Genomic DNA, 57,671 nt, shown 5'->3' with positions numbered 1-57,671 from the left:
CTCCTTTCAGGTCATCAAGAAAAAACAAACCAAATAGTGTTGTCATCAACATTAAAAACGCCGCGATATACCATATATATTGGCTAGAATAATCAGCAAAATATGCGCCGATTAAACTGAATATAAACATGCCGATGTAATTATATTGAGAGCTAGAACCAAGCACTTTTTTAGTCGATGTCAATTTTGCTTTTGCATATTGAACAAGTAAAGCATTATAGGCGCCAGCAATCAATGTCAGCGATAAGGCATTAAAAGATTCTGCCAAAAGAAAACCATAAAAGCTTGTAGAAAATCCCATGAGACATAGCCATGTAGCAGCAAAAGCCGCTGCCAAAACGATAGATATTTTATAACTTTTTCTATCGGCAAAATATCCCAGAGGAATATCTGTAACCATCATAATAAAAGCCTGAAACGACTTAATGATCCCGATATCAATAAGAGTTAGCCCTTTTTCAAGCATATAAAATACAATAAAGGCACCTGTTAAAATTCTTATACCGTTAAATAAAAATCCAAACGCTAATATATTTGTCATCTATTCCCCAATAACACCACGAAAGGTGTCAATACATCCTTTTATATAAAGATAAAAGCTTAAATTTTATAACAAATATGGCAATAGCCGCTATATAGAACTCCAATCCTATCAATTTGATATTCTGAAAATTGCTGGAAATAATGTCACGTTTAGTTTTCTATTGGATCTGTTTGAAGACAGTATTATCAAAGAGAAATACTTGAAAACAATGAAGAAGCGCCTCAATTTATGAACGATCATCTTGTTCTCAACATGCAACCACAATGAGGACTGAATATTGATTTACAAGCAAAAACACAGCCTTTAATGAAGAAAAAATGCACTCCAAGAATTTATTTCAACCCTGTCCAAAGCGTGTATGAATATAATCACTCAAAAGCGCTTCAAATTCTTCAGCAATGTGATCACCCCGCAAAGTTTTTACCTTTTGTCCATCAATAAAAACAGGTGCCGCAGGACTTTCCCCCACTCCAGGCAAAGAGATTCCAATATCTGCATGTTTTGACTCCCCCGGTCCATTGACGATACATCCCATCACGGCAACCTTCAAACTTTCAACGCCAGGGTATTTTTCACGCCAAACAGGCATATTTTTGTATAAATCTGCTTCAATTTTTTGCGCCAATTGTTGAAAGACCGTTGAGGTTGTGCGCCCACAACCAGGACAAGCCGCAACCACAGGCAAAAATTGCCGAAAACCCATTACTTGCAAAAGTTCTTGCCCCACCTTTACTTCTCGTGTCCGATCACCACCAGGTTTTGGTGTTAAGGAAATTCGTATTGTATCGCCAATCCCTTGTTGTAATAAAATGCCCAAAGCCACCGAAGAAGCAACAACGCCCTTTGTTCCCATCCCAGCTTCCGTTAATCCCAAATGAAGAGCATAATCACAACGCGCCGCCAAGGTGGTATAAACAGCAATAAGATCTTGGACATCACTCACTTTAGCAGAGAGAATAATTTTATCACGTCCCAACCCCATCTCTTCAGCGCAAAGAGCCGATTGCAGAGCAGACTGCACAACAGTTTCCCGCATCACTTCAGCAACCGATAAAGGATTTTCTTGCTGTGCATTTTCATTCATAAGACGTGTTAACAATGCATTATCAAGAGAGCCCCAATTCACGCCAATGCGAATAGGTTTATGATACCGACAAGCAATCTCTATAATTTCTGCAAATTGACGATCTTTTTTTGCGCCAAAACCAACATTTCCAGGATTGATGCGATATTTTGCAAGCGCCTCAGCACACGCAGGATGATCAGATAAAAGCTTATGTCCAATATAATGAAAATCCCCAACCAAGGGTACAAAAAATCCTAACCTCTCCAATCGCTCCCGTATTTTTGGTACAGCTGCCGCCGCTTCATCACGATCAACAGTAATCCGAACCAATTGTGAACCAGCTTGCCAAAGAGCAGCCACTTGAGCAACAGTTGCATCAACATCAGCTGTATCCGTATTGGTCATTGACTGTACAACTATCGGGCTCTGCCCCCCAATGATCACATCACCAACAGCAACACCAACAGATCGACGACGCTCAAGTGGTTTAGATAAAAAATAGGTCGTACTCATCAAGTCCTCAAATTTTTAAAACCTGCGCTATCAATCATCATTTACATTGACTTCCTCCACGCTTCAAAGGACGAAAATTACACCGCCCCCCAATCTTAACAGATTACTCTCAAAAGGTTCCACCTACTAACCACTGATGCAATTCAACTCATAGGTGCGATTCATCCTATAGACGCACCGGATAAGTTCTACTACTTCTGTTCAAGTTTATACTTCTACACTTGGTTGATTCAAAAAGAAACTGAAACCAAACAGAGACAATACTGTATTTTTAAGTTGCATGCCTATACCGCACATCCACGTCATCGCAAAACAGTGCTTTACAACACAACAGATAACACCTATCAAAGCGCAATTTTTAAAAATGCATGAAAGACACCGCCCAATTAATCCAACACATTGATTTATAATAATCAATTTTTTACAAATTTGAATGGCAACCCCAAATATCGTAAGATTTTCTCATTTTAAATCTTCTTAATTGAATCAATACCACTCCCTAAAGCCACAAAAGAACAAGTAGATAAAAATTCCTTATAAACTATTTCAAGTGCCAAAAGCTATCCCAACACTTTAAACAAACAAAAAAATGAAGACACCGACTTACATCTTTATGAAATAAAGATGATAGAATGAATTTTACACCATTTTGTAAAAATTTTTACCTTAAATCCTTAACAAACACCATCACGAAATGAACTCGAGCACATTAAGAAATGCCTCATTAAAACCAAACTCTTAATTCTCATCTCACCCACGCGCGGCATTATCAATGCAACCTTTCAATTTTCAAGCCGTTATAGCAAAACCCCAAACACAATTCCAACTGTCACACAACAATTTAACACATGAAGGAGTCAATAAATGTGTCTATTTTCACCCCATAGAAAAAATGCTAAAATTAAAAAACGTATAGCACAATTAAAAAGAGAGCTGGTCCCCGTAAATCATTGGAGTTCTCAAAATGATAACTTTGAAAACATTTCTGAGCTGTTTAACACATGGAAACAAAAAGGCCGTCACGCGCTTTATCACCTCAACGAACATGCTGCAGAATTAAAGAAAAAAGCGAAAGAAAATCCTAAAAAAACCCTCGCACTAACAGCAGGAGTCGTTTTAGTAAGCTTCTTGCTGATCCGTAAAAATTAACAACACAACCAACAACCTTCCCTTTTAATGCCCGACTCAAAGCGGGCATTTTTTATAGTTTACAAAATATAAACTTTACATCTTTCCCCCTAACTTTACGCTTTCCTCCAAAAGATAAGTTTTCCATCCATTCCACCAATCTATTATCCAATTTTCTATCTGGCAGTCTCCTTACCCCTATCCTCAAAACACGCGGTAGCACCACATCTCAAAGGACAGTGTTGTGAGAAACTATAAGAAAAGTTTTCAACATTGCATCTATCCCCCCTACTGAGTTATTTCAAAAGAAATGGAAGTCAGTAAAGATGCATGCGCTTTAATATTTTAAGGAACATTATTTTACATCATGATATAGAAGATTAAGGAGCCTAAGAGCTTTAAAAGATGTATTATAAAAAACCAAACGAAATCTTCCAATGTGAATACCCATTTGCTATAAGTAAATGACACAAGAATTAAACTGAAAAAACCCAAAATTTATCCTCCAGAATCGACCCGCTGCGAAGTATCCACATACGTAACCACAGACATCCCAGGAATGAGCTTTTCAATCCCCTCCTGCCCAGGATCTAAAGAAATCCGTACTGAAATACGTTGCGCAATTTTGATAAAATTACCAATTGTCGTATCTGTTTTTAACAATGAAAACTCTGAACCTGTCGCCGGAGCAAAACGAACCACACGCCCCGTTAACTTTTTGTTGTTCAATGCATCAACAGAAAAAACAACCGGTTGTCCAACACGCATCTGAGAAAGTTGCGTTTCCTTATAATTAGCAATAATCCAAATATCATCAGAAATAACAGAGACCAATTGCGTACCCGGCATAACATATTGCCCTACCTTAGCGCCAACCAATCCAATATAGCCTGTTCTAGGAGATAAAATCTTCGTATGATCAAGATTAAGTTTTGCCAACTCAACACTCACCTTTGCTCCCGAAACTTCTGACTGTAAACTTTGCCGTTCAAGATTTAATTGTTTTTGCAATTGTCGTTTTGTTTCTAGGGCTGCCAAGAGTTGTGAAAGAGGGCGAGAAACAGAAATTGCAGCATCACCAAAGCCTAACTTTTTACTATCAGGAACAACATTAGAGAATGCTCGTGAACGCGTTAATTCTGCTTCTGCAGCATTAACTTCTCCCTGTAAAATCTGAGCTTGCAATTCAATACTTGCCAGTTTTGCATTTTTTGAATCGAGAACAGCCTGTGCCCGTGCAAGCTGCTGACGAAGAAGAGAATCATCAAGCTCAAAGAGCAGCATTCCTTTTTCAACACGTTGATAATCTTGCACATAAATCCGTGCAATCACCCCAGAGATCTGTGAACTAACCAGAGTAACATTGCCCTTAATGGAAGCATTATCCGTTATTTGAATGTTACTCACAAAAGGAGGAAGTCTCCAAGCCCACAAAATCAGCAAAACACCCGTAACACCTGACAAGAATGCAACAATCGTAGCTTTTGACCGTAATGCTTTTATCATTTTTTGCACCCCTCTTCTATGGGCATCATTCTACTTTTCTAACGCCTGCAAAGAGCATGACTTAACAACCATTGTGACAAGAAAAATAATGAATACAATCATTGAAATATAAAAATAAAGCCGAAAAACGTCATCATAAGCAAAAATATTTGCTATTAACTTAAATTTTTCTATCAACATAGAAGTACCCTGTTCACTGCTCAAGCCATGGGGAACAGAAGCACCATAAGAAGGCGAAAACAAAGTATTCATCTCACCAGAAATAAGCGGATCAGTCACAACAATATTTTGTGTTAAGGACTCAAAGTTTTTATGGGCAAAATAAAACTGTAGGCTGCCAAAAAAAGCCGATCCCATCAATCCCCCTGTCACTTGTGTTAGCAAAAAAACCGCAATAAAACTCAAAACATAACGCGGTCCTCGCTCACCAGCAATCACAAACCCTTTGAAAAGAGCAGGAGGCAAAAAAAGTGCATAACTAAAACTCACCAACCCTTGGCTCAACATCATATCTTTCGGACGTGTTAAATAGTTTACACGACTGTCTAAATAAGCTCCCAGCGCCAAACAACCTAAAGATAACAAATAAAAATAATCTTCACGCCCCGCCCGTAAAAAAAAGACACAAACAGCCCCCCCTAACAGAGTACCCAATGTCACCGCAAGATACATGGGCGCCATCTCACGATTAAGCAAACCAAAAAGATTAAAAAAACCTACGGGCAAATTTGACCGTTCCAACAAAAAAACATGAAAGATCAATAAAATAAAAACAGATTGAACCATTTCTTTACTGAAAATCCAACGTAAATCAATCAGCGGTTTTTCTCTATTAAGCTCAATAATAATAGCAATAGCCAACGAGAAAATAGCAAGTGCAAGCCCCCAACCAATCCATGGCGCTTCATACCACCAATACAATATGCCAACAGACATAATCACGGCATTTAATCCAAGACCAAGAGCAATCAAACCATAACTTATCCAATCTAACTTTTGAATAACCTTACTGCGGACAACAGGCGTTAAAGGCAAAGTATAGATACAGACCAAGCTGATGAGAACCAACCCCATTTCCAAAGCGGAAAGACTAGAAAAACCACCATTTTCCAGCAAATCAGGAGAAATCAAACGCGATAAAGGTGCCGCTAAAGCCGCATTCATATAATTCAAACTAAGACCAACAGTAAACTTCTTTGCTGGAGCAAAAGCCTCCATCATATAAAGCAGCGCAAGTGAAGCCAAAGGAGCAGCAGCAATCCCAGCAAAAAAGCGAATAATCAATGCAGAACGCAAATCCGTAACAAAGAGTTGCAACACGCAAACCAAAACGAAACCAAGGATTGATAATTCAGCAAAAGCACGCAACCCAAATTGATAGCGGATTTTGATCAACATAATCGCTACACTCACATTTGGCGCCATATAGGCCGCTACCAACCATGTTGTCTCGGTCAAAGTTGCGTGAAAATCACCCGTAAGATGGACAATGTTAGACTGAACAATATTAGCCCCTAAACCATAAGCCCATTGCAAAATAAGAGAAGCAAAAATATAAACAAAACATTTCGGCAAAGGTCCTGCAAAAACACGACCAGGACGAGGAAAAGGTTTTCCGCCCCTTTTAGCAAACACAACCGTACTCTTTTTTCCGCTCATGTCACCTTTTTCCTGTATACGCTGCTACGCTTCTATCAACACAGCACCATCAGCTGACAATTGCTGGAAAAAAGCCTCTATTTTGTGATTATCCTCATCTCTTGTCCCTCCTTCTAATGTCGCTTGAACCTGCAAAATCCGCTGTTCCAATACATCAAAAGAAAGATGCTCTACAGCCACAACGTGCTCTACCAATAAAGAGCAGCCCGAAAAGGTGATATTTGCAACGCCCCCACATACAGCAAACAATTTTTCACCCAAAGAGGTGCGAACACGCACACTACCCAACACAATGCTTGCTACCAATGGCGCATGATGCGCCATAACTGTCAAATAACCTGAAGCTGAAGGAAGAACAACAGACACTACCTGCTCTGAAAACACAATTTTTTCAGGCGACACAAGCTCAAATAAAAAATGCTCTTCTCTATTGTTTTCCACAAAAGTCTCCACAATACCCGATATAAGGACTCTCTGTTTTCTTCAACGACTTGTCCTTTTTAACGAAAAATATTCATGACAGTTTTCTCTTGAACAAGAAGCTTCTTATTAAGACGCCTCTGCCATGAGACGCTTTCCTTTTTCAAGTGCTTCATCAATCGAACCAACCATATAAAAAGCAGCTTCTGGCAAATCATCATAATCGCCAGCACAAAGACCTTTAAAGCCTTTGATTGTCTCTTCTAAAGGAACGAGCTTCCCTGGCGAACCAGTAAAGGCTTCCGCAACATGGAAAGGTTGCGAAAGGAAACGTTCAATTTTACGCGCCCGTCCCACCAGCAATTTGTCATCTTCAGAAAGTTCATCCATTCCAAGAATAGCAATAATATCCTGAAGCGCTCTATAACGTTGTAAAATGGTTTGCACTTGACAAGCAACAGTGTAATGCTCTTCTCCTACAATCAATGGATCCAACATACGCGAGAAGGAGTCAAGCGGATCAACCGCCGGATAAATTCCCTTTTCCGCAATAGAGCGCGAAAGAACAGTTGTTGCATCCAAATGAGCAAAAGACGTTGCCGGCGCTGGATCCGTCAAGTCATCGGCAGGAACATAAATTGCCTGAACGGAAGTAATAGAGCCTGTTTTTGTACTGGTAATACGTTCTTGCAAAGCCCCCATATCCGTTGCCAAGGTAGGCTGATACCCCACAGCAGAAGGGATACGCCCTAAAAGCGCTGACACTTCAGCACCAGCTTGCGTGAAACGGAAAATATTATCTACAAAGAAGAGAACATCTTGTCCTTCATCACGGAAACTTTCTGCAATTGTCAATCCTGAGAGAGCCACACGCGCACGCGCTCCTGGTGGTTCATTCATTTGCCCGTAAACAAGGGCACACTTTGACCCTTCCGTTGAACCATTATTCTCTTTTGGATTCACATTCACGCGGCTTTCAATCATTTCATAATAAAGATCATTTCCTTCCCGTGTACGTTCTCCCACACCAGCAAATACAGAATAGCCACCATGAGCCTTTGCAATATTGTTTATAAGCTCCATAATAAGAACGGTTTTTCCAACACCAGCGCCACCAAACAAGCCAATTTTACCTCCTTTAGAATAAGGAGCTAACAAATCCACAACTTTAATACCGGTGACGAGAATTTCTGAAATGGTTGATTGCTCAACATATGCAGGTGCATCTTGGTGAATAGAACGCGTTTTGGTTGCAGGAATTGGTCCCACATTATCCACCGGCTCTCCAATCACATTCATAATACGTCCCAATGTTGCTTCTCCTACAGGAACGCTAATTTGCGTACCTGTATCCACAACCTTTTGGCCCCGCATCAAACCATCAGTAGTATCCATAGCAATCGTACGCACGGTATTTTCACCCAAATGCTGCGCAACTTCTAATACCAAGCGATTGCCCAAATTCTCTGTTTCCAAAGCGTTAAGAATATTTGGCAGTTCACCTTCAAATTGCACATCAACGACAGCACCAATAACCTGCTTGATCTCACCAACAGCGGCTTGTGCACGCTCTTCTTTTTTTGCGGATGCATCTTTTTTTACAGGTGTATCTTTAGCTGCACTACGCGCAGGCGCAGAGGAAGCCTTTACATCCACTGAAGCCGTTACATCCACTTGAGACTTCGAAGCGGCTTTTTTCACGCCGGAACGAACAGCTGGTTTCTTTTTTTCACCTTTTTCTGTTCCTTTGCTTGAGGTTACTGCTTTTACCATCAATCCTTACCTTTTCCATTTAAAGCGCTTCAGCGCCCGCAATAATTTCGATCAATTCTGTCGTAATCTGTGCCTGACGTTGACGATTATAAGCTACCGTCAATTTATTAATCATTTCACCTGCATTGCGCGATGCATTGTCCATAGCTGTCATCTTGGCACCCATCTCACCAGCAATATTTTCTAGCAAAGCCCGAAAGATTTGCACCGAAAGATTGCGTGGCACAAGCGCCTCTAAAAGAGAAGCCGCATCAGGTTCATACTCATAGACAATTGATTGTGAACCTTTGCTATGATCTGTTTGCTCCTCAACATCTATTGCCTCAACAGCTGCTTTTGGAGCAATCATCGGAATCAAGCCAAAAGCTGTTGGACGCTGATTAATCACAGAAATAAATTCAGAATAAAACAGCGTACAGACATCGAAAGCGCCTTCATTGAATAAATCAACAATCCGTTGACTAATCATCACCGCCTCTGCAAAACCAATGCGCTTTACAGCATGCAAATCGATATGATCAATTATCAAACCTTTGTAATCACGCGATAAAATATCCGCACCTTTTTTGCCCACAGTGATAATTTTCACTATTTTACCAGATGCCAACAATGCCTTAATCTGTTCACGTGCACGACGAGCAATTTGCACATTAAAAGCACCACACAAACCGCGCTCAGCAGTACACACCACCAAGAGATGCACATCATCTCGCCCCGTACCACGCATAAGAGCAGGCGCATCAACACCATCTACATCAGCAGCAAGACTGGTCAAAATATCAGCCATCTTCTTCGCATAAGGACGCGCAGACTGCGCTGCCTCTTGAGCACGATGCAACCTTGCCGCTGCAACCATCTGCATAGCTTTGGTGATCTTTTGTGTTGCTTTAACCGAAGCGATACGGTCTCTAAGATCTTTTAGTGAAGCCATTCAAGCATTCCATCAATTCATCACGAGAAATTTTTCGCATAAGTATTAAGAACAGTTATCAACTTATCTTTCAGCTCGTCTGTTATTTGCTTTTGCTCAGCAATTGCCTTTAAGAGATCTTGATAATCACTACGCAAAAGCACCAAAAGTCCCTGCTCAAACCGCGCAACATCAGAAACCGCCAAAGCATCAAGATAGCCATTCACACCGGCGAAAATAACCACCACTTGTTCTTCCGTTTTAAGTGGAGAAAATTGCGGCTGCTTCAACAGCTCAGTCAAACGTGCACCCCGATTCAACAGACGCTGGGTTGACGCATCCAAATCAGAGCCAAACTGCGCAAAAGCTGCCATTTCACGATATTGCGCCAATTCACCTTTAATCGAGCCAGCAACTTGCTTCATCGCCTTAATTTGTGCGGCAGAACCAACACGCGACACAGAAAGACCAACATTTACAGCAGGACGAATTCCTTGATAAAACAAATTAGTCTCTAGAAAAATTTGCCCATCAGTAATCGAAATCACATTTGTAGGAATATAGGCAGAAACATCATTTGCTTGCGTTTCAATAACCGGCAAAGCTGTCAACGACCCAGATCCATTTTCCGCATTCAACTTCGCAGCCCGTTCTAAAAGACGCGAATGCAGATAGAAAACGTCCCCCGGATAAGCTTCACGACCTGGAGGACGACGCAATAAAAGAGACATTTGACGATACGCCACCGCCTGTTTTGACAAATCATCATAACCGATCAAAGCATGTTGCCCATTATCACGGAAATACTCACCCATAGCACATCCAGAAAGAGGTGCAATAAATTGCAGTGGTGCTGGATCAGAAGCGGTCGCTGCAACAATAATAGAATATTCCAACGCTCCACGTTCTTCTAAAACTTTAACGAATTGTGCCACCGTCGAACGTTTTTGACCGATAGCCACATAAATACAATAAACTTTGTCTTGCTCTCGTCCAGCCCCTTTTTCATGAAAAGGTTTTTGGTTTAAAAATGTATCGAGCAAAATCGCTGTTTTTCCTGTTTGGCGATCACCAATCACCAATTCACGCTGTCCCCGTCCGATAGGGATAAGTGCGTCAATCGCTTTCAATCCGGTCGACATCGGTTCATGGACAGACTGACGCGGAATAATTCCAGGAGCCTTAACATCAACACGACGACGCTCTGTTGCTTTAATGGGCCCCTTACCATCGATAGGGTTTCCCAACGCATCAACCACACGCCCGAGCAAAGCGGGCCCCACAGGAACATCGACGATAGTGCCCAATCGCTTTACACAATCACCTTCACGAATATCACGATCTGAGCCAAAAATGACCACACCAACATTATCAACTTCCAAATTGAGGGCCATACCGCGCACACCGTTTGGAAAGGCGACCATTTCCCCTGCTTGGACATTATCCAAACCATAAACGCGAGCGATACCATCCCCTACAGAGAGAACCCAACCAATTTCTGAAACCTCAGCCTTTTGGTCAAAGTTTTTGATTTGCTCTTTTAGAATTTTTGAAATTTCAGATGGTCTAATATCCATCAGCTGACCTCTTTTTTCAATGCAAGCTTAAGCGAAGACAATTTTGTGAGAAGAGACGTATCAATTTGAGACGATCCCACACGAACGATTAATCCACCAAGAATTGTTGGATTCACAATGCTGTGTAGCAAAACTTTTCCTCCAACGACACCTTCCAAAGCCTCACACAACTCTTGTCTTTGTTGAGAACTTAAGGGGCGCGCAGAAATAATTTGCGCAGTAACCTGCCTACGAGCGCGTGCAACACAACGCTGGAAAGCATGTAAAATACCAAATACGGCACTAAGCCTACGGTTTGTTGCAATAACGCGTAAAAAATTACCAATAACCTGCCCTGCGTTTTTATCAGCAAATTTGACGTTTGCACAAACAGATTGCATCACCTTAATTTGCTCTTTAACTGAAAAGAATGGACTAAGCACAAAGCGTTTTAAATCTTTATTTTGCTCCAAAACAAGCAAAAGATCTTCCACTGCCTTTTCAACCTTTTCAACGTTTCCAGCTTCTTGAACGCAATCAAAAAGCGCTTGCGCATAGCGTTGATCTACCAACGGCAGCGGTATGAGAGAAAATGAATCCGACACGAAATACCGCCTCTTTCCCTTGAGCGACTCTCTGATAGTTATCAGATGAAATGAAACAGACATTCTCAATCTTAAGAATCTTCTTCTTAAAACCTAGAACAAAAACCTCTTGGTTTCTAGCATAGACATAGCCGACTCGCAACACCACAAATCGCTGCTTTTTAAAAATTTTAATAAAATATTCAAAATATTTTTGAAAAGAATTTTTTTTAGATATACAAGATGGCAACACAGTTTTTTTATGCCTCTTTTTGACATTCTCTGAGCGATTTTTTCACTCTCTTTGATTTTTCTTCAAATGCCCTTGCCACCATAATAAAAAACTTCTTCTCTAAAAAACACTCCCTTTATCACCACAAGACCTTTAACGAGATGCGAATGCGACTGAAAAAGTCTATTATTGCAAACTGATAAGAAAAAAAGTAATGAATATCCTCCTAAAAATTAAAGAAAAAATTGATCTTTTTTCTTCAAATACCCACTCCTTTTAAAAAAATTCACCAAGTATATTTTCTTGTAAACACACTCTTTAAGTATACAACATATTGATTTATAATGATAATATATCATTTTTCATACCAGATGAGCCCCAAACATCGAAAGATTCTCTTATTTCAAATCTTTTTATCAAAATCACTCCCTTGCTCCATCGCAAACAAAAAAGGAAATGATTAAAGAAAAAAACACCTCGTATAAACGCTCTCAAGTACCAAGAGCTTTCATAATCCTAAAAGCTGAATAACAAATGGCGCCATTTTATACCTTTATGAAATAAAAATGGGAAGCCTTAACGCGGTTTTTTCATTCATAAAAGCTTTTACATTCTACACTCGAGAAACATCGTAAAATGAATTCGAGCATGCTGAAAAACATTTGTTTAAACAAGCATATGAATACAGTAATACAATAGATGTTCTGTAATATTCCGTTTGGACGTTCTGCTTTACATGAAGCTTTACATGAAAAATGTGCCCCCATTAGAGAACGAAAGTAACAAAAGCATGAAACAATGGAGAATCTCTATTTCACGACAGCACCCATAAATGCTATAATGATAACTCCATTGAGCAACCTCATCTTCACACTTATGAAAGAACAAGCTGGCACCATCACATACTTTGCCATCTCCCAATTTTACGACAGCCCTTAACACTTGAGATGATGAGGTATTTTAGTCCTTTCTTATATAGTTTCACTCGACACAGGCTCCCCCCATCTGTAACATGCAAACGAATGGTTTTGATTGATCAATATAAACAGATTTGAAATAAGAGAATCCTAAAATAGTTGAGCTTCTAAAGCGAATAACGGCATATTATCACTATAAATCAATATGTTATTATTTATAAAATTATAATTATGGGCGCTTTTGAAAATTCTAGAGCCATAAATAAGGACGACAACGATAAATGCTCATTTTAACCTTTACGCTCCCAAATGAGTCTGTGTGCTCGTCAAAGATAAATAAAATAGATATATGCAATACTCTCGCCCTAATCTAACATACAAAAGCAAGTACGACTCGTACAGCGCTGATACATCTTATGAACGCTGCTGCATAAGGTTTTAAGGTCAAATAATATCAAAAACACGACCTTCATTAAGCCCACGTAGCTTCACTTTATACGGCACTATATTATATGGCACTATATTGCACTGATTTTAGAAAAAGCATAGATCAATATCAATTTGAACCCGTATAAAATTGGATATTTTGGGTGTACAGCTAAGCATTTTCAGACCCTATAATCCGCCCTTATAAAAAGAATCCGCCTATCAAAAGGGTACTGTCCCTAAAACAAAAAAGGAGTAAAAGCCGAAATGATAGTGTCCTCGAATAATAGAGACGCTTCTGCTGGTTCCATAACAAAGATATTTTTTCCCGTAGCTCTGCTTAATGCAATGCACATGTATCATATTCTGCTGCTTGAATGCTTATTCTGAAATATATAATATCAAAGTAAAGCACCTTAAGCTAAAGAGACCTTCACTTTATGCGAGACTGGTTTTAGAAAAAACTTTGCGGGTCAATATCAATTTGAACCCGAACAGAACTGGGCATTTTGGGTGTACCGCTAAGCATTTCACGTATAAACCCTTGTATATCAAAAGAGCGCTGTCCTTGCAGCAAAAGCCGAAAACGATAACGCCCCCGAACCAAAGCCAAAGGCGCTTCTGCTGGTCCCATAACCGAGATATTTTTCCCCCGTGGCGCTGCTTGACGCAATGCACGCGCATAATGTTCTGCTGTTTGGCGCTGTTGTGCAGAGACAATCAAAGAAGCAAGCCGCCCATAGGGAGGCAAATGATAATGCTGACGCGCTGTAATCTCACGTGTGTAAAAATCTTCTGGCTGACATGAAAGTAGGGCTTTGATGACAGGATGATCTGGTTGATAAGTTTGCAATAATCCTAAGCTTTCCAATCCCACACGCCCTGCTCTTCCGGTAACTTGAGATAGCAGCTGGTAGGTACGTTCACTTGCGCGTAAATCGCCATTGGCAAGACCAAGATCAGCATCAATAACGCCAACCAGAGAGAGCTTGGGAAAATGATGTCCTTTAGCGACCAACTGTGTTCCAATAATAATGTCCACATCGCCATTTGCAATGGCTTGTAATTCGCTTCGCAATTGCCCAATCCCTCCTTTGAGATCTGTTGAAAGAATCAATGATCGCGCTTGAGGAAAAAGCATTTGTGTTTCTTCTGCAATTCTTTCCACACCCGGTCCACAAGCCACGAGATGATCTAATGTCCCACATTCAGGACAGGCTTGAGGAAGTGGTTCATGATACCCACAATGATGACATTTCAATTGCCCTTGCGCACGATGTTCTACCAACCAACTTGAACAATCAGTACAATGAAAACGATGTCCGCAAATTCGGCATAAAGTTAAAGGTGCATAACCACGACGATTAAGAAAAAGAAGAGCTTGTTCGCCCTTATCAAGCGTTTGTTTTAAAGCCCTTTCAAGAGCAAAGGAAATAAAGTGCCCCTTTTGCACCCCTCCTTGGCGCATATCAACCACCCGCAACTGTGGAAGTGCTACTTCTTTAAAACGGGAAGGTAAATGCACCTTTTTATAACGCCCTTTTAAAACATTAGCTTGGCTTTCAATCGACGGTGTTGCTGAAGATAAAATAACAGGAAAATGCTCAAAAGAGCCCCGAGCAACAGCCATATCACGCGCATGGTAAAAAATGCGCTCTTCTTGTTTATAAGCGCTATCATGTTCTTCATCAACAACAATCAAGCCAAGCTCATGAAAGGGAAGAAAAAGCGCTGAACGAGCCCCCGCAACAACACGCACCCGCCCTTCTGCAACTTGCCGCCAGACACGTTCTCTACGACGTGGCGTCAAATCAGAATGCCATTCTGCTGCTGCAGCTCCAAAGCGTGCATAAAAACGATCTAAAAACTGCTGTGTTAAAGCAATTTCCGGCAATAAAATTAAAACCTGCTTGCCCCCTTTGAAGGCTTGAGCGACCGCTTCAAAATAAACCTCTGTCTTTCCTGATCCCGTAACACCATCAAGCAAAAAAACTTGAAACTGAGAAGATAAAACACCTTCCCGCAATATTGTTGCTGCTTCATTTTGCGCTCCCTGCAACTGAGGAGGACAAAAGTCAGGATCAGGCATTGCCACAAGATCAGGAGCAGGAACTATAATATCTTCAAAAACCCCTAGCGCTTTTAAACCTTCAACAACAGAAACCGAAGTTCCAGCCGCATGCGCAAGACCAGAACGTGTCCATATCTTCTCATTACGCACCAATTCCAAAACCCGTAATCGCGCTGGTGTGAGACGTTCTACATTTCCACCACAATATCGCAAACCCAGCATCTGCGCTTCCGGCTCTAAAGCAGCCGGTACAGACAAAACCAATCGCGCCACAAGACCAAAAGGCGCCATTGTATAGCGACTAACAAAACGCAAAAATGTGATCATTTCTGCCTTTAAGGGGGGACAATCAAAAACATGAAGCAAAGAGCGTAATTTTTCACGCGCCACCGAACCAGACCTTTGCCCATCGGCTGCCTTCTCTCCAACATCCACAACAAAACCGCAAAGCTCACGCCCCATCACCGGAACCCGAACAAAGGAACCAACATTCACCTCCATAGAAGATGGAACTTTATAACTATAAGCGTGAGCAACAGGAAGAGGAACCAATACGGATACAATCTTTTCCTCTATCATGTTTGAATTCATCTTTTAAACCAATCTACGACCTCTTAAACACCAACAGGTCTAAACCTTATCTTTAAACACTCTTATAAAATTCATTACAGGATTCAATCCCCCCTATCACAACACTTTTCTCAAAAGAATTCTTTTTAACACTCATTCCATCACCAAAGTGTCAATAAAAGAACCAATCTCATCCTCTATAACAAAAAACTTTATAGCAAAAAAACTAGCGCCTTTCTTCTGTGCAAATAAAGCGCATCACTATTAAGCATTCAACATGATATCGTCAGTGCGCTCTTCAACAAAGCGATCCCATAGTGTAACTTCTTCCCAACACACACGTTTATTTTTTTACCGCTTCATATCTCAATTTATCTTCAACAAACTGATTTATAAAAATATAATCATCATTATACCTATTGTAATAAAAACCATCAGTACGATGAATTTTTCTCATTTCAAACTCATCGAGGAACATTTGTAAATCCTTATCAATGAGAGAGTCTCCTATGATTTGAATTACAGGGAGAATAGTATTGCAAATGGAACCGTTACAATATTCACCTTGGCTTTGTGCCAAAAAGTGAAAACACGTGCCTACATCTTTCAGCTTGATTGAGAATCAAGCAACAATACAAGTAGCACAAAAGCGTATTGTTGAAGAATGGGTAACACAGAATAAATCAATGTATTGACCATAAAAAAACACTTCATATGTAAAATTTACATGCCTTCTTCAATGGTGTTTTACGATAAAATAAATCCATTCACTTCTATCAAAAATGAGGTTAAACGTACCCCCCTGAAAAAAGGAGGTATCTTATGATGCTCTCTCAAATATCAAGAGCAATCGCAAATAGGAAATGAGCAAAGTGTGTGATAATGCTAGCTTATTTTCATAAGTATAAAAATACCGCTACGCAAAGATTCCAATACGCAAAAATGTTGGTACGCAATGAGCCCTATGCCTTATCAAGAGCAACGATATAAAATGGGTACATGGTTAACATCATAGCATTCTTGTTCTTTATACAGAGATTAATTCTTTCTCTTGCTTTTGCAATCAACAATAGCGCATAACAAAAAATAGGATAAAAGCTAACAAGAAGAGGTTAGAGATGAAGTTTTTTGTGGATAGCGCCAATATTGAAGAAATTCAAGAGTTACAGAATTTAAGCCTTGTTGATGGTGTCACCACCAATCCCTCTCTTATCCTAAAATCAGGACGCAATATTCTTGATGTTACAAAAGAAATTTGTGCTCTCATTAGCGGACCTGTTTCTGCTGAAGTTGCAGCAACGGAATTTGAAAGCATGATGAAAGAAGCGGCTGTTTTAGCAAAGATTGCCGACAATATTTGTATCAAGCTTCCTTTAACATTCGATGGATTAAAAGCCTGTAAAGCCCTCACAAAAGAAGGACTAAAAACAAATCTCACACTTTGTTTTTCTGCCAATCAAGCCTTACTTGCTGCCAAAGCAGGCGCAACATTCGTTTCACCTTTTATTGGTAGACTGGATGATTGTGGAAATGATGGAAGTGAACTGCTTCATGAAATTCGCACAATTTATGATAACTATAACTTTGAAACACAAATCTTGGCCGCTTCAATCCGCACCGTTAATCATGTCAAAGAAGCAGCACTCAGTGGTGCTGACGTTGCAACAGTTCCACCAGCAATATTAAAAGCACTAGTCAAACACCCTCTCACTGATAAAGGGTTGCAAATATTTCTCAACGACTGGAAAAAAACAGGACAAAATATTGCTTAATATCTAGAGTTTTTATTGGAAAGATCTTTTGAAAGTAACAAAAAAATCTGTTCAGCCAACTCTTCAGCAACCCGTTTTTTTGCATCTTCTTCTGCTTGCATCGTTGCATATTCTTGACGAAGTCGGTCAAAAGATGCATTCATCATTGCTGTTCCTTTTGCAACAAGAGTATTTTTCATATCCTGCAAAGTATAAGAAGCTCTGCTCATAACAGTTCCAACAGAAGGTCGTCCTTTTCGTTTTTTCTCGAAATCAACCTCTATCTGCATAGATTCTCTTGTAGATACAGATATCTGCAATGCCAATCGATAAGCAGGTAGAGAAGGTTTAGCACCATTTCCATACAAAAGAAAAAGCAGATGATTGCGCACCATTTGACCAAAACGATCCGAAGGCTCTTCCACAACAATAGAAGCAAGCTTTTGCGCAAGCCCCAAAGAAGCTTGCCCAGAAACAGGCTTCCCATAAGAAGCAGAATTCATTGTCATTGCACTCTGCAATTCTTGACGATAAAGCGGTTCAACTTTGCATCCACACAACAGTGTGAATACACCAGCTAAAACGACAAGAATCAAACTTTTAAAAAACGACATTCACAATCCTTTGTGGAACAATAATGATTTTTTTCACAGGCTTTTCAACCAGCTGTGCCTTTACAAAATCTAAAGCCAAAACCGCTTCTTTAATCATCGTTTCATTTGCTGTTGCTGCAACGCTCACCTCACCGCGTTTCTTACCATTAATTTGTACTGGCAAAGTATAGCATTCCGCAATGATTAACGCGCTGTCATAAACAGGCCAAGCAAGCGCAGACATTAAAGTTTTTCCCCCTAAAGCAGCATGACATTCTTCTGCTAAATGAGGCATCATCGGTGCAATCATGGCAAGAAAAAAATCCATGGCTTGACGTAAAGAAGCTTTCATTTCATCGTCAACACTTGCTATCTTGTTGAGCAACGGTGCCATAATATTCAAGAATTCATAAAGACGTGCAATAGCCCGATTAAAAGCAAATTTTTCCAAATCATCTTCTACAGCGCAAAGCGTACGATGTGCAGCTTTTGAGAGTTCCAAAGCTGCCCCCTGATGCCCTGCACAAGGCGCCACATCCTTTAAAACAGAAGCACTCAAAGCCACATGGCGCCAAACACGCTGTACAAAGCGATGGGCTCCTTCAACACCAGATTCTGTCCAGATGACATCCCGATCAGGGGGAGAATCTGACAACACAAACCAACGCACAGTATCCGCGCCATAGGATGCGATAATATCATCAGGATCAACGACATTCTTTTTGGATTTCGACATTTTTTCAATCGAACCAATCATCACTTCACTTTGATCAGTCAATTTATAAGCCTGTCGTTTTCCATCCTTTTCAACAATGGAAATTTCTGCTGGAGAAACCCACCCTTGATCATCCCGATAGGTTTCATGAACCACCATACCTTGGGTAAAAAGCCCCTTAAAAGGCTCATCAACAGTCGCATGGCCGATCAATTTCATGGCACGCATAAAAAAGCGTGCATAAAGAAGATGAAGAATGGCATGCTCAATTCCACCAATATATTGTTGCACAGGCAACCATTCAGAGATTGCTTGTTTGTCGACAGGTTCCTGCGCAAAAGGAGCCGTAAAGCGTGCATAATACCAAGAAGAGTCAACAAATGTATCCATAGTATCGGTTTCACGTTTGGCAGGTTGACCACAGGAAGGACAAGTAACATTCTGCCACCTTTCATGCCGTGCAAGAGGATTTCCAGGTTGATCAAAAGTAACATCATCAGGCAACACAACCGGTAAATCGGTACGTGGCACTGGAATCACTCCGCAAGATGTACAATGGATCATCGGAATGGGGCACCCCCAATAACGTTGCCGCGAAATCCCCCAATCACGCAAACGAAATTGCACTGTTTTTTTCCCTTGCGGTTGCCCATTGAGCATTTGTTCTTCAAGCCTTTTGGCTGCTTCTTCAAAAGCTTGTTGAGGTGTCAAACCATCCAAAAAGCTGGAGTTGATCATCACACCATCACCCGTATAAGCTGTTTCAGCAATGACAAAATCTTCTGCTTGCTCTCCTTTTGGCAAAACCACCGGTTTTATTGGAAGATCATATTTACGCGCAAAATCAAAATCTCTCTGATCATGAGCCGGACAACCAAAAACAACCCCTGTTCCATAGTCCATAAGCACAAAATTAGCGATATAAACAGGAATATGTACTGTTGAATCAAAAGGATGAACTGCCAAAAGGGGCGTAAGAAATCCTTGTTTTTCAGCTGTTTCAAGTGCTGCTGTTGTCGTCCCACCACACCGACAATTTTCAATAAAAGCACTCAACGCTTTGTCTTTTTTTGCCAAAGCTTGTGCAATAGGATGATCAACAGACAGAGCCAAAAAGGAAGCGCCAAACAGTGTATCAGGACGCGTTGAATAACAAACAACCTCATCAAATTTCTCACAAACATCATCAGCATCACCCGCCGACTTTAAAGCCCAACGAATCAGCAAACCTTGTGATTTTCCAATCCAATTTTTCTGCATAGTGCGAACTTTTTCGGGCCACTGCTCCAGCTCTTCAAGCCCAGCCAAGAGCTCTTCACTAAAGTCGCTAATTTTGAAAAACCACTGCGTCAATTCACGCTGTTCCACCAACGCACCAGAACGCCAACCCCGCCCATCAACAACCTGCTCATTGGCCAAAACGGTGTGGTCAACAGGGTCCCAATTCACCTTAGCCACTTTACGTGCAACCAACCCCTTTTGATAGAAATCAAGGAACAACATTTGTTGACGATGGTAATATTCCACATCACAAGTCGCAAATTCACGCGTCCAATCTAAAGAGAGCCCTAATTGCTTTAATTGCCCGCGCATTACAGCAATATTTTGATAAGTCCAAGTTTTAGGATGCACTTTACTTTGCAGAGCAGCATTCTCAGCCGGCATACCAAAAGCATCCCACCCCATAGGATGAAGCACATTAAAACCCATTGCCCTTTTATAGCGTGCCACCACATCCCCCATGGCATAATTGCGCACATGCCCCATGTGAATGCGGCCTGACGGATAAGGAAACATTTCTAAAACATAATATTTTTCACGAGCATCTTCTTGAACAGTCTGAAAAATTTTCTTTTCATCCCAAATTTCTTGCCATTTTTTTTCTCTCGCACGTGGATTATAGCGTTCGCCTATATTATAATGTTCAATCGTCATTCCCATTATACTCTTTTAATAAAACTGAACCAAAAAACTTGTTTTATTATGCTTGACCATGGATTAAGCTCATCGTCAACATTTTCGTGAAATATTTCCCTAAGTATTTTATAAAACTTTTAAAAAACGACCAACTCTTGAACAAAAAAGGTAAAGCACAAAAATATGAATACACAAACGCCCCTCAATGCCCCTTCCATTGAAGCATGGCAAAACCTTCAAAAAGACATTGCTGAAACATGTCAAGAGCTACAACGCCCTATAGAAGAAATTGAACTTATCGCTGTTTCAAAAACTGTTTCTGCCGCTGATATACGTCCCCTTTTACAAGCAGGCCAATCTTTGTTTGCAGAAAACCGCGTACAAGAAGCGGCACAAAAATGGCCTGCTTTACGTCAACAATTTGAAAATATTAAGCTTCATCTCATCGGTCCCCTACAATCAAATAAAACAGCAGAGGCGATCAAACTTTTTGATGTTATTCAAACGGTTGACCGTGAAAAAATAGCAAAAAGCTTATCTGAAGAAATGGAAAAACAAAAAAGGCATCTTCCTTGCTATGTTCAGGTTAACATTGGCTTAGAACCGCAAAAAAGTGGTATCGCACCACAAGAAGCGACATCTTTTGTCAACCAATGCAAAAACAACTATGGACTTGATATCATCGGTCTTATGGGCATCCCCCCTGTCGATGAAAACCCCGGACCCTATTTCGCGCTCTTAGCAAAATTAGCAAAACAAGCAGGTCTTCCAAAGCTTTCCATGGGTATGTCCAGTGACTTCAAAACCGCTCTACAGTTTGGCTCTAACGTCCTTCGCATTGGCTCCGCTTTATTTGGAAAACGCCCTGTGTAAAGCAATTTCCTCTCATATAAATTCATTCCCCCTTCATATAAATCTCCCTTGAAAACTCTACGAACAAGCCAAAAACAACAGAAATGAGAAAAAATATTTCCTTCAATATCAATAAGAGCAATTCTAGCAAAAAAGATTCCAGTCCCTCTTTCATCCTGTTAGCAAAATAAGCAAAAAAGCTGGTCTTCTCAAAATTCTCACCAGCACATCCACAACACGTACAATAGATTTAAGATAGCATTGCAATTTGGCTCTCATATTCTCGCACATTGGCTCTACTTCACCTCCCCTCTGACCGCCTCTCCAGCAAAAGCAACGTAAAAAATAAATCCTTATATAAAGGCAAAATGATAAGAGGGGCGTTGCGCATGAATGAAAAACTATCGCGAAATAAATAATTGCAAAAGAATATTCAATACGATTATCGCAATGATTTCCATTAAAAATCATGAATTCTCTTAAACTTCTCCAACACGCGTAAACAATTTCCCCACATGCCAATGGCGTAAAGCAGGCAAAAAGAGGCTTATGGCTGCATAATACAGTAACAAAACTCTTTCATGTAAGCCACTTGAGAAAAATAAACATCTCAATTGCCCAATAGAGCACCAAGAGCCGCGCTAAACAACATGAATAGCAATCTATAAGGTCCAACAATAGCATAAAGACTTTCTATGCTCTACAAAGCGTAAAATACGGTCAATATTCGCCTGAAAAATAAAAGAACTAATCCCAAGCATATGCGCACAATACATGCAGGCAAAACAATGGCAATGAGATCGATTTCAATAACGATATTCCTTTATCATTATTTCTTTGTCAATCTCATAAACAAAGAGAAAAACTTCAACTTTTAATATGCGCAATTTTTCTAAATTTAAACTTTAATTAATAAAAAATATGGTATCATTTCTTATATTTTAAAAAAATTATAAATAATATTATTATATTATAAAGAATAATATTTAATATACATAATATAGTTATTATTTATACAGTATTTTTATTGCCATTTTTAAAGTTTATCTTTGACATTTCTCTAAAAATACGCGATAGCCATTTCAAATGTATCATTATGATACTACTTTTAATGTAGATAATTAAGGAGGATTAATATGTTTGGTTCATTCAACACATTCGGTCATATGGTGACAAAGCCTTCTTTTGGTCATTCGCACAATTCAAGACCTACTCATGGAAATGCATGTAGTCCTGGTGCTTTTATGTCTCACATGAATGCACGTGGCAGGGAAGTAGGAGTTCCGGCAGGAGTAATTGGTGCAATTCAAGGTGGTATAACTGGGGGACCAGTGGGTGCATTTACAGGTGGAATGGGAGCTTTGTCATTGGGATACATAGGAGGTGCTGCTTGGGGCTTTATAGAAAAAGGTCATGAGTGTTGGTCCTAATTTATAGAGAATAGCGACAAAGATATCTCTGAAAATAAATAATTCTGTAAATATATTCGAAAGAATATACCAAAATTAAATATCTACATCTGTGGACAAAATATTTTTCAGGGATATCTATTGTGGATCACATCTTATAATCAGAATTTTGTTATAATGGATATTCATTATGAAGTTGTAAGAATGTTTTGCATGTTAATTATAATTACTCCTATAATTGCCATTTCTTTTAAAATATTCAATGGCGTAGGTTGGAGATTGTCTATTATAATGGCATTATCGTCATTTATTATGTTCTTTATTTCTAATTTTTTGCGTAGATATTTTGGTTTATATTAATCTTTATTGGATGAGTTGCGAGCACGCTGAATAAAGTAGCGACGATACTATTAATGAGTGGTTATGATTTATAATCACAGATTTTACTCATAAAATTATTGAATCGCTTATAGTAAAATTTTTTTGTTTAATATATCTTTTTTATTATAAGTTTATTTATTATAGTTGGGAAGATTCTCTAAAAAAATCATTATTAATAAGCTCAATATTCTTTCTTATGAGTCTTTTCTTTAACGATATTGGTTTATATCAACTTTTGAGAAATATTTTATAATAGACATTTTTTAAATGTCTTAGTGTGTTTATAAAAAGCTCTATACCGCAATAGGTTTTGCTATATTTGAGTATCCTAAAAACATAGAATACCCTCTTTAATATCATCACATCAGATTTTAAAAATTGACTATTCCAATCTTTGTCATTTAGTCTAACCTCACAATGAAAAGCTTTAGGGACGACTCTGCCACAAATATAAAAATACAATGGCTGATTTTTCTAAAAAATAAAAAGAGGGAAGCATGACTGAAAAAATCTATCCAGTATCAGAAGAGATCAAAAAAAATACTTTGCTCGACGAGGAAACTTATCAACAATGGTATCGAGAAAGCATCGATGATCCAGAAAGCTTCTGGGCCAAACATGGTCAACGCATTGAATGGTTTAAACCTTTTACAAAAGTAAAAAACACTTCTTTTAACGGAGATGTCTCCATTCAATGGTACGAAGATGGGATAACAAATGTTGCCTATAATTGCATTGATCGCCACCTGAAAACCCATGGAGACAAAATCGCGCTTATTTGGGAAGGAGATAATCCTTATCATGATAAAAAAATAACCTATAACGAGCTTTATGAACATGTTTGTCGTTTTGCCAATCTTTTGAAAAGTCGTGGCATTAAGAAAGGCGATAAAGTAACCATTTATCTTCCCATGATACCCGAAGCAGCCTATGCTATGCTCGCGTGTGCCCGCATTGGTGCTGTTCATTCGGTTATCTTTGCTGGCTTTTCTGCAGAGGCAATAGCAGGACGCCTTGTTGACTGCGAATCAACCTTCATCATTACCGCTGATCACGGCTTGCGTGGCGGCAAACGGATCAACTTAAAAGACAATGTTGATCATGCTATTGAGATAGCAGCGCGCCAAAACGTGCATGTGGACCAAGTCATGGTTATACGGCGGACTTGTGGACCCATTCAATGGATAGAGGGGCGTGATTTTTGGTACTACGAAGAGATAGCTCATGCCAAAACAGAATGCCCAGCAGAACCAATGAACGCTGAAGATCCACTTTTTATTCTTTATACTTCAGGCTCCACCGGCAAACCCAAAGGCGTTTTGCATACCACAGCGGGCTATCTTGTTTATGCCGCGATGACACATCAATACGTTTTTGATTACCACCCCGATGAAGTTTACTGGTGCACGGCTGATATTGGTTGGATAACCGGTCATTCTTACTTGGTTTATGGACCTTTATGCAATAGTGCGACTACTTTAATGTTTGAAGGCACACCAACCTTTCCTGACAAAGGAAGATTTTGGGAAATTGTTGACAAACACCAAGTTAATACACTCTATACCGCACCAACAGCTATCCGCGCCTTGATGGGAGCAGGAAATTCGTTTGTTGAACACTCAAACAGGACATCGTTGCGTCTTTTAGGTACGGTAGGCGAACCGATTAATCCAGAAGCATGGGAATGGTTTTATCATACAGTTGGAAATGACCGTTGTCCGATTCTCGATACATGGTGGCAAACGGAAACAGGAGGGCATATGATCACGCCCTTGCCTGGTGCAACCCCCCTCAAAGCAGGATCGGCCACACGTCCTTTTTTTGGTGTTCAACCCCAAATTGTTGATGCCCAAGGCAATATTTTAGAAGGTGAAGCAGAAGGCAATCTTTGTATCAGTGATTCATGGCCAGGACAAATGCGCACGCTTTATAAAGATCATGAGCGCTTTATTCAAACTTATTTTTCCTCCTATAAAGGAAGATATTTTACAGGCGATGGTTGTAGGCGCGATAGTGACGGCTATTACTGGATTACAGGGCGGGTTGATGACATACTCAATGTCTCGGGGCACAGGTTAGGAACTGCTGAAATTGAATCAGCCCTTGTTTCTCATCCCGCTGTATCAGAAGCAGCCATTGTGGGTTACCCGCATCCCATTAAAGGACAAGGAATTTATAGTTTTATCACCTTAATGGAAGGGACAGCTCCAAGTGAAGAGTTACAAAAAGAGCTTATTAAACATGTAAGACAAGAAATAGGCTCCATTGCCATATTGGATAAAATTCAATTTTCCCCACAGCTTCCCAAAACGCGATCAGGAAAAATTATGAGACGTATTTTACGAAAAATTGCCGAAAACAATTTTGATACTCTCGGAGATATCTCAACTCTTGCCGAACCACAAGTTGTTGAAGATCTGATTGCTAACCGACAAAATTAAAGAACCCACGAAGAAATATAACATACGGTGGTTTTTGTTTTTCTGCTAAAATTATCCTAGCATTGTTACGAAAACCACCGATGAGAATAAAAAACAAAACAATTCATGGGAAGCTCAACAACTCTAACAACAAACGCCTTTCTTTATAACAAATAAGAAACAATTGAAGAAAAAACTTCAAGATTGGAATATGAATACAGATAAGAATAAGAAAGTAAGATAAAAAGAGCAACATAGCTTTTTAAAATCGCTCAGTACCCACTCAATGCAAAAAAGCCTCTGAGAAAGAAGAAAAAATAGTTCTGATGTTTATGCTAGAATCCCTTTGAAATTCCTGCTAAAATCATAAATAAAGCTAAAAAGAGAAAGTATACGTGATAATATTCTTGAGCAAAAATATTTATCTATAACGAGGGTGTATAAAAAATATTGAAAACCATGAAATCTAAAATAAACAAGCTTAAAACAAAAATCTAAAGTAATGAAAGTAAGAGTTCTTAGAATAAATGATGCAATATAAAATCAGGAGTAATAATAAAAAGTGATTCATTTTGAAAATGTCGGTCTACGCTATGGAATGGGACCTGAGGTCCTTCGTGATATTAGCTTTCATATTCCTCCTGGATCATTTCAATTTCTCACTGGCGCCTCTGGAGCAGGGAAAACGTCGTTGATGCGTCTTATGTTTTTGGCACTCAAACCCACCCGCGGTCATATTGATTTATTTGGAACAGACACAGCATTACTCAAACGGCAAGAGCTCCCTGCGCTGCGACAACGTATCGGTGTAGTTTTTCAAGATTTTCGTTTACTCGACCACATGACCACTTATGAAAATGTCTCCTTACCTTTACGCATTAAAGGACAAGAAGAAGCAACCTATCGCAGTGAAGTGGAAGATCTTCTCTGTTGGGTAGGTCTGGGAGATCATATTCATGTTTTACCACCAGTTCTTTCTGGCGGAGAAAAACAAAGGGTAGCCATTGCACGCGCGCTCATTGATCAACCTGAAATTCTACTTGCCGATGAACCAACCGGAAATGTCGATCCGCCCTTAGCAAAACGCCTACTCCGTTTGTTTATTGAATTAAATCGTTTTGGAACAGCTGTGATCATTGCCACCCATGATATTGCCTTAATGGAACAAGTTGCAGCACGACGTATGCTTCTCCATAACGGACGGATGACGATTCATGAATAAGTCTTTCCCCATTTTTACAAGCAATAAAAAAAATACAACAGCGATTATTCCCAGTGGTAATATTTCTGGAAAAGCATTGGTTGCCGTTATTGCTATTATGACATTTCTTTCAAGCCTCACCTTAATCGGTGTTGATTTAGTCCAACGTGCCGCCCAAAATTGGAGTAATCAGATTAGCTATGAAGCAACAATACAAATACGCCCCATTGACAATGTTGATATCAACAAAGCTCTCCGTGATGCCGTACAATTGGTCAAAACATTTTCTGGTGTACAAGATGCAAAAATTGTTGACCAAAAAGCTACAGAAAAATTACTGGAGCCATGGCTTGGAACAGGTTTCAATATCAATGAACTGCCCCTTCCCCGCCTTATCATTGTGACTCTGAAGAGAGATGAAAAAATCAATTTTGCAGCCATTAATCACGCCATTAAAACCCAAATTCCAGGAGGTCAATTTGATGATCACCGTGTTTGGGTCCATCGTTTTGCGACCATGGCATACACCACTGTTTTCATTGGCTTTTCAATTTTAGCATTGGTTCTAGGCTCTCTTATTCTTACCATCATTTTTACCACCCGCAATGCATTGGCAGAAAATGCGCATATTATCAATGTCTTATATTTCCTTGGTACTGAAACTATTTTCATTGCCCGCCAATTTGACTGGCATTTTTTTAAAACTGCACTGCGTGGTGCTTTATATGGTGGTCTCACAAGCATATTTCTGTTTTTAGCCTTTTGTCTCTGGACGAATTATAACTTGGGAAGAGTGGAAGCTAGCCAAGTAACAGCTTTGTTTGGACATATTTCCATAAGTTCCGTTCCTTACGGAAAAATCATTTTTCTTATTATTTTCGTTTCTTTTCTTACCACCCTTACAAACCGCATGACTATTTTAGCGCAACTGAAAAAAATCGATCAATGTGAAAACGGTTTATTTTAATTTTATGACTCACCACTCCTACCATTCCAACTCATTGACGCAAAATGATTTAAAACGTCCTCTTCCAAAACGACCCCATTATCGTTGGTCTATGCGCTTTTTATTTTGCTATTTTCCACCGACAACACTTACTCTTGCAATCATTGTTTTTATTTTCTGGGGTGGTTTTATTGTTTTTTCTGAAAAAACTGAACGACTTTCTCCCCCAAAGCCTCTCCCCAAAGCTGATGCCATCATTGTGCTGACAGGCGGAGAAAACCGAATAGAGACAGGACTTAATCTCTTACAAAGGGGGCTTGGTTCACGACTCCTTATCAGTGGTGTAAACACCACAACCAACCTGAAAAGTCTCATGCATAACATGCATATTACCCCACGACTTGTCTCCTGTTGTATTGACATTGGGCATCAAGCGATTAACACCAGAGGAAACGCCGAAGAAAGTGCTGCTTGGATCAAAAAACACCACTATAAGACCCTTTATATCGTCACCCATGATTACCATATGTGGCGCTCGATGCGAGAACTTAAGTATTTAATGCCTGATATCCATTTCATTGCTTATCCTGTTAAAAAGAGCGATGCTGAAAGCGCAATACAACAGATCAATCAAATCCGCATTCTCATATTCCAATATATTAAAACGCTCCAAGTCTATATCAGAACCGCATTCTAATCTTTATCCTTCTGACTTTTTTAAAAACCTTGCTACCCACGAACTGCTTCATACCGTTCTTTCCATATCCTTCCACACGAGGTTGCCTCTATAAAAGCTCGACAGAGCTACCCTCATATAACACAGAATACCCCAATACACGTATCACTGTATTGCACATTCACCCAAAGACATCTCTTACATCCCAAACATATCTCACAGCACGGGATCTGTACATGCCATCCCAATATATAAGCTCTTGTAAATAGAGCGCCCAGACAACTATAAGATCTCCAGACTTGTTATAGAGATCTATTTATACCACTGTCTTACCCTTCATAAAAATGCAAACCGCCCCATCCTATATTTTACCGCCCCCAAGTATTACGATAGCTCTTACGCCACTTGGGATGATTAGTAAGAGGCATACTTTACGCCTTTCTTAAACACGCACACACCAAACTCATATGACATGAAAAGAAGTAATTTTAATAGGTTTAAAATAAGAAAATTTATGATAATTAGATTTCTCATTCAACAGAGAGAAGGTTAAACGATCATGATAAATCAATATATTAGTAACAATCTCTTCATTCTAAAAAGCACCTTCATAAGAGCATTTTAGATCACAGATAGGAATAAGCTCAAAACGCACACCGCTACAAATACCCCACGTTTTTTATCGCAATATCTTTTGGCATAAATCATTTCCCTCTAAAAACACTTTTTGTTTGGCAGCCTCCCCAAAAAAGAACGAAAATTTTTAAACTCTAGCGATCTGTAAACAATAACAATCCAGCTTCTTGTCTAACGGGTTCCCCCTGCTCACTTCCGATCACCCCTGCTCAAAGGACAAATTTCATGAGAGTTGTGATTTCCTCCCAACGTCTCAAAGGACAACGATTCCTATCAGCAAAGGTTTGTAAACAATTCTACTTCTCTGGGCAGGTTCCTCTCAGCTTCCCCATTTATATGGTTTACTCACATAAAGCTCGACAAGAAAACCCTGCCTGAGAATATTCATCACTGTCGCTAAAGCCCATGTGTCATCATTTTAGCGACCTTACTACCTATGATGTTTTATCACATGCAACATATTGATTTATAAAGATAAGTATTCTTCATCTTAAATAAGGATTTTGAATAGCGTAAAACTCTCTCATTTTAAATCTATTCTCTGTTGAATCAATCAAAACCATTTTCTTGCACATCATAAAGGACTTGCACATCACAAGGAAAGAGAGCCTGCGTGGCGTAAAACTGTACAAGAAAGGCATGCCTCTTATGTACCGTCTCAAGTGCCAAGAGCTGTCGCAATACCCACGAGCTGGCAAAGTATATGATAGTGCCAGTTTGTTACGACACAGCGCTGTTTACCGCACAATGGATAACTTCACTTTTTCAGTTTCTCTCACTTCCAATTTTGGAAGACTGCGCACAATTTTCATTGTTTCCAAGCTTACTGTAATAACCCGCTGAAACAATTCCAATGGATAAGCTGGATTACCCACCGTTTCAACAGCATAGCGATTAGCATCATTAACAAGACCGCTCGCTTTGTCCGTTTTGACAATCTGCCGTTCCATAACCCATTCAAGAGCAGACCTGCCATTGACCACATAATCATAAGCTTCAAGAGGAATATTCTGCATCGTGATATGCGCATTATAAACCACTGTACTTTTATCAATAGCACCACGCTTACCAGCAAATTTCATCGCCTCAACACGATAGAAACTCTTCTCATCAGAAATCATCCAAGTTCTTGGATCACCCTGTTTATAGGTAATGGGATAGGGCTCAACCTCCTCATAATTCATATGCAAATCACCAAGCTTTCGCCCCGCTGTTACAAAAGCCCAAAAATCCTCTACCTTTTTAACTGTTGGGATACGTGGCAATTGTTTGAACAAATTATGTGCATAACGCGCACGATAATCTTCTGAATGCAAAATCCCATAAACATAATAAAACAAATCATCCTTTGTTATCATTTCACCAGGATATGCTGCATTAAAATAAGCCAACCCTTCATCCGTGAGAGCATCACGCCGCTCTAAACCAGTTTCTTTGCTTTCCTCTGCAAAATTTGCAAATAAATGAACCTGCTCTTCCTTTTTATTTTTCAAGGACGCAGAATCCTCATAAACATACCGTGGAAAACACTGACCTTTTTCCATTGCATCTAAGCTAGGCAAAACCCTGCTCATAAGGACAGAAAAACCACTGCTTGCTCCTATACCGGTAACTTGTATTACCCTATTCTCAACCGCTTGCTTCATAGGAAATATACGCGGCATTTGATAAACTCTCTCATTAAAGATGCGGTTATAATAAAGCCATTGCTGTGTAAAAGGACGATGAAGACCTTGAATTAAGCAATCACTTTCAAATTCAGAAAACTTTCCTCTTACCAGTTCTTCTTTAAGACTACTGCTCCAACTAATCTTTTTGGCATCCGTGTTAACAAAATCATTCACGGCATTCGCACGCGCCTTGCGATCAGCATGTGTGTAGGCATTATTAAAACGCTCTACTTCACCGTTATAAAAAGTAATCATATTGCTCATATTTTTCGCTAAAACTTCACGGCTTGAGTTGTATGCCCAAGCATCACGACCAGTTTGTATACCACGAGAAAAAATTTTGAATAGCTTTTTATCACTGCCCTTCTTATCACCTAAGGCTAGAAATTTTTCAAAATCATTGTTGCGCTGATCCAGCCAATCACCATGCTCATCTGGTGTAATCATCTGCCAACCGTGTTCACACTTGATACCACCAACACTACTCAACCGCTGAAGTTGAGATAATTTCTCTTTTGTCGTGAGATTATCACCAATATCGTAATAATGAATTTTGCACTGCTCCGTAACATTTGGATTTTTAACAAATAGTGTAACAGCAATTCCTGTCATGCTTCCACTGCCGAAAACATTTTGCCCTTCTTGAGCACGTCCTTTGCTCAACATATTTTTGCGAATATCACCACGCAAATTGAGAACATAAATGCTCGAGAATTCTTCACTCAATTCTTTTCGTAAGCCATTCGTAGAGTATCCATTGATAAAACCTGAATTTGTCACAAAACCAATAACACCACAGTCTTTTATGCGATCACTTGCCCACCGAATGGCACGAATATAACTGTCATAAAGTCCATTAACATTGCTTGCTTTGGATTGAGCGGCATAGGTTTCACGAATGCGACGATCCAATTTAGGATAGGCAATATTTTGTGCATTGTCGTTTTCACTTTTTTGTCCAGAAGAATAAGGGGGGTTGCCAACAATAACACGAATATCCAGTTCCTTCTGGTGTGCCCGACGTGTACTGTTATCCACCAGCAAATCACTGATCAGGTCTTTTTCTTGCTCATAAAGCTGGAATGTATCGGTCAAACAAATTCCCTCAAACGGAACATAACCTCCCCCCATCAGACCATGATAGGTTGTCTCAATATTAATGGCTGCAATATAATAGGCTAAAAGTACAATTTCATTGGCATGAATTTCATGACAAAATTTTTGTTTCATCTCCTCTGGTTTTATCAAACCCGATTGCAAAAGCCGCGTGATAAAAGTCCCCGTTCCTGTAAAGGGATCCATGATGTGCACACCCGATGAGCCAAGCGTTTGCGCAAATTCTTGCTCTAAGACATCATTGACAGAGTGCAAAATAAAATCCACAACCTCAACGGGAGTATAAACAATGCCTAGTTTTTCTACAGTGCGTGGAAAAGCATAACGAAAAAACTTATCATAAAGCTCTATAATTAACCTCTGTTTTGCTTTTGGATCCGTAATGCCACTGGCGCGTAATTTTACACTTGCGTAAAATTTTTCCAGATCTTTGGATTCCTTATCAAGATTCGCCTTATCAAGCACATCAAGAATACGCTGCATAGCACGCGAGACAGGATTTTCACGTGTGAACTGATACTCCTCAAACAACACCTGAAAGACAGGACGCGTGATAATATGTTGTGCCAACATCTCAATCGCATCAGCCTCTGTAATCGCATCATTTAAATCATCACGAAGTTCTGCCATAAATCTGTCAAAGGCTTGACGTGCCTCAGTATCTGGCTCTGCCAGAATACCTGTTAAACGCGTAATATGATTCTTAGCAATTTCAGCAATGTTGCTCGCCCAATCTTCCCAATAATCACGTGTCCCACATTTCTTGACGATCTTTGCCAAAATCGCACGAGAAATTTCATCCACCGGGAAAGAAAACTCCTTGTTTAGCTGATCTGTACGAGTTAAATCATATTCCGGTGCTCCAATTCCCGCTCGTGCAGGCTGTGAGCGTAGTGGAAGATTGTCTACAACAGCTGTAACAGCCTGTAACTCCGTGCTCTGTGTGACGCCAATAATCTCAATCACATTGCTGATATCTTGGCTCAGCGATGCCTTATTAATCGTCGCATCAAAACGATCATCATGCGCACGCAAAGCATTTAAAATTTGCCAAACAACCCGATATTTATCATTGTTGTTCAAAGCCTGTTCCACTGGAATCCCAGAGGGAATGCCAATTGGCAAAATGACATACCCCATCTTTTTGCCCTCAGACCGACGCATCACCCGCCCAACCGCTTGCACAACATCAATCTGGCTCTTACGTGGATTTAAAAACATGATCGCATCCAGAGCCGGAACATCCACCCCCTCAGACAAACACCGTGCATTGGTCAAAATACGACAAACATCCTCACCACTATCAGCTTTCAACCAATCAAGTAATGCACCACGATCCTTCGCATTGAAAGTGCCATCAACATGCTCAATTTCACACTTCAGAAAGTGCTCATTTTCCGTATCCTCTTTCGTATAATCAAGATATTCTCTAACAACCGCAGAAAATTCATCACGCACCAGTTTAGAACTTTCAATAGTCTTGCAAAACGCCAAAGCACGACGCATGGGGTGTGGATCAGCACCAACATCAGCCTTCAGATCTTGTTTTGTCAGCGCCTTATAACAACCAATAATCTTCGTTGCATCATCAAGAACAAGCGAAGACTGGTCATCACTAAGACGCTTCTGAACAGCGGAACTGACCAATTTTTCATCCATTGCTAAGACAATAACCTTATAATCTGTTAAAAGATCATTTTGTACTGCCCAAGAAAAGCCCCGATAAAAAAGTGTTTTACCAAAAAGCTTTTCATCATCCATCGAAGCAAGAACGGCATTAACTTCATTCGCGCGACTTTTTGCGTTATCACCAAAAATACGTGGTGTCGCTGTCATATAAAGGCGCTTCTTAGCACGAATAACATCATTAGAATGCACCTTAACAAAATTGGATTCATCCTCTCCAACCAGCGTTGCCCCTGTTGTACGGTGCGCTTCATCACAAATGATAAGATCAAATATTGGCAAACCATACTTTTTCTGAGCATCAGCAACCACCTGAATGGATTGATAGGTTGCAAACACAACGGTCATCCTATCTGCAACACTCTTATCCGCCTGTTTTGCAAGTTTAGCAGCATCGGTTGTCGCCGGAAAAGCAAGATCAAACACATCAATTTCAGCAACATCATCACTATTTTTACGACGCTTTCCCACTTGTGTATCTGAACAGACAGCAAAGGATCTCAATCCGATTTCTGCATCCGTTGTCCATTCACGAACCGTCTGTGACATCAGTGCCAAGGAAGGAACAAGAAACAAAACAAACTTGCCTTCACCCGCCAAATCCTCAGCAATTTTAAGACTGGTAAATGTCTTACCAGTACCACAAGCCATAATAAGCTTACCCCGATCTGCTTCCATAAGTCCAGCACGCACATCACGCAACGCATCCTGCTGATGTGGACGGATTTTCTTTTTATCCTCCAGCACAACTTTGCCCTGGGCTGCAAAAGTTTCCCAACGGATCGGACTTTGTTTTATATCGGAAAGATTAATCCGTATAACAGGAATATCCTGCCCCCGTATCATTGTTTCAGCGTTATCACTCCAAGCACTTTCAGTACTATCTATAATAACACGCCGCTTAAATGGAGCTTTCCCTGATGCCGAAATAAAACTATCAATATCTGCTTTTCTAATCCGATATGCTGCATCATAAAATTTACATTGGATTGCCGCAAAACCCTCTCCATCACGAATCTTTGCCACAAGATCGATACCAGTATCATGACCATTCCAATCATTTTCACGAGCCCAATCTTTAAAGGTTTGAACCTTTTCATAACACCCAAACTGAAGAGGATCATGTGTCAGATAAGCAAGAGCAAAACGCTCAAAATACGTACCTTTGTCCCGTTCGGTACGCGCTTCGTCACGATATGTCTGTAAAAGCGATTGCAGCGTCATGCTTCCCCCCAATGAAAAATACTTTCAACTATCGAGTCTAGCCAAACTGGTTAATGCCTATTGTTTCACCCAAAAGACTTTAGATAACTCGATTTACTGAATGAACCGACTATTTAATAATGGAATATGTACTAAGCAAAACAAATGAATAAAGTTTTACTTATCAGCAAAAGAGTGGAATCTGCTTCCTACTCATCTCTGATAAATATCATGTAATCACTTACAAAAATGTAGAGATTTACTTTATTATTTGGGTGAGCTTCTTTTTGATATTTATCTATTGAAAGAGTATAAGTTCATACTCAGAAAGTGCTAAACGCAATTAAAGTATATCATAAAACCAATAATCAGCTATACCAATACACATAACAATAAATGCAGCAATTAACATTCCCAGCAACATGAGCCCATAAGTGCATTCATCTCATTCTCCCTACAAAACTGGATCTTCGTAAAAGCCTATATCTCCGCCGCATAAAGCCATAAAGAATCTTAAAACCAAACGTTACCAATACCAACGCCCCTCCCTTTGCCATACAATTTGTGACAAAAAACAGGGTAACGAATAAACAAAAGGAAAAGAAAAACTATAGAAGACCAACTCGCCTCGTATACCCGTTCGTTTTTTTGAGATATAAGCTGTTTTTCGTTTAAATTTTCTTCTTTTTTATCTTGTTTGTTAACAGATATACACTCCACTTCCCCTCTTAACTTTTAGGTTAAAATCCTAAAGTTATCGCGCCTTGTATTTTGTATAGTTATAAAAATACAAGGGAAATTTATTCATGATACGTTGGGCCGTAAAACGTCATCCTTTAACGTTATATAGAGCACGCTCCACTTAACGAATAAAGCGTTTTCTAAAATGGAACAGCGAATAATGCTAAACTTTTCCCATCCATGTTTCGCTTCATAAACGCTTCTTCCAAGTGGAAAACATCACAACAAATATGCTCCAATTGATAAAGCTTAATCGCGTGAAAGAGCGACAACAGGGTCAAGCCGTGAAGCTTGCCGCGCTGGAGAAAAGCCAAAACATATTCCAATGAGGGTCGAAAAAGTAAGGGATAGGATGATCGAATCAATCGTATAAACCAAGTGGATAGGCGCCTTAAACAGAAGAAATAAACCACCGATAGAAAGCCCAAACAGAATCCCCAAACCACCACCAATGACACAAACCAAAACCGCTTCAATGAGAAACTGCTGCAAAATATCACTTTGGCGTGCACCAACTGCCATACGCACACCAATTTCATTGATCCGCTCAGAAACGGTGACCAGCATAATATTCATCACCCCAATACCACCCACAATCAGGGAAATCGCTGCAATTGAAGAAATTAAAAGTGTTAAGATATGTGTACTCTCCATGATACGTTCACGAAAGAATTCTGAATTTCTAATGAAAAAATCCTCTCCACCATGCCGCATAATGAGAAAACGTTTCACCATGTTTTCCGCTAAATGTGAATCGACATCATCAGCAATCCTAACGGTAATCGCACGAACTTCTGTTGTGCCAAGAAAACGCGTTTGCACTGTTGTATAGGGCAAATAAAGCTGTAATGTATTTGATGTATTTCCATTTGCGTTATTTTGTGAATCAACAACACCAATAATACGTGCTGGAACATTACCCACAAGCACCACTTTGCCAAGGGGGCTTTCATGGCTATGGGGAAAAAGAACAGACAATGCTTCTTTCTCAATCACGAGATCAACCGCCCGATCCTGCACACTTTTTTGATCAAAAAACTGTCCTTTGAAAACCTTAAGCCCCTGTGTCTGAAAGAATTGTTCTCCCACCCCCACAATGACGGCATTGACTTCAACTGCACCAAAACGCACTTTCGAGCTTGTTGAAATCTGAGGTGTTACACCAGAAACATAAGGTAACCCAGACAATGCTTCTGCATCAGCTTCAACAAGAGTTGTTATTTTCTCTGCTTGTGGATCAGAAAAACTTTTGCCAGGTAAAATTGTTAATGTATTAGCACCCAAGCTTTTAAAATTTTCCAAAATTTTCTCTCGTGTACCATTCCCCAAAGCGACCATAGCAATAATCGCCCCAATACCGATAATCACCCCAAGCATTGTTAAAAAAGTTCGCATTCGATGTGCATTCATTGCCAACAAAGCCATAACAAATGCCTCACGAAAACGTTCAACAAAAGACCGAAAAGAGCCAAGCTGTTGTTTAACTTTTAGTGTCTGTTTTTCGTAAAAAGACTGACTATCCGTTTTTATCTTTGCCCCCGCTGCTCTTTTCTTCGCAACCTTTGTCATACTGTCAGCAATAATTTCTCCATCACTGATTTCGATAATACGCTCCGCTCTTTTGGCCACCTGCATATCGTGAGTTACAATGATAATAGTACGACCTTCTTGATGAAGCTCATCCAAAATACGCAACACTTCCTGTCCACTCTGTTTATCCAGTGCACCTGTTGGCTCATCGGCAAGAATAACCTCCGCATTATTCATCAACGCTCGAGCAATAGACACCCGTTGTTGTTGACCACCTGAGAGTTGATTTGGACGATGATTCACCCGATCGCCCATGCCCAAGCGCGTTAAAAGATCTTGTGCACGCTTTTTCCTTGCTTCCACAGCACATCCTGCATAAATAGCCGGAATTTCAACATTCCCAAGAGCTGTCAATTCATTCAACAAATGATAGCGCTGGAAAATAAAACCAAAATGATTGCGCCGCAAAGCCGACAATTCATCAGCTGAAAGAGAGGCTGTTTCTTTCCCTGCAATCCAATAACGACCAGAAGTTGCCCGATCAAGACAGCCTAAGATATTCATTAATGTAGATTTTCCTGAACCAGAAGCTCCCACAATCGCTACCATTTCACCGCGCTTAATGGTAAGATTGATATCCTTCAAAACAGTAACAAATGTTTCGCCCGCTGGAAATTTACGTACAATATTTTCCAACACAAGGACAGCATCTGCTTGGTTTGTGTTCATGGCTTAAATCTCGTCTTCACTATGCACGTCAGAAGGTTCTGGCATCACCCCATCAGGCGAGCCGGTGATAACAACATCACCCTCATTCAGTCCTGAAACAATCTCTGCCATCACTTTATTATTCAAACCAACGCTCACCTGTTTAGTAACCACCTTGTTCCCCCCCTCCAAAACAGAAACCCATGCCTTATGCTCTTTTGTCTCATCGCGTAAAGCATCGCTTGGAACCAACAAAACATTTTGAGCACGCCCTAAGATAATATGAACTTGAGCAGTCATATAGGTTCGCAAAAAATTGTCCGCATTATCAACATGTAAAATTCCGTTATAATAAATAGCTGATGAGATTAAAGCACTAGACCCCCCTACCATACCAGGATTAATACTCACATCAGCACGAATTGCTTCAGGAGCCGGCTCTATCTTTTCTAAAACGCCCTCATAACGACGCTGCGAATTCCCTAAAACTGTAAAATAAAGTGGTTGTCCAGCTTGAACTTTAAGAACATCAGCTTCTGAGATTTGCGCCTTGATCGTCATCTTTGACAAATCGCCCAAAATAACAATTGTTGGCGCCGACTGAACCGCATTCACATTCTGTCCTTCTTCCACAACTGTTGCCAAAACCGTTCCCGCTGAAGGAGCAATGATGCGTGTATAACCTAAATTGACCTCTGCACTATCCACATCAATTTGTGCTTGCACAATCTGCTGTTGAAGTTGAGCAATTTGTGCCTCACGTATTTTTACTTGTGTCGCAGCATCATCGAGATTAGCCCGTGAAACCGCACGTGACTCGATCATTTTTTTCTGACGTGCTAAATTTTTCTGCGCAAGAGAAAGATGGGCTTCTTGTTCTACCAAACTCGCATAATAGTGAGATAATGCTGCTTTTTTTCTTTTTAAATCATTTTCTTGATCTGTAGGATCAATTTCTGCCAAGAGATCGCCTTCTTTCACAACACTCCCAGGAGAAACGCGCATTGACACCACACGCCCTGTTGCACGCGCACCAACAGCCACCAACCGATAAGGACGTACAAGACCAGAAGCTAAAACACTTTCCTCAATATCCCCACGCTTCACCACCGCGGTTATATAAGTTGGGCTAGATGTTCCAAAAACAACAGAACGCAACCATAAAAACAAGAGAAGAAGAAATATAGCAGCTAAAAAGAAAGAAAGTTTTTTGTGTTTTGTAATGAAATTTTTGAGTAGACTTTTTTTCATTTTCCTACCTTTGCACGCGAACGAGGTGCACCATCAACGACTTCCGGACGTGATACATCAACAACGCCATCCCAGCCCCCCCCCAATGCTTTCATCAACGTGATATATTGCGTAACCAAAGAAACACGGCTATCTTTAAGTGCCATTTGTGCAGAATAATAAGAGCGATCAGCGTTTAACAATTCAAGAAAACTGGTATTTCCATTCTCAAAAAGACTCCGTGAAAGTTTTAAGGAATGAAGAGAAGCTTTATTCGCAATGATCAGCTTTTCTAAGCGTTGATGTTCTTTAGTTAATCTTACCAGCGCATTTTCTACATCTTCTAAAGCTCCCAAAACAGCAGCCCGATAAGTAATAAAAGCTTGATCACGCTGTGCACGCGCTACCGCAATAGAAGCCTCAACCTGACCTCCATTAAAAAAAGGAAAACGCAAACCAGGCCCAAAAGACCAACCAATCGTTGAATTTTTCCATAACTGATCTATCGCCGTTGCGGCTGTCGAAATATTACCTGTTAAAGTAAGTGAGGGATAGCGATCTGCTTCACGTTGACCAATCCGCGCTGTCGCTTGCGCATATTGACGCTCTGCCCGTCGTAAATCCGGACGTGTTAACAAAATATCAGCTGGAATTCCTGCTGGTATCGGCCAGTGCGGTTGTGGAATCTTTGTATGCTTAGCATTTTTTTGTAAAAGAGCCTTCAATGCCGTAGGCACACGACCAGTTAAGACAGAAAGACGATGAACGCTCATTGCTAAATTCGCTTCCATCTGTGATATATCTGCTTCTGTATTTGCCATTTGTGCTTGCGCATTTGAAACATCGAGCTCAGAAACATCACCAGCTGTTAATCTAGCACGCATCAATTCATAGGTTTTACGTTGTGATACTGCAATTTGCCGCACAATTAACAATTTCTGTTGCCAACCACGCATTTGTACATAATTTGTTGCCACATCTCCTAACAATGTCACCATGGTAGCGCGCATATCTTCCACAGCCGCATCAAGACCATAACGCGCTGCTTCAACCGCTCGTTTATGCCCACCAAAAAAATCAAGCTCCCAGCTTGCATCAAAACCACTATGATATTGGTTTAACAATGCATCAGACTGTCCAGAATAACTACGGGTTCCTGAAATTGAATTGGACACATTTGGCAAAAGAGTTCCCACAACCTGTCCTAAACTCGCACGTGCCTCACGTACCCGAGCTTTGGCAACAGCAACATTATTATTTCCAGAAATCGCATAATCCATTAATGCATCTAGAACAGGGTCATTCAAACGCCGCCACCATCCGGCAAGCGCAACTGGCTGTCCTGCAGTCTGTGCAGATTTTTCTCCCCAAACTGCTGGAACACGAAAAGATGTTTTCTGGTAATTAGGACCAACCATACATCCTGACAAAAGCAAACACAACAAGACACAAGAAAGTAATCCACGAGAAGCGCCCCTTTTGAGATTTCTGATATACATCTAGTCTCCCGCATTCTTTCAGAATCATTATTTAATATTAATACTTTATTTACCTCTTATTTCAAACTTGACGTGAAAAATCAAATACAGTTTGCACAGGAATATGATCTGAAGGGCGTTCCCATCCGCGCGCATCACGAAAAATCGAAAGATCTACAACAAAAGGTGCTAAATCAGGAGAAGACCAAACATGATCAAGCCGCCGTCCATAATCGGTAAATGCCCAATCGCGTGCACGATAACTCCACCATGTATAAAGCTTGGTAGGAGCAGGAATATGAAACCGCATCAGATCAACCCATCCACCTTGACAACACAAGTCCTGTAAACGCTCGGTTTCAATGGGAGTATGGCTTACAACCTTCAACAATTGCTGATGAGACCAAACATCCTCTGCCAAAGGAGCAATATTTAAATCGCCCACCAAAAGAGAAGAAAGACCATCTCCTTGATCCGCACGTATAGAGGACATTTCTTCTAAAAAATCAAGCTTATGCCGAAATTTTTCATTCACATCAGCATCTGGAATATCTCCCCCAGCAGGAACATAAAAATTATGAATCCGCAAGCTTCTCCCATGGGCTTCCACAATAACTGAGATATAGCGGCAATCTTGGTTTTGGCAAAAGAAACGCTTTTCTACCTTTTTAAAAGGCAAACGAGAAATAATAGCCACCCCGTTATAAGATTTTTGTCCACTCAATGCGATATGCTTATAACCCGCTGCTTCAAAAGCCCCCACTGGAAATAAAGCATCTGGACATTTTGTTTCCTGTAGACACAAAACATCTGCGGAAAAGAGTTCCAAATACTGAAAAACCTGTACAAGACGCAAACGAATAGAATTAATATTCCAAGTTGCAATACGAAATAACATCCATTTCAATCCCAATGAAACAACACCGCACTATTTCTTCGAAGGAAGTGCAAACATTCCATTAGCGAAACGGACGTCTGTCCGCACATTCATAATCTGCACAGTAGTTTCCAAATTTTGTTGGTCAACAATTGTCCACTGCCGCAAAGCAGAGCCTTTAGAATCAAAAACCATCCTTATTTTCCCTGCCCCAATCGTTTTATCACGCAGAACAATCGTCACAGCCCCTGGATCTTCGCGAAATGCCAACAAGCGCCCAGAAGATATATCAATTTTATCAGCCAACAGAAACTTCATTGGCGTTTGCGAAAGTTGTGAAAAGTTCCAAGTATTCAAAGCCCGATTGTTAATACCTACAAATTGGCCATCTGCAATAATCTGTAAAGGCATTTTCTTATAAATAAAACGAATTTTCCCTGGGCGCTCTAAATAAAATGTCCCTTGGGACATTTTTCCCTTTGGACTAAACTGAATAAAATCACCTGTCATTGTCTTGATTGCCGCAAAGTGATTTACAACATTTTGCGCCTTTATCACTTTATCAGACGCTTGCGAAAAAACAGGAAAAGTTAAACACCAAAAGATAATAATTCCCACCAACCCAAAGACTCTTCTTTGCGGAAAAAAAGACGTTTTCATAAAAAATGCTCCCAAGCAATGTTTAATTGACTTTATAATTTATAACTTAAGTGATCAACGATGAATAAATACCCTTCTTTATAAAATAAAGATATTGTTTGAAAAAACTATCAAAAGATTTTTAAAAGTATTCTTCTTCGACAATCTCCAAAACTTTCCGCTTACCCACATCATTTTCTGGACTAATAATGCCTTCTCCTTCCATCCTTTCAATCAATGTTGCGGCACGGTTATAACCAATGCCTAAACAATGTTGAATATGAGAAGTTGAAGCACAATAGCAACAGCTTGACTATAGGGATCATCTGCTAAAGAAAAAGCCAAAGAAACATCCTTCTTTATTGCCTGCGGTATCGTTTCCAAATAATCAGTCTGCGTTTAAATTTCCGAAGGCATTCAAATTTCCCGCTTTTCTGCTGATTTTCTAAACGCATAATATATTCTTTATATATTCTTTCCCACCCCTAATCTGTGAAGCAATATAAATTATAGTCAATACATAACGGATTAAGTACTAAACATATATTGCTCGCGAACCTGAAAACTCCTTTAAGTGGCAAAAATGCTTTTTTGACTTCCTTCCAATCCAAAAGAATAAAAATTTTCACCCGAACCAGTCTGTAAACAGTTTGAAGTTTAGCAGATTTCACTTAGCTTCCCACCCCATATCATTCATCTATATAAGGCTCCACAGATAAGCCTTGCCCCTAAATATTTAGAGCGCACTTAAAAAGACACTTAAATATCAAGCCTTACATGCTTTTATACCCCTACACTCGCAATAACATTATTTTATACCAAGATATTGATTTATAATAAATTATCTTTTTAACTTAAATCATAACGCCAAATACAGGAAGATTCTCTCATCTCATACTCTCTCATATTGAATCAACTCAAATCATTTGCTTGCACGTTACAAGCAAGGTTGGTGTATGGATAAAAGTTATATAAGATAAAGAATCCCCTTATAAAGAGTCTCAAGTGCCAAGGAGCTATCGCAAATCGAGAACTGGTATATGAAAATACAGACTTTCTACGATACAGTAGGATAAACACTTGTTTTATAAGATGTTATAGAAAGCAACTATAAAGATTTTTCAAAAGCGTTCTTCTTCGGCAGGCACTAAAATTTCTCGTTTCCCTGCGTGATTTGCTGGACTAATGATACCTTCTTCTTCCATCCTCTCAATCAATGTAGCAGCACGGTTATAACCAATGCCTAAACGGCGTTGAATATAAGAAGTCGAAGCCTTACGATCACGAAGCACAATAGCAACAGCTTGGCTATAGGGATCATCTTCTGAAGGAGAAGCTAAAGAAACATCAGCACCATCCTCTTCAACTTCTTGCGTAATTGTTTCCAAATAATCAGGTCGTGCTTGCGCTTTGAGATGCGCAACAACCTGCTCCACTTCATCATCTGCAACAAAAGGACCATGCACACGTTGAACACGTCCTCCTCCCATCATAAAGAGCATATCTCCTTGTCCCAATAATTGCTCAGCCCCCTGTTCGCCCAAAATTGTTCGGCTATCGATTTTTGAACTTACAGAAAAAGAAATACGTGTAGGAAAATTGGCTTTGATCGTCCCAGTAATAACATCGACAGAAGGACGCTGCGTCGCCATAATCACGTGGATACCGGCAGCACGTGCCATTTGTGCCAAGCGTTGAACCGCGCCTTCAATGTCTTTACCAGCAACCATCATCAAATCAGCCATTTCATCAATAATGACAACAATATAGGGCATAGGACTAAAATCAAGTGTTTCCGTTTCATAAAGAGGCTCACCGGTCTCGCGATCAAATCCAACTTGAATTGTCCGCGCCATTGTCTCTCCCTGACTTGCTGCTTCCCTAAGACGTGCATTAAACCCATCAATATTACGAACGCCTAATTTTGACATTTTACTATAGCGCTCTTCCATTTCACGAACAGCCCACTTTAAAGCAATCACGGCTTTTTTAGGATCTGTCACCACGGGTGTTAATAAATGAGGAATGCCATCATAAACCGAAAGCTCAAGCATTTTCGGATCCACCATAATGAGACGACATTGTTCAGGTGTCATACGATAAAGCAATGATAAAATCATTGTATTGATAGCAACAGACTTTCCCGATCCTGTTGTACCAGCAACCAAAAGATGGGGCATTTTTGCTAAATCTGCAATAACAGCTTCCCCCCCGATTGTCTTACCTAAAGCAAGTCCTAGCTTTGCTTTGCTGTCAATAAATTCTTGCGCCTGCAACATTTCTCGTAAATAAACCATCTCACGCTTTGCATTAGGCAATTCTATTCCAATCACATTGCGTCCTGGAACCACCGCAACACGCGCTGAAATCGCACGCATCGAGCGTGCAATATCATCTGCCAAACCAATAATACGGGAAGACTTAATGCCAGCAGCCGGTTCAAATTCATACAAAGTCACCACAGGTCCAGGACAAGCATCAATAATTTGCCCTTTAACTCCAAAATCTAACAAAACCCCTTCAAGTTCCTGAGAATTTGCTCTTAAAACAGCAGGAGAAAGTTTTGCATCTCTAACAGACGGTGGTGGAACCGAAAGATAATCTACAAGAGGAAGAACAAAATCACCATTTGAAGAAGCTGTTAAAGACTTTTGATTTTTAACAGAAGCAACATAGGTTTTATTTTGATTTTCCTCACACTTTACTTTTTCACCCAAAAAAGTTGGCTCAATCCGATCAAATGGCTTTCCTTGCACCTTACTCTGAAAACGCCTTTTGAAACAGAAAAAACGAAAGAAACGCGCTTGTAAAAAATAAAAAAGATGTAAAAGAGCGCCAAAAGTTGTCGCAAAAAAACCATGATTTTCACGTTCATCCTCTGCAGCATATTCCGTATCTTCTTCCAATTCAAAAACTGGATTAACGATTGCATCTTTTGGAATGCTTTTTTCTTTTCTTTTCTTTGTTCGACGCCGCCATATCACATTGCCAGCAAAAGCAGCAGTGAAAAAACCTAAAAGAATAAAAACAACACTGAAAAACACCGTGTAAAGAGGAGAAAGAAAAAGAGGAAAAACTGAAGAAGCAACACTTAAAGCTTTATCTCCTAAAACCCCTCCCAATCCCATTGGCAATGGCCAATAAGTAAAAGAAGCAACAGGTGACATAAGGGCAAAAGCAATTAAAAAACAAATCGTTGATAGCGCCCATAAAAAAAAGCGCAAAGTCAAATTGTAGATATTCTTTTGCGCCAACAAGAGAAAAGACCAAAATAATGGCGGTAACAAAACAGCAAGACTTGCCAAGCCAAAAAACTGCATAATAAAATCTGAAAAAATTGCCCCCATCCACCCCATAAGGTTTGTAACCTCATTTGTACTTGCATGGGTTAAAGATGGATCCTCAACATTCCACGTCGCCAAAGCAAATACACAAAAAATAATAAAGCCCAAAAGCCCAAGCCCAATAAATACCCCTATCTGACGTAAAAACATCTCAATAAGACGCGAACCTTGAGAATTTCGCACTTCTAATGAATCATAAGGAGAAGAACTTCGGTGCATCTATCAATTCCAAATACAAAACTTTCATATTTTAAAGAGTTATAACTCTCTCTCGTAAAAAAGGATGAAGCTTAAACTCTGTGCCAATCTGTAAACAAATAACCTGTAAACAATCCGGCTTTTTATCTAGTCTAGCGCATTCTACCTTCTAACCACTTCATATCACTCATACATCACCACCCTAAGAGACTATCCTTCATAAGGCGCACAAAAAGCTCTCGCTGAATATTTTATCACACGATCAACCAAAAAACACCTCATGTGTAAAGTTTTACATGGGTCCTATAGGCACCTCCTAAACAGACGATGTTTTTTACGCTACATCATAATAACGGCAAAATATGAATACTGTTTTAACCATCACGAATGAACACAGTTTTTTTATTTATCATACTAACTAAATGTCCCCCTTCAGGACAGGCATACTAAAGTAATTCATACAACTTAAAAAAATACACGACCATCTTTGGTTATTTTTAGTTTTCTTTTTTATCAACCAAGTGTAAAAAGAATTGAAGAGGACATTCAAAAAAGCTTATCCGATAAATCTGTAAAATGAATCACATAAATGATGAAGCAGAAGAACTCTGAAAAACCAATCTGTCATCAGATTGGTGCCAAAAAGAAACCTCGTTTTGTAAAGTAGAAAGAAAAGTAAACGTTAAGATATTTTAGGCAATTTAAAAAGATATTCTTTTTTAAAAAAAGCAAACTGTAAACAATGGAAGAAGTATTGTGTGTTCTAATCGCAATAAAGACGTACAGCCCAATAAAAAAATTAAATCTCATAAAACGAAACAATGTGATCTGCTCATTGCAGGGGGGGCGGCTGTCGGTTTAACCTTAGCGATAGCACTCAAGCAAACAGCCCCTAATCTGAAAATAAAAATCGTTGATGCTGCTCCGCAAGGAGATACTCCTGCTTCTAACATACGAACCATTGCCCTTGCTGCCGCTTCTATTCGTATGTTAAAACAATTACAATGTTGGGAACCTATAAAACCCTATGCGCAACCCATTCATTCAATGATCATCACAGATACAAGCACAAGTGACCCTGTCAAACCCACTCTTTTAACCTTTGAAGGCGACATTAACCCTGGTGAGCCCTTTGCTTCTATGGTAGAGCAGAGAGAACTCATCAACACTTTAAAAAAACGTGTCAAAGATCTCAATATTCCTGTTATTGCAAACAAGCGTGTCATTGATTTTCATCAAGAAGACCAACATAAAACCGTCACTTTAAATAATGAAGAGGTTTGGCAAACAAAATTGCTTATTGCAGCCGACGGAGCCCATTCGAAATTACGCCAAAAAGCAGGTCTTAAAAACTTTTCTCATCCCTATAAACAAACAGCAATCATCTGCACAGTTGAACATGAAAAACCCCATAATGGTCAAGCAATTCAACATTTTTTACCTGCCGGTCCTTTTGCTCTTCTCCCTCTCAAAGGCAACCGATCTGCCATTGTGTGGAATGAAGATCATAAAACTGCGCAATATTATCTCAAAGCTAATGCCCTTATTTTTGAAACAGAACTCGAAAGACGCATTGGCCATCGGTTAGGCAAACTCTCTTGGGATGGCGAACGTCAAGCTTTTCCTTTGAGTCTTTCTTTAACACGTCAATGCGTTAAACCACGTTTTGCTCTCGTTGGCGATGCCGCCCATACCATCCACCCCATTGCAGGACAAGGACTCAACTTAGGATTACGCGATAGCGCTGCCCTCGCTGAAGTGATTATTGAAACAGCACGACTAGGTCTTGACATTGGCTCCCTCACTGCTTTAGAGCGCTATCAAAGCTGGAGACGTTTTGAAATTGTCCGTATGGCTTTAAGTAATGATTGGCTTAATAAACTCTTTTCTAATGATAGCCTTCTTTTACGGATGCTCCGCGATACTGGCCTTGGAATCATTAATCAAGCGCCAAAAATGAAAAAATATTTCATTCAAGAAGCTGCCGGACTCACTCCAAACGCCCCACGTCTCCTACACGGCTTCCCACTTTAAGAAAAAATTCATACTATTTCACTTTTTTACAACCTTTGCCTCCCTCCTTCAAAGAACAAAAAAACTCCTATCTCATCCAATCTGTTTACAAGCCGGATTCCTATCGAGTAATTCTCTCTTGACTTCCTCCTCCCATATTTCACTTCACATAAGACTCGACAAGCAAGCTACATTCTAAGAATATTCACCACGCACTGAAAAATAATGTCTCAAAGAGGTTGCCTTATATCACCACACCTTAAAAGAAGGCATTTCACGTCATAACGAAATAAACAAGACTTTTTAGCACACAACACTTTTATTTATAATAATAATTCATTATTCTCATATTGAATGAGAAATCTGAAGATCATAAAATACTCTTATTTCAAATCTCTCTCATGTTGAAGCAATCAAAATCATTCACTTGCACATCACAAGCGAAAGTATCGTATAAATAAAAAAAAATTAAACAAAGCAATAAAAAGCCTCCCCCTCTCAAGTACCAAGTGCTTTAGCAACAGTGGAAGCAAGTAAAGTGTATAATGGCGCCAGCTTACACTTTTTATTGAAGTAAAAAATGGTGGACTACAATGGATCTTATGTAATCATAGGGACTTTCACGTTATACTATTCACGAGAAACGCCATAAAATAAGCTTAGCTGCATTTGAAAAATTTTTCTTTTAAAACAAGCGCGTAAATTGGCAACACAACTGTATTCCGTTTGGGGTATTCTGTTCCTCAGACAAACCCTTTAACTTATTGTGGAATACCACACAATTTTAGAAAAAATATTCTGATATATAACAAAGTGTTCCGTACTCTATACCATCACACACAATTGTAAACCTGCATATCACCCCCTATTTCACACCATAAAAGAAGATAAACCGCAATAGAAATGACTCAATCCTTTTATTTTCAAATACACTCTTTATTCATTATTCATAAACGCTCATAAATGAATTTTAATCACAAACGCTCAGAAATATGTCATAAATTCTATAAAACCCATAACAGCCATAGAAATTTTCCATTTTTCTACACACTCACTCATCCCAACGAACGATAAATAAAGTAAATGCCTCATATATAATCTTACAAAAAAAAGACCAAACAAAATCTATAACATCAGGCTTATTCTACAGAACAGTATTTCAAAAATATAAGTATGCTAATTTATTAACATATTAATTGATAAAATTATCATTTTACATATTGAGTTAAAATCCCTATGCAATAAATTATTCTCATTTCGACCATTTTTGTAAATAATCAATAAAACTCTTTATTTACATAGACTAAAAAGAGCAACGTTAATGAAACGATAAAAAGAAGTAAAACATCCCCCTCTCTCAAATGCCAAAAGCAATTACAATATTTCAATCTGGCATCATCATTATGCTTGCCAGATTATAACAACAAGACCTTTTGTATTTAAATAAATTTGTTCACGCTCCCTATTGTTGTATTTGGTAACTCAATACTTTAATATATTTGTTCAGTATGTTTATACAATCAAATTACCCAAAAGAGCATACTTCTTGCATTTACATTCCCTAGTATTCCCTTATCTTGTAAATATCGCACACGTGTTACGTTACTTCGAGTTCATCAAGTGTATACCCATTCTCCAACCACTCTTTAATCCACTTAGGTCTACGTCCACGCCCATTCCATAATTCCCATTGGTTATTGGGATTTCTATAATGGCGCTCTTTGCTCACAAGATCAGCGATATCAATTCCATGGGCATTAGCAATTTCAAGAATTTTTCGTCGCGCATTTTGCTTTTCCTTTGCTTGCCGTTTTTTTAATTCCACATCGATTTGTGTACGCATCTCTTGTAGCTCATCAAAATTCATATTCTTGAGATCATTCACCTTAATTACTCCCCTTGCAAAAAAGAATTTCTTTTTGCCATATTTTAAACACAATTATAGACAATTTCTGTCTATTTATTATCGAAATTAAAACTACGATACATATATCACTTTGACGGAGATGTGCTTTGGACCACAAAGAACTGTTTATTGGTACATCAATTACCATCACTGCATCTTTTTTCAGTTCAATTACTGGAACTACTAAATGCAGTGCTCAAACACCATCACACCTCTCTGACTCTCATGAATCAGGTGTCAAAAGTAAATATAAATCGTCACTCTATAAATTATGGCAATACGCAACAAAGAACAAGCCCTCTCTGTATAATGATAGTGTAGTTCATTATGACAATAAAACCTCCCCTTACACACAACGGCTTTTTACTTCGTATAAATTTTTTTTGAAAAGATTTTTGCAACCAGAGAATTATGTAAAACAAGCAGCTTCAATACAGTATCAAAGATTATTATTTTTTAAAAGCAGCGCCTTTTTTCGTGATTCCAATAATATTGGTTGGCATAACGTGCTCTATTTTATTCCGCACTTTTATCTTGTTGGTTGGATACTCGCATATATTAGAAATATTTTTAGAAGAGAACAAAACAATAATCACAAGGAATATTCTAAGCTAAACAATCTCGTTCTGCAAATTTATAAAATCAAAAAACAACGAGAAAATGCACCACAAAGAATGAGCATTTGTATTAATAAAATTCTTCGTAATAAGGTGTATTGCTAATGATTGTTCCAGATTTCACATTTTTTGCTGCTGCATACATATCCAATACGCCCCCCATAGCATTTTCAGTTGTTGCCGAACAAGAAGCGCGGGACAATGTCTATGTAACAGATGATAAAGATAACTTGTTCTATCAATCATCTCAGCTTAAGGAAACAATCGCAACAGCTGAACAGAGTGAACATAATTTTAACATAATTTTAGAGCAAATTGGTGTTGGAAATGTGAAATTGTTTTCTCTTTTTGATGCATTTGATTTTTGCAGAAATCTTACAGCTGCACAAAGCGCTTTAACTTACTGCTATGAACAAACAACATCAAAGTGCGTCTTTGAAAAAGCGACTTTGCAGTCTGTGCTGAATTTTTACAATACAGAAAACTCAAGCCACACCCGTACGCAAAAAGTTACTTCATATATTGGAGTAAGAGCTGCTGTACGAGGAAATGAAGACTTGCAGGAGCCTGTAAAGCTTAAAAAAGAAGAACCAGAACAGGCAACTAAAGTAGATTCTCTTCCTCTCTCTTCAAAGGGAGAAGAAGATGCGTTTACACGTAAAGAAAGTGGTACCAGCGATGCTTTTTCGGTTGAAGATTCTTCTTCATCGAGAGGCTCGCTAGAGTGACAGCTGATATTTTCACAAAACTCTAGAGTTTTAATAGGATATTATAATGAAAGGTAGATAAGAAAATGTTAAAGCTCTAATTAGTAAGATTGGACAAAATCTCTTCTAATTGAGGGCAAAGATAATGAAAATGATAGAACAAAACAGTGTTGATATAGCATTTAGTCAAAAAGCAGCGCGTGAGATTACAGTCGTGATGCTTTCAGAAAGAGAATGGTATTTTACGTTTATTTCCGATGATCCAATCACCGGAAAGTCAAATAAATATACGTTACTTACACAAAGAGGAAAATTAAGAACTTGGGCTGATCCAAAATATCTCTTTAAGTTTCTTCATGAACGAGGGGTCATTTGTGGGAGTTTTAATCTTAATCAGGATAAAGAACATGAAACAATTAAATATTCTTCACACAACAGCTCGTAATAAAATTGCTGCATTTTCAGCAGCTTTGACCATATTTTTTATGAATAGTTCTGCTCATGCACAAGCCCAAGCACAAACTTTACAAAATGCGGAAAAAGCTCTAAAGGATTTACAAGGCGATATTCAAAAAATTATACCTATTGCTGCTGCTGTTATACTATTATGCTTAGCAATTGGTTATGCAGGACGCTATATCGAAAAAGATACATTTGTGCGGTGGGCGATCGGCGTTGTCATTGCAGGTTCTGCAGCCCAGCTTGTTTCACTGCTATTTAAGCCATAATGGCATTAATTATAAATTTAAAGTACAATGTGTTTGTTTATATAGAAATATTATCTAGATTTTAATATAGAGTGAAATATGCAAAAATTAATTAATCTCAAATCGAAAAATAACAACAAAATCATCACAATTTCTGCAGCTGTGACTGCGCTCTTTATGAATAGTTCTGCTCATGCACAACAAGCAGCCGTTTTAACAAATGCATCGAACGCTCTAACAGGTTTACAGACAGACTTGAAGGTGATTATCCCTATTGCTGCTGCCGTTATACTTTTGTGCTTAGCAATTGGCTATGCGGGACGCTACATCGGAAAAGACACATTTGTACGGTGGGCAATCGGGGTCGTTATCGCAGGTTCTGCAACCCAGCTTGTTTCACTGCTATTTAAGCCATAATGGCATTAATTATAAATTTAAAGTACAATGTGTTTGTTTATATAGAAATATTATCTAGATTTTAATAAGAGTGAAATATGCAAAAATTAATTAATCTCAAATCGAAAAGTAACAACAAAATCATCGCAATTTCTGCAGCTGTGACTGCACTCTTTATGAATAGTTCTGCTTATGCTCAAGCTGCCGTTTTAACAAATGCATCGAAAGCTCTAACAGACTTACAGACAGACTTAAAAGTGATTATCCCCATCGCTGCTGCCGTTATACTGTTGTGCTTAGCAATTGGCTATGCAGGACGCTACATCGGAAAAGACACATTTGTACGGTGGGCAATCGGTGTTGTCATCGCGGGTTCTGCAACCCAACTTGTTACTCTGCTATTTAAAACAGTGTAATAATGGCATCAATTATAAAACACGGTATGTTTATTTATATAAAAATATTATCTAAATTTTAATAAGAGTGAAATATGCAAAAGTTAATTAGTGTTCAATCGAAAAGTAACAACAAAATCATCGCAATTTCTGCAGCTATGACTGCGTTCTTTATGAATAGTTCTGCTTACGCCGCCAAAGCGAGTGTTTTAACAAATGCAGAGGGCGCTTTAGAAGGTTTACAGACAGACTTAAAAGTAATTATCCCTATTGCTGCTGCCGTTATACTTTTATGTTTAGCAATTGGCTATGCAGGACGCTACATCGGAAAAGACACATTTGTACGGTGGGCAATCGGTGTTGTTATCGCAGGTTCTGCAACCCAACTTGTTACATTGCTATTTAAAACAGCATGATAATAGCGTTAATTATAAAATACAATATGTTTATTTATATAAAAATATTATCTAGATTTTAATAAGAGTGAAATATGCGAAAATTAATTAATCTCAAATCAAAAAATAACAACAAAATCATCGCAATTTCTGCAGCTATGACTGCGTTCTTTATGAATAGTTCTGCTTACGCCGCCAACGCGAGCATTTTAACAAATGCAGAAAGCGCTTTAGACGGTCTAAAAGGCGATATTCAAAAAATTATCCCTATTGCTGCTGCCGTTATACTGTTGTGCTTAGCAATTGGCTATGCAGGACGCTACATCGGAAAAGACACATTTGTACGATGGGCAATCGGTGTTGTCATCGCAGGTTCTGCAACCCAACTTGTTACATTGCTATTTAAAGCAGCGTAATAATGGCGTTAATTATAAATAATACAACACGATACGTTTATACGATAAACAACCAGTATTATTATCGTGCTCTCTACAACCAAACTTACTTCAATACTATTGAAAGGTGATTCATGAATCAGTATAATACGTAATGTTTTTAACATCCATCGGTTATTAGGTGAGTACCAGTAATAATGTAGTCATACTGAAAAAAGGAATATTACTTATAGCAACTTTAATTAAAGGGGATAAAGGATATGAAACAATCGAATACGTTTCAAGCGAAGACGTGCAACAGGATTAATGTTATTATTATCACTTCAATGATGTTATTAATAACGCAATCTGCATATGCTCAGACGGAAACTGAAAGCTTGGATGCCTTCATAGGAATGCAATATGGGTTAAGTATACTTATTCCTATCGTCGCCATCATTATTCTTTTATTTCTTTTGCTTATTTATATATTTCGCATCATCGCAAGAGCTACATTTATACGATGGGCATTTAGCGTCATTATTGCTGGTGCAGCCTTTTATATTAGCCACATATTATTTCACCTCCACTGACAAGAGCACCCCATGAAATCACAAGAACAAAAAGTATTTCCCCTATTCAAAGGAGCAACACGTGTTCCAACGATATGGGGTGTCCCCATGATGCCATTTATCGTTATGGTTATGGGGGTCGCTGTTATTGCTATGACAGTAAGTATCTTTTTGTGGATTATGGCACCTCCATTATGGTTCATTATGGTGCAAATCACTAAAAACGATGATAAGGCGTTTCGTATCTGGTGGTTATGGATCGATACTAAATTTCGCAATCGCAACAAAGGTTTTTGGGGCGCATCAAGTTATAGTCCCTCTGATTATAGTAAAAGGAGATAAACATGACAGTTGTTGAAAGTAGCAAACGCCTTGCATCAGAGACACCTGTAAGCCTGTTTCTGCCTTATTCACATCATATTACAGATACGATTATTTCTACTAAAAATGCGGAATATTTGTCAATTTGGAAAATTGATGGGCGTTCGCATCAAAGCGCTTCAGAAGAAGATATTTTTCAATGGATAAAAGAGCTTAACAATACTCTACGGGGTCTTGCATCAGCCAATTTATCATTTTGGACGCATATTGTGCGCCGTCGTGTTTATGAATATCCCGATTCAACATTTGATCAAATGTTTTGCTATCAACTTGATGAAAAATATCGGCAAAGCTTTACTGGTTATAATTTGATGGTCAATGATTTATATCTGACTGTCATTTTTCAACCGATAGCGGATAAAATTATGTCGTTCTTTTCTCAACATGAACGTGAAACGCTTGATCAAAAAAAGATGCGACAAGACACATGTATCAAAGAACTCAATGACATCAACCGTACTTTAGGCCAATCTTTAAACCGTTACGGTGCAGAACTTCTTGGTGCTTATGAAAAAAATGGGCATGTTTATTCTTCTGCACTTGAATTCCTTGGAATGCTTGTCAATGGTGAATATCGCCCTATGCCAATTTGCCATGACCGTTTTTCCGACTATATGTCTATCAATCGACCTTTTTTCTCAAAATGGGGTGCTCTTGGTGAACTGCGAACAACCAGTGGAATGCGTCGATTTGGAATGCTGGAAATTAAAGAATATGATGCAACAACCAAACCAGGACAATTAAATGTTTTGTTGGAAAGTGACTTCGAGTTCGTTTTGACGCAGAGCTTTTCAGTACTCTCCAGACATGCTGCTAAAGACTATTTACAACGGCATCAGCGTAATCTCATTGATGCAAGAGATGTGGCAACAAGCCAAATTGAACAAATTGATGAAGCACTAAACCAGCTTATCAGTGGACATTTTGTCATGGGAGAACATCACTGCACATTGACTATCTATGGTGATACAATTCAACAAGTTCGCGACCATATGGCCAAAGCAAGTGCAGCATTACTAGACGTTGCGGTACTGCCCAAACCTGTAGACTTAGCGATAGAGGCTGGCTATTGGGCACAACTTCCTGGCAATTGGAAATGGAGACCACGTCCTGCTCCGATTACATCATTGAACTTTTTATCATTTTCATCTTTTCATAATTTTATGTCAGGAAAACCCACTGGAAACCCATGGGGACCAGCCGTCACAATTCTTAAAACAACCAGTAAAACACCGCTTTATTTCAATTTTCATGCCTCCAAACTTGAAGAGGATTCGACAGATAAACGTTTACTTGGAAATACCGCACTTATCGGACAATCTGGTTCCGGTAAAACCGTGTTACTTGGCTTTTTGTTAGCACAAGCACAAAAATTTAAGCCGACAACTGTTGTTTTTGATAAAGATCGTGGCATGGAAGTTGCCATTCGAGCGATGGGTGGAAAATATTTAACATTCAAGCCTGGCAGGAGAAGTGGGTTCAATCCTTTCCAACTCCCACCCACACAAGAAAATCTTATTTTTCTGAAACAATTTGTTAAAAAATTGGCAGAAGCTGGTGGTGAGGTCACGCATCACGACGAAGAAGAAATTAACAAAGCGGTTATGTCTGTTATGAGTGCTAACATTGACCGATCACTCCGTCGTTTGTCCTTTCTGGTACAATTTTTACCAAATCCACGTTTAAGTGATTATAATGCTCACCCATCTGTTCATGCTCGCTTACTAAAATGGTGTGAAGGTGGTGATTATGGATGGTTATTTGATAATCCCCATGATGCTCTTGATCTCTCAACACATCAAATTTACGGCTTTGATATAACGGAATTTTTAGATAATTTTGAAACTCGCACCCCTGTGATGATGTACTTGCTTTACCGCACAGAGGGCATGATTAGCGGACAGCGATTTATGTATATCTTCGATGAGTTTTGGAAGCCTTTGCAAGATCCGTACTTTGAAGATTTAGCGAAAAATAAACAAAAGACTATCCGTAAACAAAATGGTATTTTTGTTTACGCAACACAAGAGCCTAGCGATGCCTTGGAAAGTAATATTGCCAAAACACTCATTCAACAGTGTGCGACTTACATTTTTCTAGCCAATCCCAAAGCAAACTATGAAGATTATACAAAAGGCTTTAAACTAACAGATACTGAATTTGAACTCGTTAAAGGACTTGGTGAGTTTAGTCGCCAATTCCTCATTAAGCAGGGTGATCAATCTGCGCTTGCAGAACTGAATCTTGGTAAATTCCATCTGACAAGCGATGGAAAAACCATCGAACGCGACTTTAGTGACGAGCTATTGGTTTTATCAGGTACACCTGATAACGCAGAATTAGCCGAAAGCATTATCGCGGAAGTTGGTGATGATCCGGCAATATGGTTACCAATTTTCTTACATCACGCAAAAAATGACAGGAGGGAAACATGAAAAAAAATGTCATTTCAATAGTAGTTGTAATAACTTTAGGGATTTCAGACCCAGCAATGGCTTGGGTTTGGGGCGCTGGAGCAGCAGATTTGGGAGCATCAGTTCCAACGACGTGGCCCAATTTTTTTGGAGGTTCATCTTCAAATACATCAACGCCTAAGAAACCTTCACAACCTGATACCCAACTTCTCGATATGCTAAAAAAACAACTTGAGAAAACAAAAAAGATACACGAGTCTATAACGGGAAGCCAAAAGTTCGACACTAAAAAACTTAAAAATGCACAAACAGATCACAGCAGTTTTTTTCTCAAAAATCCAGAGACGCTCTACAATAGAAATAAATCTTCTGCTCTAGCTACATCACTTGAAAATATTTTAAAAGAAGAAGAGATTCCTATCCCTATCCATGAATCTAGCAGTTTTATCAACAAGCGTATCCAATATGCAGCCATAACTGATAAAGCCGTAAGTTTAAAGACTTTCGAAGAAGCAAACAATCGTTTTCAGCAAATTGAAGAACTATTAAATGAAATCAAGACAACAAAAGATCTAAAGAGTATTGCTGAGTTACAAGCACATATAATTGGAATGCTCGCTAAGCTACAAAATGAAACAGCAAAACTACAAATGGTCACACATTTACGCAACGCTGAACATGCACTTATTAAACAGCAGAAGGACAAGCATAACATAAAAATTTTGAATAATAAAAACACGCAAATGCCTACCATAAGATTTATTAGATAAGGCCTTTTATAACAATATTTCGTGTATTATTTTTCCTGTATGCTCGTGAAAAGAAAAGGTTAGTGCATAATATTCAGTTCTCTCTCATAGACTGAAAAGATGTACGAAGTTTAATTCTATCCTAAAAAACTCAACAAGAAATACTCAAAAATCATATAAAAAGTTGAAAATTCGTTAAAGAGGAATTCCATGGACTTTACAGTGTTCACGCAACTTTTCAATAAAATTGATC

General features: G+C 39.2%; 42 protein-coding genes and 1 pseudogene (1 of these 43 running past the window's edge). 21 read left to right on the top strand and 22 right to left on the bottom strand.

Going from position 1 to position 57,671, the window contains the following annotated elements; all coding sequences use genetic code 11:
• A protein-coding gene (locus ACFIJP_RS01580) for an MFS transporter (protein ID WP_375625234.1) crosses the window boundary here: on the bottom strand, positions 1–541 show its start. 611 nt of this gene lie to the left of the window's left edge; 541 of the gene's 1,152 nt are visible here — the first part of the coding sequence; it begins with the start codon at positions 539–541; its stop codon lies beyond the left edge, outside the window.
• Positions 542–881: 340 nt separating this feature from the next.
• The gene (ispG, locus tag ACFIJP_RS01575) at positions 882–2,123 is read right to left on the bottom strand and encodes a flavodoxin-dependent (E)-4-hydroxy-3-methylbut-2-enyl-diphosphate synthase (protein ID WP_375625233.1); all 1,242 of its coding nucleotides are present in this window, start codon (positions 2,121–2,123) and stop codon (positions 882–884) included.
• Between the two features lie 864 nt (positions 2,124–2,987).
• Here ispG and ACFIJP_RS01570 point away from each other — a divergent pair.
• Positions 2,988–3,272: a hypothetical protein gene (locus ACFIJP_RS01570; protein WP_375625232.1), complete on the top strand. Its 285-nt coding sequence runs from the start codon at positions 2,988–2,990 to the stop codon at positions 3,270–3,272.
• Between the two features lie 477 nt (positions 3,273–3,749).
• Here ACFIJP_RS01570 and ACFIJP_RS01565 read toward each other — a convergent pair whose 3' ends face one another.
• The 9 genes from ACFIJP_RS01565 to ACFIJP_RS01525 all read right to left on the bottom strand — a co-directional run bounded on the left by ACFIJP_RS01565 (position 3,750) and on the right by ACFIJP_RS01525 (position 16,455).
• The gene (locus ACFIJP_RS01565; RefSeq protein WP_375625231.1) at positions 3,750–4,757 is read right to left on the bottom strand and encodes an HlyD family secretion protein; all 1,008 of its coding nucleotides are present in this window, start codon (positions 4,755–4,757) and stop codon (positions 3,750–3,752) included.
• Positions 4,758–4,787: 30 nt separating this feature from the next.
• On the bottom strand, positions 4,788–6,416 hold the full coding sequence (locus ACFIJP_RS01560) for an MFS transporter (RefSeq protein ID WP_375625230.1): 1,629 nt from the start codon (positions 6,414–6,416) through the stop codon (positions 4,788–4,790).
• Positions 6,417–6,440: 24 nt separating this feature from the next.
• Positions 6,441–6,857 (bottom strand): ATP synthase F1 subunit epsilon, encoded by a 417-nt coding sequence (gene atpC / locus ACFIJP_RS01555; RefSeq protein WP_375625229.1) that lies wholly within the window; start codon positions 6,855–6,857, stop codon positions 6,441–6,443.
• Between the two features lie 108 nt (positions 6,858–6,965).
• The gene (gene atpD / locus ACFIJP_RS01550; RefSeq protein ID WP_375625228.1) at positions 6,966–8,609 is read right to left on the bottom strand and encodes a F0F1 ATP synthase subunit beta; all 1,644 of its coding nucleotides are present in this window, start codon (positions 8,607–8,609) and stop codon (positions 6,966–6,968) included.
• A 19-nt stretch (positions 8,610–8,628) separates the two neighbouring features.
• Positions 8,629–9,540 (bottom strand): F0F1 ATP synthase subunit gamma, encoded by a 912-nt coding sequence (locus ACFIJP_RS01545; protein WP_375625227.1) that lies wholly within the window; start codon positions 9,538–9,540, stop codon positions 8,629–8,631.
• A gap of 20 nt (positions 9,541–9,560) precedes the next feature.
• Positions 9,561–11,096, bottom strand: a complete 1,536-nt coding sequence (gene atpA / locus ACFIJP_RS01540) for a F0F1 ATP synthase subunit alpha (protein ID WP_375625226.1) — start codon at positions 11,094–11,096, stop codon at positions 9,561–9,563.
• A complete protein-coding gene (atpH, locus tag ACFIJP_RS01535) occupies positions 11,096–11,680 on the bottom strand; it encodes an ATP synthase F1 subunit delta (protein WP_375625225.1) in 585 nt (194 codons plus the stop codon). Before atpH ends, atpA begins: the two co-directional genes overlap by 1 nt.
• 2,008 nt (positions 11,681–13,688) lie before the next feature.
• A complete protein-coding gene (locus ACFIJP_RS01530) occupies positions 13,689–15,884 on the bottom strand; it encodes a primosomal protein N' (RefSeq protein ID WP_375625224.1) in 2,196 nt (731 codons plus the stop codon).
• 334 nt (positions 15,885–16,218) lie between these two features.
• Entirely contained in the window at positions 16,219–16,455 is a 237-nt protein-coding gene (locus ACFIJP_RS01525; protein ID WP_375625223.1) for a hypothetical protein, read from the bottom strand.
• A gap of 538 nt (positions 16,456–16,993) precedes the next feature.
• Here ACFIJP_RS01525 and fsa point away from each other — a divergent pair.
• Positions 16,994–17,647, top strand: a complete 654-nt coding sequence (gene fsa / locus ACFIJP_RS01520) for a fructose-6-phosphate aldolase (RefSeq protein WP_375625222.1) — start codon at positions 16,994–16,996, stop codon at positions 17,645–17,647.
• On the opposite strand, the gene lptE is transcribed toward fsa, so the two are convergent.
• Positions 17,644–18,240 carry an LPS assembly lipoprotein LptE gene (lptE, locus tag ACFIJP_RS01515; RefSeq protein ID WP_375625221.1) on the bottom strand — a complete coding sequence of 199 codons (597 nt, stop codon included), beginning with the start codon at positions 18,238–18,240 and terminating at the stop codon, positions 17,644–17,646. The genes fsa and lptE overlap by 4 nt on opposite strands.
• Positions 18,227–20,869, bottom strand: a complete 2,643-nt coding sequence (gene leuS, locus ACFIJP_RS01510) for a leucine--tRNA ligase (protein ID WP_375625404.1) — start codon at positions 20,867–20,869, stop codon at positions 18,227–18,229. The genes lptE and leuS overlap by 14 nt, the downstream gene beginning before the upstream one ends.
• A 165-nt stretch (positions 20,870–21,034) precedes the next feature.
• Between leuS and ACFIJP_RS01505 the strand changes: the two genes are divergently transcribed.
• The 6 genes from ACFIJP_RS01505 (at position 21,035) to ACFIJP_RS01480 (ending at position 28,757) form a co-directional block, all read left to right on the top strand.
• Positions 21,035–21,724 carry a YggS family pyridoxal phosphate-dependent enzyme gene (locus ACFIJP_RS01505; protein ID WP_375625220.1) on the top strand — a complete coding sequence of 230 codons (690 nt, stop codon included), beginning with the start codon at positions 21,035–21,037 and terminating at the stop codon, positions 21,722–21,724.
• A 1,115-nt stretch (positions 21,725–22,839) separates the two neighbouring features.
• Entirely contained in the window at positions 22,840–23,133 is a 294-nt protein-coding gene (locus tag ACFIJP_RS01500; protein WP_375625219.1) for a hypothetical protein, read from the top strand.
• Positions 23,134–23,990: 857 nt separating this feature from the next.
• Positions 23,991–25,934 carry an acetate--CoA ligase gene (acs, locus tag ACFIJP_RS01495; RefSeq protein WP_375625218.1) on the top strand — a complete coding sequence of 648 codons (1,944 nt, stop codon included), beginning with the start codon at positions 23,991–23,993 and terminating at the stop codon, positions 25,932–25,934.
• 541 nt (positions 25,935–26,475) lie between these two features.
• On the top strand, positions 26,476–27,135 hold the full coding sequence (gene ftsE, locus ACFIJP_RS01490) for a cell division ATP-binding protein FtsE (protein WP_273723097.1): 660 nt from the start codon (positions 26,476–26,478) through the stop codon (positions 27,133–27,135).
• Complete coding sequence (locus tag ACFIJP_RS01485) at positions 27,128–28,081, top strand: cell division protein FtsX (protein ID WP_375625217.1); 954 nt, start codon at positions 27,128–27,130, stop codon at positions 28,079–28,081. The genes ftsE and ACFIJP_RS01485 overlap by 8 nt, the downstream gene beginning before the upstream one ends.
• A 4-nt stretch (positions 28,082–28,085) precedes the next feature.
• A complete protein-coding gene (locus ACFIJP_RS01480) occupies positions 28,086–28,757 on the top strand; it encodes a YdcF family protein (protein WP_375625216.1) in 672 nt (223 codons plus the stop codon).
• Between the two features lie 1,352 nt (positions 28,758–30,109).
• Here the strand turns inward: ACFIJP_RS01480 and ACFIJP_RS01475 are convergent.
• The 8 genes and pseudogenes from ACFIJP_RS01475 to ACFIJP_RS01440 all read right to left on the bottom strand — a co-directional run bounded on the left by ACFIJP_RS01475 (position 30,110) and on the right by ACFIJP_RS01440 (position 45,813).
• Complete coding sequence (locus ACFIJP_RS01475; protein ID WP_375625215.1) at positions 30,110–35,068, bottom strand: DEAD/DEAH box helicase; 4,959 nt, start codon at positions 35,066–35,068, stop codon at positions 30,110–30,112.
• Between the two features lie 969 nt (positions 35,069–36,037).
• Complete coding sequence (locus ACFIJP_RS01470) at positions 36,038–38,047, bottom strand: MacB family efflux pump subunit (RefSeq protein ID WP_375625214.1); 2,010 nt, start codon at positions 38,045–38,047, stop codon at positions 36,038–36,040.
• 3 nt (positions 38,048–38,050) lie between these two features.
• Positions 38,051–39,277 (bottom strand): efflux RND transporter periplasmic adaptor subunit, encoded by a 1,227-nt coding sequence (locus ACFIJP_RS01465; protein ID WP_375625213.1) that lies wholly within the window; start codon positions 39,275–39,277, stop codon positions 38,051–38,053.
• Positions 39,274–40,755, bottom strand: coding sequence for an efflux transporter outer membrane subunit (locus ACFIJP_RS01460; RefSeq protein WP_375625212.1), 1,482 nt, complete (start codon positions 40,753–40,755; stop codon positions 39,274–39,276). Before ACFIJP_RS01460 ends, ACFIJP_RS01465 begins: the two co-directional genes overlap by 4 nt.
• Before the next feature lie 61 nt (positions 40,756–40,816).
• Entirely contained in the window at positions 40,817–41,632 is an 816-nt protein-coding gene (locus ACFIJP_RS01455) for an exodeoxyribonuclease III (RefSeq protein ID WP_375625211.1), read from the bottom strand.
• A 30-nt stretch (positions 41,633–41,662) separates the two neighbouring features.
• A complete protein-coding gene (locus tag ACFIJP_RS01450) occupies positions 41,663–42,271 on the bottom strand; it encodes an outer membrane lipoprotein carrier protein LolA (RefSeq protein WP_375625210.1) in 609 nt (202 codons plus the stop codon).
• A gap of 121 nt (positions 42,272–42,392) precedes the next feature.
• A pseudogene (locus tag ACFIJP_RS01445) lies at positions 42,393–42,640 on the bottom strand (DNA translocase FtsK); the annotation flags it as partial.
• Positions 42,641–43,371: 731 nt separating this feature from the next.
• Positions 43,372–45,813: a DNA translocase FtsK 4TM domain-containing protein gene (locus ACFIJP_RS01440; protein ID WP_375625209.1), complete on the bottom strand. Its 2,442-nt coding sequence runs from the start codon at positions 45,811–45,813 to the stop codon at positions 43,372–43,374.
• Between the two features lie 735 nt (positions 45,814–46,548).
• On the opposite strand from ACFIJP_RS01440, the gene ACFIJP_RS01435 reads away from it, so the two are divergent.
• Complete coding sequence (locus ACFIJP_RS01435; protein ID WP_375625208.1) at positions 46,549–47,826, top strand: ubiquinone biosynthesis hydroxylase; 1,278 nt, start codon at positions 46,549–46,551, stop codon at positions 47,824–47,826.
• 1,576 nt (positions 47,827–49,402) lie between these two features.
• Here ACFIJP_RS01435 and ACFIJP_RS01430 read toward each other — a convergent pair.
• Complete coding sequence (locus tag ACFIJP_RS01430) at positions 49,403–49,690, bottom strand: H-NS family nucleoid-associated regulatory protein (protein ID WP_015857007.1); 288 nt, start codon at positions 49,688–49,690, stop codon at positions 49,403–49,405.
• Positions 49,691–49,818: 128 nt separating this feature from the next.
• On the opposite strand from ACFIJP_RS01430, the gene ACFIJP_RS01425 reads away from it, so the two are divergent.
• The 12 genes from ACFIJP_RS01425 to ACFIJP_RS01370 all read left to right on the top strand — a co-directional run bounded on the left by ACFIJP_RS01425 (position 49,819) and on the right by ACFIJP_RS01370 (position 57,439).
• Positions 49,819–50,433 (top strand): hypothetical protein, encoded by a 615-nt coding sequence (locus ACFIJP_RS01425; protein WP_375625207.1) that lies wholly within the window; start codon positions 49,819–49,821, stop codon positions 50,431–50,433.
• A complete protein-coding gene (locus ACFIJP_RS01420; protein ID WP_375625206.1) occupies positions 50,433–51,056 on the top strand; it encodes a TrwN protein in 624 nt (207 codons plus the stop codon). Before ACFIJP_RS01425 ends, ACFIJP_RS01420 begins: the two co-directional genes overlap by 1 nt.
• 124 nt (positions 51,057–51,180) lie before the next feature.
• Positions 51,181–51,480 (top strand): KorA family transcriptional regulator, encoded by a 300-nt coding sequence (korA, locus tag ACFIJP_RS01415; RefSeq protein WP_375625205.1) that lies wholly within the window; start codon positions 51,181–51,183, stop codon positions 51,478–51,480.
• The gene (gene trwL / locus ACFIJP_RS01410) at positions 51,443–51,763 is read left to right on the top strand and encodes a VirB2 family type IV secretion system major pilin TrwL (RefSeq protein ID WP_375625204.1); all 321 of its coding nucleotides are present in this window, start codon (positions 51,443–51,445) and stop codon (positions 51,761–51,763) included. Before korA ends, trwL (ACFIJP_RS01410) begins: the two co-directional genes overlap by 38 nt.
• A 78-nt stretch (positions 51,764–51,841) precedes the next feature.
• Positions 51,842–52,159 carry a VirB2 family type IV secretion system major pilin TrwL gene (trwL, locus tag ACFIJP_RS01405; RefSeq protein WP_375625203.1) on the top strand — a complete coding sequence of 106 codons (318 nt, stop codon included), beginning with the start codon at positions 51,842–51,844 and terminating at the stop codon, positions 52,157–52,159.
• 77 nt (positions 52,160–52,236) lie between these two features.
• Positions 52,237–52,554 (top strand): VirB2 family type IV secretion system major pilin TrwL, encoded by a 318-nt coding sequence (trwL, locus tag ACFIJP_RS01400; protein ID WP_375625202.1) that lies wholly within the window; start codon positions 52,237–52,239, stop codon positions 52,552–52,554.
• Between the two features lie 74 nt (positions 52,555–52,628).
• Positions 52,629–52,949, top strand: a complete 321-nt coding sequence (gene trwL, locus ACFIJP_RS01395; protein ID WP_375625201.1) for a VirB2 family type IV secretion system major pilin TrwL — start codon at positions 52,629–52,631, stop codon at positions 52,947–52,949.
• A gap of 74 nt (positions 52,950–53,023) precedes the next feature.
• Positions 53,024–53,344, top strand: a complete 321-nt coding sequence (trwL, locus tag ACFIJP_RS01390; protein ID WP_375625200.1) for a VirB2 family type IV secretion system major pilin TrwL — start codon at positions 53,024–53,026, stop codon at positions 53,342–53,344.
• A gap of 239 nt (positions 53,345–53,583) precedes the next feature.
• Entirely contained in the window at positions 53,584–53,895 is a 312-nt protein-coding gene (locus ACFIJP_RS01385) for a conjugal transfer protein (RefSeq protein ID WP_375625199.1), read from the top strand.
• Positions 53,896–53,907: 12 nt separating this feature from the next.
• Positions 53,908–54,216 (top strand): type IV secretion system protein VirB3, encoded by a 309-nt coding sequence (locus ACFIJP_RS01380; RefSeq protein ID WP_375625198.1) that lies wholly within the window; start codon positions 53,908–53,910, stop codon positions 54,214–54,216.
• A gap of 2 nt (positions 54,217–54,218) precedes the next feature.
• Positions 54,219–56,690: a VirB4 family type IV secretion/conjugal transfer ATPase gene (locus tag ACFIJP_RS01375; RefSeq protein ID WP_375625197.1), complete on the top strand. Its 2,472-nt coding sequence runs from the start codon at positions 54,219–54,221 to the stop codon at positions 56,688–56,690.
• Positions 56,687–57,439 carry a type IV secretion system protein gene (locus tag ACFIJP_RS01370; protein WP_375625196.1) on the top strand — a complete coding sequence of 251 codons (753 nt, stop codon included), beginning with the start codon at positions 56,687–56,689 and terminating at the stop codon, positions 57,437–57,439. The genes ACFIJP_RS01375 and ACFIJP_RS01370 overlap by 4 nt, the downstream gene beginning before the upstream one ends.
• Positions 57,440–57,671 lie beyond the last annotated feature (232 nt).

This window comes from Bartonella sp. MU37NMGALS, assembly GCF_042194015.1.
Taxonomy (GTDB): domain Bacteria; phylum Pseudomonadota; class Alphaproteobacteria; order Rhizobiales; family Rhizobiaceae; genus Bartonella; species Bartonella grahamii.
Note: the sequence above shows the minus strand (reverse complement) of the source record. Positions and strands in the feature narration are given on the sequence as shown.

Excerpts from the sequence above, each read along its gene's own strand:
- lptE (WP_375625221.1), bottom strand. The coding sequence starts at position 18,240 with ATGTCGTTTTTTAAAAGTTTGATTCTTGTCGTTTTAGCTGGTGTATTC.
- ACFIJP_RS01530 (WP_375625224.1), bottom strand. The coding sequence starts at position 15,884 with ATGATAGAGGAAAAGATTGTATCCGTATTGGTTCCTCTTCCTGTTGCT.
- ACFIJP_RS01500 (WP_375625219.1), top strand. The coding sequence starts at position 22,840 with ATGTTTGGTTCATTCAACACATTCGGTCATATGGTGACAAAGCCTTCT.
- ACFIJP_RS01545 (WP_375625227.1), bottom strand. The coding sequence starts at position 9,540 with ATGGCTTCACTAAAAGATCTTAGAGACCGTATCGCTTCGGTTAAAGCA.
- ACFIJP_RS01480 (WP_375625216.1), top strand. The coding sequence starts at position 28,086 with ATGACTCACCACTCCTACCATTCCAACTCATTGACGCAAAATGATTTA.
- ACFIJP_RS01385 (WP_375625199.1), top strand. The coding sequence starts at position 53,584 with ATGAAACAATCGAATACGTTTCAAGCGAAGACGTGCAACAGGATTAAT.
- ACFIJP_RS01470 (WP_375625214.1), bottom strand. The coding sequence starts at position 38,047 with ATGAACACAAACCAAGCAGATGCTGTCCTTGTGTTGGAAAATATTGTA.
- trwL (WP_375625201.1), top strand. The coding sequence starts at position 52,629 with ATGCAAAAGTTAATTAGTGTTCAATCGAAAAGTAACAACAAAATCATC.
- ACFIJP_RS01570 (WP_375625232.1), top strand. The coding sequence starts at position 2,988 with ATGTGTCTATTTTCACCCCATAGAAAAAATGCTAAAATTAAAAAACGT.
- ACFIJP_RS01380 (WP_375625198.1), top strand. The coding sequence starts at position 53,908 with ATGAAATCACAAGAACAAAAAGTATTTCCCCTATTCAAAGGAGCAACA.
- atpA (WP_375625226.1), bottom strand. The coding sequence starts at position 11,096 with ATGGATATTAGACCATCTGAAATTTCAAAAATTCTAAAAGAGCAAATC.
- trwL (WP_375625202.1), top strand. The coding sequence starts at position 52,237 with ATGCAAAAATTAATTAATCTCAAATCGAAAAGTAACAACAAAATCATC.
- atpD (WP_375625228.1), bottom strand. The coding sequence starts at position 8,609 with ATGGTAAAAGCAGTAACCTCAAGCAAAGGAACAGAAAAAGGTGAAAAA.
- leuS (WP_375625404.1), bottom strand. The coding sequence starts at position 20,869 with ATGACGATTGAACATTATAATATAGGCGAACGCTATAATCCACGTGCG.
- ACFIJP_RS01450 (WP_375625210.1), bottom strand. The coding sequence starts at position 42,271 with ATGAAAACGTCTTTTTTTCCGCAAAGAAGAGTCTTTGGGTTGGTGGGA.
- ACFIJP_RS01565 (WP_375625231.1), bottom strand. The coding sequence starts at position 4,757 with ATGATAAAAGCATTACGGTCAAAAGCTACGATTGTTGCATTCTTGTCA.
- trwL (WP_375625200.1), top strand. The coding sequence starts at position 53,024 with ATGCGAAAATTAATTAATCTCAAATCAAAAAATAACAACAAAATCATC.
- korA (WP_375625205.1), top strand. The coding sequence starts at position 51,181 with ATGAAAATGATAGAACAAAACAGTGTTGATATAGCATTTAGTCAAAAA.
- ACFIJP_RS01375 (WP_375625197.1), top strand. The coding sequence starts at position 54,219 with ATGACAGTTGTTGAAAGTAGCAAACGCCTTGCATCAGAGACACCTGTA.
- ACFIJP_RS01560 (WP_375625230.1), bottom strand. The coding sequence starts at position 6,416 with ATGAGCGGAAAAAAGAGTACGGTTGTGTTTGCTAAAAGGGGCGGAAAA.
- ACFIJP_RS01440 (WP_375625209.1), bottom strand. The coding sequence starts at position 45,813 with ATGCACCGAAGTTCTTCTCCTTATGATTCATTAGAAGTGCGAAATTCT.
- trwL (WP_375625203.1), top strand. The coding sequence starts at position 51,842 with ATGCAAAAATTAATTAATCTCAAATCGAAAAATAACAACAAAATCATC.
- ACFIJP_RS01505 (WP_375625220.1), top strand. The coding sequence starts at position 21,035 with ATGAATACACAAACGCCCCTCAATGCCCCTTCCATTGAAGCATGGCAA.
- ACFIJP_RS01370 (WP_375625196.1), top strand. The coding sequence starts at position 56,687 with ATGAAAAAAAATGTCATTTCAATAGTAGTTGTAATAACTTTAGGGATT.
- ispG (WP_375625233.1), bottom strand. The coding sequence starts at position 2,123 with ATGAGTACGACCTATTTTTTATCTAAACCACTTGAGCGTCGTCGATCT.
- trwL (WP_375625204.1), top strand. The coding sequence starts at position 51,443 with ATGAAACAATTAAATATTCTTCACACAACAGCTCGTAATAAAATTGCT.
- ACFIJP_RS01475 (WP_375625215.1), bottom strand. The coding sequence starts at position 35,068 with ATGACGCTGCAATCGCTTTTACAGACATATCGTGACGAAGCGCGTACC.
- ACFIJP_RS01455 (WP_375625211.1), bottom strand. The coding sequence starts at position 41,632 with ATGTTATTTCGTATTGCAACTTGGAATATTAATTCTATTCGTTTGCGT.
- fsa (WP_375625222.1), top strand. The coding sequence starts at position 16,994 with ATGAAGTTTTTTGTGGATAGCGCCAATATTGAAGAAATTCAAGAGTTA.
- acs (WP_375625218.1), top strand. The coding sequence starts at position 23,991 with ATGACTGAAAAAATCTATCCAGTATCAGAAGAGATCAAAAAAAATACT.
- ACFIJP_RS01460 (WP_375625212.1), bottom strand. The coding sequence starts at position 40,755 with ATGTATATCAGAAATCTCAAAAGGGGCGCTTCTCGTGGATTACTTTCT.
- ACFIJP_RS01485 (WP_375625217.1), top strand. The coding sequence starts at position 27,128 with ATGAATAAGTCTTTCCCCATTTTTACAAGCAATAAAAAAAATACAACA.
- ACFIJP_RS01420 (WP_375625206.1), top strand. The coding sequence starts at position 50,433 with ATGATTGTTCCAGATTTCACATTTTTTGCTGCTGCATACATATCCAAT.
- ACFIJP_RS01465 (WP_375625213.1), bottom strand. The coding sequence starts at position 39,277 with ATGAAAAAAAGTCTACTCAAAAATTTCATTACAAAACACAAAAAACTT.